Genomic DNA, 56,510 nt, shown 5'->3' with positions numbered 1-56,510 from the left:
CTTGGCGAATTTTGAAAGATGACACCGTCATGGAAATGCCCGAAGATAAAAACCAAATCGGGTATCTGCGCATCGCGACAACAGGCACCTTGTTAAACGTTTTAAATCCCAAATTGTCCCTGTTCTTCCTGGCATTCCTTCCTCAGTTCATTTCTCCATCAGCGCCAAACGCAACAGCTTCGCTGATCTGGTTGGCGATCTTATTCATGATAATGACCTTCATTGTTTTTGTCGGTTACGGCGTGTTTGCCGCTTATGCACGCGAGTACGTAATCCGCCGCCCCAATGTTATGAAGTGGATCAAACGGTGCTTTGCTGGAACATTCGGATTTTTGGGAGCCAAGCTCGCTATTACCAACTGACGCATTCGATCAATAAGTGCTCGCTGCGGCCCTCGGATGAAGCGCAACATCACACCAATTTTGAGTGTCCAGGACCGGCCTATAACTACCGGTAACTGATAGTAGCCATCGCTGCGCCGCGGCCCATCAGGCCGGACTTTTGCTGCGAGCGCAAAATCGAAGTCATGCCGAAATTGTAAATCGCGGTCAAAGTGTGAGTTTGATTTCGGCATCCTAACGGCAGCAGTGCATAAGTCGCGTGTCGATTCACAGCAAAGCAGGCAGAAAGGAAAAGCACGCTTGAAACAGATGCCTAATTTAGCGTCAGCATAAAGGACGCATTCAAAAATTAAACTTAAACCCTAAGAAACTTTGCCACACAGCAAATCAGTTTTCTGCCTGCCTGCCTGAGCTGGCGGTTATTTTGTGCCATTCTCCCTAAGGTGGAGCTCCAGAGACTGTAAGTCGGAGAGGCGAATGCTTGCATAGCTTCGTTCAATCGCTCCAGCTGTTTCCAGCGTGCGCAGGCAATTGTTTGCTGTGTTTCGTGTCAGCCCGGTCATTTGCCCGACTTCTTCACTGGACAGATTGAAAACGCTGTGCCTTGGGTTCAGTTTTTTGAGGCTGATCAACATTGTGATCACGCGGCCCACAGGGTCCCGGTTGAGCGCGGCTTCAGTTAGGGTCAGGTAACTGTCGATTTGGAAAAGCACGTTCATGGAAATGTGACGCCAGACGTCCGGGTGGCGCTTGTTTACCATTTCGACGTGTGTTGCTGGCACCAAGAGTATTGCGCAATCGGTTCGTGCAACACCTGTACCCCGATGCCGCTCGCCGGTGATGACAGCGGCGTCGCCAAACCAATTTCCGTCTTCGTACAGTAGAACCAGCCGTGTTTCATCGTGATGATAGCTCAGATATGCACCGACAGAGCCGCTTGCGAGGCCAACCATAAAGCGCGGATCATCCTCGACTTCAAAAATGCGCTCACCTTTGGAAATCTGATGAAACCGCGCTCCGCTTAGCCAATCCTGCTGTACAGCATCCGGCAAACGCGAAAGCCAGCCGTTTTGCCGCAAAAAGTGAACCGCTTCGTCCCGATCCATATTTGCCCTCAAATGCCCGTTGACGTGCAGTTTAGGCGGGTAGCCCTTGGTATCATACCCCCAATTTGATGATCCGATCCGTGGGTGCACGGCGGATGCTATTATTTGGGAGCAACAAAGTCATGATTACGCAAATCTTAAAGTACACCAGTTCGTTTGCCGCGATTTGCAGCGCATCATTTGCCATGGCGCAAGACAGTCCAGATTACGCAGCGAATGTGCCAGACAGCATCATTGTGCCGGACAGTTTTGAGACGCGGTTGGGAACACTGGAGTATTTTGACGGTCTCCCAACCCCGGAAACAGCTACGGTTGCCTATGATGCGCTCAACCTTGCGCGGGGGATCACCGCCTTCATGGACGGGATGCCCGCCGCGTCGACCTACGCGATGTGCCGCGGACTTGCTGAATCCGGAGCTGTTACCGGAAGTTTCGGGATTTTTCAGGATCTCTACAATGCCCGATCCTTGCTGCTAACGCCTAACACCACAACAATTTATGTGATGGGCTGCACCGATCTGTCGAATGGTCCAGTGGTTCTCGAACTGCCATCAGGCATTCTGGGGCTGATCGACGATGTCTATATGCGCTATGTGGGTGATGTCGGGAACGCGGGGCCAGACAAGGGCAAAGGCGGGAAATACCTGATCGTGCCCAATGACTACGATGGCGATCTGCCCGAAGACGGGTACTACATCCTGAAGACGCCAAGTTACATGAACTGGCTCGCGCTTCGGGCCTTCCCTGGCGCAGATGGGCCAGCGGCCGAAGTCAGTCGTGTCAAAGAGAACTTGCGCATCTACCCCTGGTCCGAGCGTGACAATCCGCCTGAAATCGGATTCGTCGATATGACGGATGTGCAGGTCAACACGATCCACGCTAACGACTTTTCGTTTTTTGAAGAAATGAAAGCAGTTGTCGATGCAGAGCCCGAGGGCGCTTTGCCTGCGGAGCTATTGGGAGATTTGTTCACCTTGGGCATTCGCAAGGGGCAACCGTTTGAGCCCGACGAAAGTTTGACCCAAACTCTTACCGAAGCAGTCGCCATCGGAACTGCCGCTGCGCGCTCTTTGATCTATGCACCCCGTACCAGAGCCCCCTTCCTGTATGAATCCGGCTATTGGAAAACGCCGTTTGTTGGCGGTGATCACGAATTCCAGGCAGGCGATGTAAAGCTTGTCGATGCTCGCACGCTGTTTCACTACTACGCCACCGGCATCACCCCGGCGATGGTGGCCAAGAATGTCGGCGTTGGCTCGCAATATGCAATGATCAACCGCGACAGCAATGGTCGCTATCTCGAAGGTAGCCAAACCTATTCGATTACCATTCCAGCCAACGTGCCGGTGAACAACTATTGGTCGTTCGTGGTCTATAGCACCCAGACACGATCCCTGCTGGAAACAGATCAGAAACTGGCGGGTGTTGACAGCACATTGCCGACCCTCAAAGCCAATGACGATGGCAGCTATACAGTCTGGTTCGCCCCCCAAGCTCCGGAGGGCAATGAAGGAAACTGGATTCAAACCATGCCGGGCAAATCGTGGTCGACCATCCTGCGTCTCTATGGCCCGCTTGAGCCCTGGTTTGATGGCACCTGGCGCCCCGGTGAGATCGAGCTGGTCAAATGATCATTCGCGAAGCAACAAAAAATCAGGAGTTCTGAAAATGAAATCCCCGCTCCTTCTGACTGCAACGCTTTTGGCGACTACGTCGCTGGCGCAGGCCGAAACGATTGCCGTCACAGCAGATAACTTTGCCCAAGCCGAAACCGCCTGGAACTTTGCCAATTGGGCACGCAAGGGTGCCGACAAAGAGATACTGCACCTGCGCGAAGTGTCACCTGTTGGGGCAGAAGCCCCCACAGTGCGCATGAACTGGGATACGCTTTATTCCATTCAGATTGTCGATGTGTCTGACGATCACGAATTCACGGTCACCATTCCCGATTCCGACCTGTATGTCTCGGTGCAAATCATGGATGAAGATGGTTTTTCGCCCTACTTCATTGTTGAGCCGGGCGAACACAGGCTGACTGTTTCGACTGATTACGCATTTGTCATGTTTCGGACAGAGCTTAAGGACCGCACCGATGCTGCGGCGTTGGATCATCTTCACGACGTACAGGATATGATCGCTGTTTCGGACTATGTTGAAAGCAGCCCCTATGTTTCGGCAGATTTTGATCAGGAGCAGCTCGAAGCGCTGCGTATTGCCTATAAAGATGAGTTTTTGAAGGCTGGTATTGATTACACCTATGCCAAAGCACCCGGCGCGGCCGACCAGCACCTGCTCGACATTTCACATGCTGCCGGCTGGGGCGGGTATCCGCCAGAGTTGGGTGTTTCAAACGCCTATTCCAGCTCGCCGGCATTGCCCGGAGATGAATGCCTTGACATCACTTTTGACGATCCCAAGAACAATTTCTTCACGTCCTTCACGCTCTATGATGTTGAGGGCTATCTGATGGCCGGGAACACGCACATCAACTCGAATATGTGGGAACCTAATTCGGATGGTACTATCACCGTGCATTTCAACTGCGGAGACACGGCGATCAATTCTTTGTCGTCTGGCGGTGAGCCATTCAACTACAGCGTAAGAAACTATGGGGTCAGCCAAGCCGTACTGAATGGAGACTTTCGACCAATCAATCCAAAGCCTCTTGAGAACTGAGGCGTATTTTGTTTACCGATGAATTCTCGAAACTCCCAGCGACGGAGTTTCGGGATTTGGTCAATCGGAGCTATGCTCAGAAAGTGCCGAAGCCCTGAACTTGGGCTCACGCCCAACGCAGCGCTTGGCCCATGCCGGAGCCAGTATCCGATTGTTCGCGGCCCAATACTTGCCATTGGTCGGAGCCAGTTATGGCTGCGTTGCGGCCCGCCAAAGGAAACTTTCGCTGCAATCGCGAGATTTGGTCGCCGACGAACTGACGTCCTGCGGACCAACCCGCCATTCGTTTGTCTTCGCTGAATGTCCGCAACTCGAAAAAAGACCCGACGGTTCGCCGGGTCAGTTGGTGATGACGGGGATCGCCACTCCATAATGTGGTGGTCAGAGGTGCTCCCAAATGCGCTTCAGCTACTTGTGCTCATATTTCAACCACGAAACGCCTATTCGAACACCGATTGCTGGCAACGCCTGAATGGTAGTTTCATGTCAACGCCTTGAAATGCTCCCCGGCGAATGCCATGAACTTTTTCACCGCAGGGCGGCTGTAACTTTCGCGGGAAGCTATCAGCCAAAGCTTATGGTGAAGCTCTTCATGTTTGAAGCACTGGACCAAGTCGGGGGTCGCATCGCCTGTTACACACGGTAACAAACCCAATGCATCGCCAACTTGAAGTGCTGCCACCATACTGGACACAGCATTCACCTGATAAAGAACTTGCGACGGATCAATCTGATCATTCAACCAACGGACAGACTTCATGACACTTGCGATATCTTCGGAGTAAATCAGAAACTTGTGCCCGCTGGCCTCCGCCAAATTTCCGGGTGCACCGTGAATCTTCTGATACGCGAGATTGCAGTATACACCGAGCGGGAACTGGGCAACTTTTTTGGCAATAAGTGTGTCCCCTGATATCTCGTCGAGAGGTCGGAGGGCTACGTCAGATTTTCCCGTCTCAAGCGGCGGCTGATCCTTATCCCAGGCAATGTCGATCTGAAGTTCGAAGCTGATACCTGTATTTTTCTCTCGAAAGGCGGATACAAGCCCGGCACCGAACCGCTGCATGGCCTCTGCGTTACCTGAGAAACGGATAACACCATGTTCGTCTCTGGCGAGCTGCTCAGCCGAGACAGATATTTTCGACGCCGCGCGGCGCATGCCTTTCATTTCGTCCAGCAGAGCCAAACCTTGCGCTGTGAGCTTGTAGCCGCGGTTGTCTCGTTCAAATAATTGAATTTTGAGAGCGTGTTCAAGAGCTTCGATCCTGCGTGCAACTGTGGTCTGGTTCATGCCGATGACGCTGGCTGCCGCTAGGGTCGAGCCCTCTTCAGCGACGGCAAGAAAAACGCGAATGTCGTTCCAGTTGAACACGAACGTAACCCCGGTGAGCATTCTGCAAGTTTGCAGTGTCATACCCTACTATTCGCCATTTTTGCAGATCAGACCAGCCGGTAGCTTAAGTTTGAATACAACGGGAACGGAGGGCTGGAACTATGAACGCCATGCCAGAGAAAACCAGAGACATTCAAAACCATCACATCGACAGCACAATCTGGGACAAATTCAGCTTTCGCGACGACGACATCGTCATTGCGACCTACGCAAAATCCGGCACCACTTGGATGCAGCAGATCATCAGCCAGCTGATTTTTCGTGGCAAAGAGGGCCTGCCTGTCGCCGAGATGAGCCCGTGGGTTGATCTGCGGGTGCCGCCGCCGGAAGTGAAACTCCCGATGATCGAAGCACAAACTCACCGCAGATTCCTGAAAACGCATCTGCCAGTCGATGCGCTCGTGTTCTCGGAAAAGGCCAAATATATTTACATTGGCCGCGACGGTCGGGATGTCGTCTGGTCACTCTACAATCATCACGTCAATGGTAACGAGGCCTGGTACGATGCTCTGAACAATACACCCGGACGCGTCGGCCCGCCTCTGGCGCCTCCCATCGGAGAACCTCCAACATATTTCAAGAATTGGTTGGAGAACGACGGCGCACCATTTTGGTCATTTTGGGAAAACGTAAGATCGTGGTGGGCGGTGCGTAACCTGCCGAACGTCAAGTTGGTGCATTTCGCGAACCTTAAAGCCGACATGGAAGGTCAAATTCGTGAGATTGCTGAATTTATCGGCGTCGACATAGATGACGAAATGATGGTGGATGTGTTGAAACACTGCTTGTTCGACTACATGAAATCCAATGCAGAACAATCAGTGCCACTTGGGGGCGCGTTCTGGGAAGGCGGTGCAAAGACTTTCATACACAAAGGGGCCAATCGTCGTTGGAAAAGTGATTTACCTCAAGACTTAAGTCAGCGGTACGAGCAGATAGCCCGCGAGCAACTGGGCGATACATGTGCCAACTGGATTGAAACAGGCACACGTTAGGGTTCTGTCGCAGGTGGGAACACCCGACCGGCGATACCACCACGGCAAACATAATTCTAAAACATTGCTCTGTAACGCGATTGCATTAGCAGAAGCAGACCTTCGCCGCGTCACAGAAAGCTGGAAACAATGGGCTCTTTTCCCTTATTCGCCGCGCCGTGCACGAACGGCAGGTTTCTCTAACGTACTATCCTGCCCCCTACCGGAGCAGACACCCGAAAGATCAAGACCTAAGACCTTTCGCTGGATTTAAGGAAAAACGGCCGACTCCATCACCTAAAGCTTGAACCTACCGGGTTTGTGCGTGTTCTTCGGTGCGTCGGTTTTGTATGTGTGTCTTGGCCTATCCAGCTTCAACTCATGCTTGACCGTTGAGGGCGGCCCTTTCCTGCCATTCACCAGCAGTTTTTCATGCTGCGGCGCGGCGCGTCGAACCTGATGGGGTGGATGGCTCCTGCTCCACCGGCGTCGCAATGCGCCATAGTGCAGTTGTCATGACTGCTATGAGAGGAGCCACCCAATGCAGGTTACAACAGTTGGCATAGATCTCGCCAAGAACATCTTTTAGGTCGATGGCATCGCTGAAAATGGCGATGTTGTTTTCAATCGCACGATAAGGCGGGCGCAGCTTTTGGGTTTCTTTGAAGACCTTCCAGCTTGCTTGGTAGGAGTGGAAGCTTGCAGTTCGAGCCATTACTGGGCGCGCCAATTGAGCGCTCTCGGGCATGATGTCCGTTAGATCCCGGCCAATTACGTGAAGCCTTACGTCAAGCGCGGCAAATCTGATGCCGCCGATGCCCAAGCGATCTGCGAAGCCGTGACACGCCCGACCATGCGGTTTGTTGCAATCAAAACGGAAGAACAACAAAGCGTCCTGTTCCTTCATCGCGCTCGTGATCTCATCGTGCGCCAGCGCACTCAGATCAGCAACATGTTGCGCGGGCTGCTCGCAGAGTTTGGAATTGTGATTGCCCAAGGAATTGGCAGCGCGGTGAAATTTGCAAAAGATGTATTGGACAACAACCGCCCAGATATTCCCGAAGTTGCAGTCGATGGCTGACAAATTTGAGCAATCAGCTCGTGGCTTTGCACCTGCGGATCCGTTGGTACGAAATGCGTATGCGCCTTCAGGCAAAGCAGGATCCACGTGTGGCGCTGCTTCGAACCATACCGGGTGTCGGTCCGGTGACAGCTTCAGCCATAGCAGCAACGATCGGCGATGCGCGCCAGTTCAAGAACGGTCGCGAGTTCGCAGCTTGGCTTGGCCTGACGCCGCTCAACCGATCCAGCGGTGGCAAAGAGCGGTTGGGAAGGATCTCGAAGATGGGTGATCGATATCTTCGACGCCTCCTGGTCACAGGAATGACGGCTCGGCTGCGACAGATGAAGGTGAATCCAGATCGTGTCGACCCTTGGGCCATCGGACTGCTTGAGCGCAAGCCAACCAGGCTTGCGACCGTGGCGATGGCCAACAAAACCGCACGGATCATATGGGCCGTCTTGACTAGGAACGAATACTACCGCCCACAATACGCCTAAAGCAAAGGAACAAAAACACCGAGACAGCAAGACTAACGAGTTGATGGCGCACAGTCAGCCCGCCAACCAAGACACCCCGTCGAATGTCCAGGACACAACGTTGTCCGCGAACCTGTATGGGACTTGGTCTGCGGAAACCATCAGGGCCAGCGGCCACATGTGCCGCGCAAACAGGCCGGACACATGTCTGCTTCTGACCTGTGCGAACTCATTCAAATACGTCTTGCTATGCAGGAGCAATCCACACATGCCGTTCGCTGCAGGCGCAAAATCAGGCGATGACCGAACTCACAGTTTAGCGGACAATGCTGCCGTTGAGCCAAAGGTTCGATCTTCTCGGCGGATCTCGAAACCTGCCATTCTGGTTACTGGAAGGATACGCCACTTTCAGAAGTTTCGTCGTTCGTCACAGCATTCGGATGACGCTCGACAGGGATTTTGCAGCCCGATGTAAATTTTACAGCGTTTGCTTTACACTTCCGCCAGAATGCTCCGGGGAAGTGAACCTCACGAATGACCGACGCAAAGCCCAAACGCCACCTTGCCGCCATTCTCGCTGCTGACGTAGAGGGATACTCCAAGTTGATGGGCGAGGACGAGGAAGGCACACTCGCTGCGATGACCGCCCATCACAAAGACCTCATCGGTCCGTGCATCGCCGAGCATCGAGGTCGGCTGGTAAAGACCACAGGTGATGGACTATTGGTCGAGTTCGCGAGTGTCGTGGATGCAGCGCGGTGCGCAGTGGCGGTTCAGGAGGGCATGCGAGCCCGAAACGCCGAAATGCCCGAGGACAAGCAAATTCTGTTTCGGATTGGCATCAATCTCGGGGACGTGATCGCGCAAGATGACGACGTCTTCGGCGACGGTGTGAACGTCGCGGCACGACTGGAGGGTTTGGCCGATCCCGGTGGAGTCTGTATTTCGCGAGCGGCTCGCGATCAGCTGCGCGACAAGTTTGATTATCCTCTGCAGGACTTGGGCGAGGTCGAGGTCAAAAACATCTCTCGGCCTGTTTGGGTGTTCAAGGTGCTCTTGGACGGCAGCTCACCGGCAGCAATCAGTCGTCCGAGTCGGAAGTTACTTTGGCGAGTGTCAGCCGCCATTGTGATAATCGGCCTACTTTTTGGCGGTGGTCTGTTGTGGTGGCATCAAGCCGGGTCGACCGATCCAGCCGACGCAATTTCGGCGTTATCCGACAAACCATCAATCGCTGTCCTTCCCTTTGACAATCTGTCTGCCGACGCGGAGCAGGAGTATTTCTCGGACGGTGTTACTGAGGACATCATTACCGATCTGTCGAAAATATCCGGGCTTTTCGTAATCGCACGGAATTCGGCCTTCACCTATAAAGGACAGGCAACGAATGTTCGTCAGGTCGCCGCAGACCTGGGTGCGCGCTATGTACTGCAGGGCAGCGTCAGGCGGACCGACGAGAAGATACGGATCACAACACAGCTCATAGACGCGGCCACCGAAGGGCACCTTTGGGCCGAGCGCTATGATCGCGACGTCACAGACGTGTTTGCGGTTCAGTCCGAGGTCGCGCGACAGGTGGCAAGAGCCCTGTCGGTAACGCTCAAAGCCAACGAGAACGAGAGGCTGTACCAGAAGTACACAACGAACATCGATGCCTACGATGTTTTCTTGCAGGCGCGCCGCACTGTCGATGTGCCAAGCAGGGATAATATCCTGCGCGGTGAGAAACTCTTTGAGCAGGTGATTGAGCTGGACCCGAATTTTGCGGGCGGTTACGCCGGGCTCGCGTTCAACCTCTCGGTGCAGGTGCGTTTCCAATACACTGACACGCCATCAACCCACCTGTCACGGGCACTAGAATTTGCCAGAAAGGCAATTGAACTCGACAGGGATTTTGCGTGGGGGCACATTGCTCTGGGAGGCGTGTATGTCGCCAGCGGCGACGCAGATGCAGCCGTCGACGCTGTTTACCAAGCACTTATCCTCGAACCTAACGGCTACGAGGCTAACCTCTTCATGGGTTTCTATCTCCAGTTTGCAGGGGACGCCGCAACTGCCGTGGACTATCTGTTGATCGCCAAACGTCTTAGTCCCGTGGAGACATACCGGGATGTCTCGTTTCTGGCTCTGGCGCAATTCATGAACCGAAACTACGAAGAGGTCGTGCGCCTTTGGACGAAAACATCTAGTAAGCCGAGGGGGCAGGTTCAAATTTTTTTGGCGGCGGCCTATTCGCTGCTTGACAGGCCAGAAGAAGCCGCTGCGCTCGTGGAGCAATATTTGGAAACTAATCCGGATTTCAATCTAACGGAATGGCGGTATCTTGAAACCTGGAAATCCGAGGAAAATCGGACGAGGATGTATGAAGCGGCGAAAGCCGCAGGGGTCCCGGAATTTCCCCGCGAAAACTAACTTGCCAACAGCAACGTGCGGTAATTCGTTCTCAACGGGTAGACCTTTGCGCACTGGGATGCCTTGCTCGATCAGAAAGGCGCGGATCTGATTGATCGTTTCCGTCCGGCGAGACACCAAACGTGATCTGACCCGGTGCAACGCTTGAAGATCGAGCTGTTCCTGGCGCTTCTCCGAAACGGTTTGCAGGTTACCCTGATTTGCGGAACGGCCCAATGCGGTCACTCGATCGAGGGTCGAAATCCCGCGTTTGCAGCCCGCATTCCAGACCTTCGCCGTTTGTGTGAATACTGGTTAAACCATCACAGAGATACTTCCGGCTCCTGCAATGGAATTATGCTGGATGCGTTAATGGCTGTGTCGCCGTTGCTACGGAGTTAGGAGAACTCAACCAGAAGCCGTTTTGCCTTGGTGAGATCCGGGGATTCTTGTCCCTCGCTGAACCAGGCATAAATCGGGGCTAGCAACTCCTGAGCGGTGCCGGTTTCACCCTCGTCTCGCATTAGGCGTGCTAGCCCAACCGAAGTGCGCAACTCCCATAGTTTGGCATTCTGCTTTCGGGCAATTCCGAGTGCCTGGAGATAGGACTTCCTGGCAAGGATATTTCCACCTAGACCGGCCCGTTCAGAGTCTCCGAGTATCCGAAAAATCTCGGCGTTGGCCCACCGTTCGGAACCTTGATCGATCATGGTAATGACTTTGTCCCGCGCCTTTACCGCCTGCTCATGTTGGTTTACCGCCAACAGATTGGCGACATGATGGGAATAGAGGTAAGGCACATAAACATGCGTGTTTGATTCTTCGCACCGTGCCATACCTTCCTCCATCAGATCGGCGGCTTCTTCCGGTTGGCCCCTTGACGGCAACACAGCCGCAAGAACCAGCATTGCGATCCCCTTCCACATCACTAACCCATGCTCTTTCGCCACCTGGATCGCTCGACGGCTGAATTCTTCGGCCGTTTCGTGCTTGCCAAGCAGCCACGCCAGCATGCCGTAGTGGGTATAAGCATAGCCAATGGTGTTTGAATGACCCAGCTGTTCGGAATGCTCCGGAACGCCGATCATCTCGTCCCATGCCTTGGTCGGGAAACCGCGGCAGGCCAGACCAATTGCACGGTAACACCGCAGACCCAAGTGGGGGCTCTGACCGTATTGGCGCGTGAGATCCGGCTCGCGTTCCGGGTCGTACAGATCAAGCACCCGTTCGTAGTCACTCTCTGCCGTTTCAAAGGCACCGGTCATCGTTCGGCTGAGATAAAAGGACCGGGCGGACATGAACGAGTGATCCGGGTTGTGGTCGCCTGAAGCGGCATCGAACATTTCCTCGGCAATTTCGAGTGCGTTCGCCTGTTGACCACTGACATGAGAGATGACCCAATTGCCATAGTAGATCGGGAACCGGTGTGGTGATTCGCCGATAGAATTGACCAGGCGGCGCGCCTCGGCAAAACCGTCAACCGTAACGGGATGTGCATAGCCGCGCCCAGCCATGTTTGAATGGTTGAGCCGTAGCAGTAGCTCTAATTCACGTTCTCTGTCGCACTCGCCTTCCTTTGTACCGCGCACCAGGCGCAAGGCGCTCTCGAAGTGGCTTACGGCTTCGCGGTGGGCCGGACGCGCAAACGCATCGTCGCCGGCCCGTGCCCAATACCGGATCGCCTTTTCCCTCTCGCCGGCCTGCTCGGCATGGTAGGCGAGGATCTCTGGCTGTGCATCCCCTTTTGCTTCAAGCGCCGTGAACAGGTCGGCATGAATTGTTTGGCGTCGTGACTTCAGAAGGCTTTCGTAGGCTGCATCACGCACCAGCGCATGCTTGAAAAGATAGCTAGCTTCTGGGGGCGTGCCGCGACGGAACAACAGTTCCGCTTCCACCAAGCGATCCACCGCAGCCACTAGCTCACTATCCGAGTGGGTAGTGATTGCAGCAAGCGTTTGGTAATCGAAGGTTCTACCGATCACCGATGCGATCTGAGCGATTTCCTTGACTGGATGCAAACGATCCAAGCGCGCCATCAAACTGTCGTGCAATGTTGCCGGAATGGACAGTGCACTGAGCGGTCCCGTTAGCACATAGGCACCGTCCTCCTCACGCAGGGCACCGGATTCCAGCACCACCTTGGCAATTTCTTCAACGAACAAGGGGATACCGTCGGTCTTGGCCGTGATCTCGTCGAGGACCGGATCTGGTAAGGGCTTGCCTCCACCGACACGCGCCACAATGTTAGCAACCTGCGAACGGCCTAGTCGATTCAACATCAGGTGGGTAACGACCGGATGGCCGCCAAAGCCATGTTCGAATGTTGGGCGAGCGGTCATGAGAACTAAGATGCGCGAACTGGCGACCGAATTCAAAGCCAGCTCAACGAGTTCCAGCGTTGTTGGATCAATCCAGTGCGCATCTTCGATCACAAAGCAAACAGGCCGCGCCTCTGCTAACCCCACGAGCTGATCGATCAAAGCCTGAAGCAGCCTTGAACGCAATTGTTCCGGGCTGAGGTCGGGCGCGCCGTAGCGCGTTTCCGCGTCAAGTGCCAACAAAGGTGCAATCAATGGTGTGTGAGCAGTGGTGTTTGACGTGCCTTGCCCTAACAGGGCTTCAAGCTTGTCGAGTCTCGTGTCGTTGTCGTCTTGCGCAGCGAATCCGGCAGACAGGCGTAATTGCTGGATCGTTGGATAGAGGGCGCTATCGGTGTGGTAGGGCGAACACTGATAACGGATTTTCGTGTGATCTTGGTCTCGCAATTCGTCGAACAGGGCTTGCGTAATACGCGACTTGCCAATCCCGGCCTCTCCCGTCAGCAAGACCATCTGGCCTTCGCTTTTTTTAGCTTGCCCCCATCGCTCCATCAGCAAAGCCAGTTCCTGGTCCCGACCAACGATCTCTGACACAATCGCGGAATCTCGCCCCGCAAACCGGCTCTCCAATGTCCGCTCACCGACTACGGCGTAGGCGGCGACTGGGGCAGCCAGGCCCTTTACATCGTGCTGGCCCAGGTCGTCGAGTTCAAACAGACCACCCAGCAACCGACTTGTCGGTTCGGCCAATACGATTTGACCCGGTCTAGCCAGCGCTTGAAGGCGCGCTGCGAGGTTCGGCGTGTCGCCCACCACTGCTTCTTCGCGCGCCGACCCCTCGCCGACAAGATCGCCAACCACAACCAATCCGGTCGCGATACCCATCCTTGCTGCCAACCGCGTTCCGTCCGGCGCGCTTAGACGCTCAATTGCCTCAAGCAATGCAATGCCAGCACGAACCGCTCGCTCAGCCTCGTTTTCGTGTGCCCTTGGCCAGCCGAAATAGGCCAGCGCACCGTCACCCATAAACTTGGCAACGTGGCCGTCAAGGCGCGTGATCTCGCCAGCAACAGCATTCTGGAAACCCCGGATCACTTCCCGCATTTCCTCGGGGTCGAGCCCTGCTGAAAGGGTTGTTGAGCCAACCAGGTCCACGAACATCACAGTCAGCTGACGTCGCTCTGCGGATTGATCGGGCGTGGGAACCGGGGGAGCGCTTTCATTTATGGACGTTTCAGGGCTCTGTTGTACCAACTTGGCCGCATTCGCCAGAAACCGACGACGGGGCCCAAGCGGCAACCCCAGGTCTTTCAGATCCTGTTCAGTGACGTGGGGAATATCCAGCAGGGCGACCTCGTTTTCCACCAGCAAATCGGTATATTTTCCAAGTTCAAGCCGCTCCAGCCACTGTTTGAGATCTTCCGCCATTCGAGTCCTCCTGTGGACATCCTACCAGATAACAAGGATTAGACGAGGTTTTGCCGATCGTGGCTCGGCCCGGTTCTGTCGCAAACTTTTTGGATGGTTAAGCATCATTGAAATTGGTGGGCAGTTTAGCCTGCCAGAACCCGGGATGGGCGGCGACGGTGCGGGCCAGCAGGTCGGGGATGGTCAGATCCCATAGCGGCGCAGAGGCGTCGCCCGCCACATGGGACAGGTTGTTGGCGGGCGCGCGGCCCGGCGTTTGCGTTTCCGTCATGTCTTTTCCCCCCGTTTGGTCTTTGTCCCGAGATCGCCGGCCAACCGTTCCAACAGGCCTGCTGCGCCCCCCGATGCAATGCGCAGCACCAGGATCATGCCGCGGAGCATGGTCACTTCAATGGCCAATCTGAGTCGAGAGTGTCTCACTACAATGTGTTGGTGCGACTCGATGTAGTTTTCGCATATCCGGTCTGGATGAGGATCAGTTTGGATAACATCAAACCGGTGCGGGACTGGGTGAATGAAACAGAGTCGCGGGAAGGCGTCTCTTAGTCGTTTGTTGCGACAGATGATCTGTCGATTTTGCCACAGAAGCTAGTCCCAACTGACCGGGAGTGAGCATAGAGCAGATCTTGCCGTCAAGCTAGGGTGCTGCAACTTCAGTAGATGGCTCGCGGCCCAATCCTGTCATTCGGAACCGTATCGCAATGCTGCGGTCGTAGCCCACTTTCTGGACATTCGCAGCGAAAGCAAAACCAGGGAACACACGGACTCACAGATCGCATAAAAAACGGCCATTTGTTACCCTATGCACGAACCACAGGTGATAGTGATTTACTCATGCTGCTGAGACTACGTCTATGGCATCGCGGACTGTTTTCAAGCTCCTCCTTTGGAATGCCACCAAACGCGAGCTGCAACGCCTGTGGGACAGCTTTAGTTGTCGCAAAAGGCTCTGCACCGGATGCTAAAATACCAAGTTCCTTCAAGCGTGTGACCACTGGTTCGGCTCGAATGCCTTTTTCGAGTGGCACCCAGGTAAAACCTGCATTGGGATGCGCGAGGATAGGCATCTGGAAATCTCTGAGGAAATACGAGCATTCGCGGCTCGCAAAACGAAGAAGAAAAAAGCCACTCCAACGGGGCGGCTTTTTTGTTTCGACCGCGCAGACCGCCAAGCACGTTGCTCAGCCAAAAGCTTAGCTTTTGTTAGGTCAAGTCAGGTCTTCGATACGTGCGTCTGGTGCATTTCTTTTAACGGATTCAACACCGTTGTCCCGAGCAGACGCGCTGGTGTAGCTCTCACTGGTGCCGATCACCTGCCCGTTGCTGGCCTTCAGGTTGAACATATACCCACCTGCTTTGGTTTCTTGGCGCTCGTATCTATCATCATTTGGTGCATTCGTTTTTACCGACGCAATGCCGTTCTCAGCGCTTGCTTTTTGCACGTAGCCTTCACTAGCCAAGATAATCTCGCCATTTCCGGCTTTGAGCCGAAATCGGAACTCTCCGGCCTTGTCTTCAAAGATTTCAAATTTCTCAGCCATGTGCTTTACCTCTTTGCCATTGAACAATAATTCACGACGACGTTGCTATGTTCTCCGGTCGGCAACAAGGGAAAAAACCATCGCCAAAAGGGTTTCCAAGTAGATGACTGTGAATGTCACATTGGTGTCATTTTGACACCTTTTTCTTGACGTGAGGCTCAGGCAGTTCAGGGAGGGGGGCATCGGGTGCCAATTCATCCGAAATAACACGCCCAAGTCACTTCAAATGACTATCACAACCAACCAACAGAGGCCCGTTTGAACACCTTTTCGATTCTTCTTTCACTTTGTCTCGTACTGCCCGTGGGATCAGATCTTCTAGCTGAGAACTCTAGTTCTCAAATTTTGCTTACTAATGAAATTGTCGAGCACGGTGGAGGATGCCGAAGAGATTCACCGCCGGGCAAATGCTGCCACGCTGGAAAGCAACCATACCACTGCCACTAATCCGATCAGACAACCCAGAAAAACACATGCTATTCTCTCGTAAAACCAAATTAATTTCCATCATCGCCGGGCTCGCCGCGTTGTCAGCCTGCGGAACAACCTATCAAGTCACAGAGCTTTCAGAGACTCATCAAGCCGAGGCAAAGGCGATGTTTGCTCAGGAACATAACCCGCAAACGACCACGACCGGAAGACGGCTATCTCCAAAGCAGGCCATCAGCCAATTCAATAGGGTGGTGCGTCGCGTTGAACCGGTAGCGGAAAATTTCTGCCGCCAGAATTCTCAAGATCGCAAGACGTTTGATTGCGATGTTTTGATCAGGGTCGACACAAAGGCCGAAGAACGCAACGCTTTCCAAACCTACAACAAAGAGGGCCAGCCGCTTGTCGTGTTTACGTTGCTAATGATAGCCGACGCCCGCAACGAAGACGAACTGGCTTTTGTCATGGGGCACGAAGTTGGTCATCACCTTGCCCAGCACATAGAAAAGCAGCAACAGCAGGCGGTCGCCGGTGCACTAATTCTAGGAGCTTTGGCTGCTGCCGGGTCCAGCCCTTACGTGGATCCAAGCATAAACCAGGCGAATATCGAGAATGCGGTGAATCTGGGGATGAAAGTCGGCAACAAGGCCTTCAGCCAGACCTATGAACTCGAGTCCGACGTCATTGGAACATATATCGCCAAAACTGCAGGCTATGATCCTGTCAGGGGTGCCAAGTTCTTCGCACGCCCCGAGAACCTAAAATCAGCCGACGGTCAGCTGAGTTTCTGGGGAACACATCCGCCAGATGATAAACGTATCGCCGTGGTACTGGCAACGGTGGACAAGATGGAGAGCACTGGGTCAAAAACCCTTGAACGAGTGGAGCGCAAGAGGCCGGCCTCCCCAGATTGATCCTTCTTTGACGACACCATGAGAACCCCTACCCCACCCTTTCGGCGGGGTAGTGAATATCGAATTCAGCGTAAGCGCCGGCTTCGTTTTCCTCAAGATCAGAGTGCGGTGCTGCCAGCTTCGCCTATTGAGAGCGGCCCCAACCGGACATCCAGCCAAACTAAGATTGCTGCACCGCGGCTTCTGCGAAACGGACATTGATCCAGACTGAGTAAGAGCGGTTGGGAATACTGACGAGCTTGTTTGATGGCGCCATGGCGAACTCATCCAAGCAGTTCTCGTATCTCACCATTTTCGAGTACGGCACTATCACGAGGCTCGCGCATGGCTGTTTCCAGCATTGCACGAGCCAGTTCGTCGGAGGTCACTCCGATTGTCGGCATAAGCCTTTGGAGCGGCTTGAAGACATAATCTGCTGGTTTCCAATTGCTCCTCGGCCCGGAAGGCGCAATGTAACCCGGACGGAAAGCGAACTTCCGTTCGAGGACGGAGGCGAACAGTGCGCTCTCTGCCTCGCCCTTGATCTTCAATGCAAACGACATGCCGCCACCGTCGGGTCGAGCACCTTGGGCCGAAAACAAACAGAACGTGGCATTTGGGGAGACCTTTTCGCAGGCGAAGAGCAAAGCACTTAGCCATTCAACGGTGATTTCCTCGTATTCCGCACGGCTGACGCGCGAGGAATAGGTGGCTAGGCAATGGAAGACCGTATCGATACCAATCAAGTGAGTTTCGATTGCCTCAGCATCGCCGAACGATGAGAAATTTGTTTCGCTCAGCTTGGCGTGATCTCGGCCCGACGGTCTGCGCCCAAGCGAGACAACCTCTTGCGTGCTATCCTCGTTCAGTAAGGCAGAGAGAACCGATGACCCCACCATCCCGGTCGCACCGGTCAGCAGAACCCGCTCAAGTGGTCGCGTTGTCTTGTCAGATGGATTGGGCACGACGTTCTGCCTCAGCCTTCAAGCCGCGATTGAAGGCCTTGTAGCCGCCCACGTACATCTTTGCCAAACGACCGCCCATCAGGAACGTGATGCCCCCCATAATCTCGTCGGATTGCACGAAGCGGGTTGTCCCATCTTCTAGAGGCTCGACCTGGAAATGATGGTTGTCGCGAATGCCGCCTGGTCCCTTCTCGGCCCAATAGAACTGCGTTCCGTCCACGACTGTGATTGTGTGATCCAACGTAGTCAGCTTCTCCTTTGACGCATCAAGTTGAAAGTCGACGGTGATCTTCGAACCGTCCTTGATCTCACCCTTGATACCGACGAGAAACGCAGCCCAGTTCCCGTAGTTGGCCGTGTCAGTCAGTACCGACCATACCACCTCTGGCGGCGCATCGATCACGATGTCGGTGTGAATCCTGTGATGCGAGAAGCTCACCTTTTTCGATGATCCGTTTTCCATGGCTTTCTTCCTTACGTCTCAGGCACTGATTGGCGACGGGCCATCCCTGCCCTGAACTGTGATCCTCCCGAACCGATCCCGCATGCGCTTGGATCGGAAGAGATAGATCGAGATGATGATGTAGTTGATGCACTCCTGAATAAAGTTCCGGTAGCGATCCGGGCTTTCCAGCATATCGAATGTCTGTACCGCACACATGGTGGCAAGCGCGGTGAACATGACCAGCATGGCAATCGGCGTGAAGCTCCAGCGCAGGGCGTATCCCAAGAGAAACATAGCGCCGGAGGCGGTGATCAATATCCAATGAAGAGTCTGCATGCCCGCTGGGAAGGTTTCGTTTTGCAGCGGCATGAGCGGGGCCAGTCCGGTGAAATACTCAAGTAAGCCAAGCAGTCCCCAGCCGAGCATGACAACCGATGCCAGCACGACCAGATACTCGAAGCCTTGCGAGATACGGTCCATGATTGTCGTCATCGCCGTCACCCCAACATCCGCATCATGAACCGATCGAACATGCGGTCGCTCAGGATGCGACGGAAGAAAATGGCCTGCCTGACGCCGACACCGGCGGCGTAGCGGGTTTTGGGCTTCGGAGCCTGGATTGCACCAACGATGACGTTGGCAATCACGCTGGGGGGAGAGGCCGTGCCTTTCTCCACGCCCATGTTGCGGAACCAATCCGCCATCTTGTTCGCAATGGCGCTATATGGGCCGTTACCAGAGGTCTCTAGTAGCGGATCGATGAACCCGCTCGTGATCTCCGTATCGATGGCACCTGGCCGAACGACGGCAACGTCGATCCCGAATTGCGAAGTCTCCGTTCGGAGGCAATCGCTGAACCCTTCGAGGGCAAATTTACTTGAGACGTACCAGGCTGCCAAAGGTGCGTGCACCTTGCTCTCGCCGGACGACACATTGATGATTTTGCCCCACCCCTGCTGGCGCATATGCGGCAGGACCAATTGGGTCAGGCGGCCAAGCCCGAAGAAATTGACGTCGAACTGATAGCGAGCCTTGTCGATGTCCGTTTCCTCGACCGACCCATAGACAGACAGGCCGGCATTGTTGACGAGGATGTCGACGCCGCCATGGTCGCGCTCGATCTGTTCGACTACAGCGACAACGTCCTCCTCCTTGGTCACGTCCATCTTGATCGGGATGCATCCAAGCGCTTTCAGGTCGTCCATGATCTCGACCCGGCGCGCAACTGGATAGACCACATGCCCTTTCTTGACGAGCGCTTCTGCGGTGGCCTTGCCGATACCGCTGGACGTGCCGGTCACAAGGGCAACTCTCTTTTCATTGTTGTTCATGGCTTCGCCCTCAAACAGCAAATGTTTGACCGGTCATCTTTTCCGAGAGCAACCAGAGACGCTTGGCCACATCATGATCGTCGCAGATCGGATTGCGGATCGCGACGCCGGTCACCCCGCTCATCTCCTCAGGGCCCGTAGGTCCGTAGTAATCCCCACCCTCGACCTCCTCAGACAGGGCGGCGAACAGAGACGGTTTGGCAGCGTTTTCGTTGGAATGCAGCAGTTGTTCGACTTGCGCCTTCATCGCCTCACGCGAGGCGTCATCTAGGTCCTGGAACAGGCCGGAATCGGAACCGCCCGGGTGCACCGTCAGCGACTTCAGAACCTTGCTGGACGCCCGAAGGTGGCGGTCCAGCTCGTCGCCGAACAGAAGGCAGGCAAGCTTCGACTGTCCATAGGCCAAACCAGGGTCTTGGCCACAGGTCAGATCATCGAAGTGAATGCTCGCGCCCTTGTGCGCAATGCTCGACAGCGAAACGATCCGCGATGCTGGGTTATCCGTGATCAGGTCGATCAGAAGAGCGGTGAGAAGGAAATGCCCGAGATGGTTGGTGGCGAATTGGAGATCGACGCCTTCCACGTTTGATTGCACTGAGTAAAGCAGAATACCTGCGTTGTTTATCAGCACGTCGAGTTTTGCATAGCGGGCACGAAACGCCTCAGCAAAAGCACGGACCGAAGCGAGATCGCTCAGGTCCAGCAAGATGATGTCGAGTGATGCAGATGGAACTCGCGCGAGGACCCCCACTTTGGCAGCTTCGGCTTTATCCTGGCTACGGCAGGCCATGACGACGTGAAAATCGGCCTTGGCCATGCCGACAGATGTTTCAAATCCAATGCCGTTGTTTGCACCGGTGACGATAGCGATTCTTCGAGATTGTGCAGACATATCAGTTCCTGACGGATTGACAGTTGATGTATGATTGTCATCATATTGACACTCAGCGTTCATTTGTCAATATGTAAATCATGGAAGATCGCTACGCATACATCATCGAGGCCGCGAAAGGCCTGTTTCTCCGCTACGGGGTGAAGCGAACCGGCATGAACGATATTGCCGAGGCCGCGGGCATTTCTCGCCAGACACTCTACAAGGCATTTGCCAATAAGGATGAAGTGTTACAGGCTACGATACGGTCCCTGGCGGACAAGGTTGTCCTGGATATCGAGGCCGGACTGGACAAGGTCTCCGGTCTTGGCGCGCAACTGGATCTCATTTTCAAACACACCGTCATTGAGCACTATGACTTCCTGCAGTCCTCGCCCAATGCCGAGGACATCATTGCGGGCGTGACAGCCTCCAGTCAGGAAGAGCTTGAGGCAGGCGCACAGAGAAACACCGAGATCATTGCAGGTGTTCTGGAACCCTTCTCCGGAAGTATCGAGAAGTGCGATCTGACCGTCAGCCAGTTTGCCGATTTCGTTCAACGATCAGCGACAGCCGCAAAATACGCTGCCAAGAGCAGAAGGCACCTGCTTGAGCTTCTGGCGGCGCTTCGAGCGTCCGCGCTAATGGTGACGGGTGCCGATTAAGGCGCATGGAGCGACCCACACTAGTGGCGTGGGATGTTATGGTAGATTTTACAAGTCAACGTCGGGTTGTCGTGTGGGAGGACATGGCGGATCGGAGGATCAGTCATGGAACCTGCACCAAACTTACCAGCAATACGTGCACTTCGCCCAGCCTGGAACAAAGGCCGCATAGTCGGCCAAAAGAGACCGCTGAAGCCTAAGCATGTCTGGGCAATTCGCGTACGGCTTGAATTGGCCGAAAACCATCGAGACCTTGCTTTGTTCAATATGGCGATCGACAGCAAACTGCGCGGTTGTGATTTGGTCAAAATGAAGGTCGCCGATGTCATGGCATCGGGGCAGATCAAAGAACGCGCTTCGGTTCTGCAAAGCAAGACGCAGAAGCCAGTACGGTTCGAAATCTCCGAAGGCACACGTACATCTGTTGAGAAATGGATGGAAGACGAGCTTATGGTCGGCTCAGAGTACCTCTGGCCAGGTCGGTTTCATGAGCGCTTGTACATCTCTACACGGCAATATGCGCGGATCGTCCGGGACTGGGTTACATCGATCGGGCTCGAGGCAAATGCCTACGGTACGCACTCAATGAGGCGAACGAAGGTTACTCAGATCTACAAGAAAACTGGGAACTTACGAGCCGTTCAGCTATTACAGGGCCACACAAAGATGGACAGCACAGTCCGATATCTCGGGATTGAGCTCGAAGACGTTCTGGCTATCGCAGAAGCCATTGAAATCTAGATGTTCTGGGCCGTCTTCTCAGGCGGCCCACAGCCGACATTCGACTGAAAAGCTCCGACGCTGCGTTGCGGCTGCCACAAAGGAGACATTCCCCTGCTATCCAACTTTACATAAGGTGCAATTGGGCGACTACTTAGGCCTGCCTCAGAGCTATCGGAAGTTGACTCGATAAGCATGGCGCTTGCACATTGCATCCAGCGTAATTTGATAGAGAGATTTCCATGGAGGGTTCCAATTTTTGGGATGTATTGTCAGCTTTGGCCTGGCCCGCGGCGATTGCTGCGTTGTTCCTGTTTTATCGCTCCAACCTTACAAGACTCATTGATGCGTTTACATCAAAGTTCGAGCGGGCAGCGGATATCAAATTAGGGAGCATCGAGCTAAAAGGAGCCAGGCTAGACCCGTCACCAGATGCGCCAGAAGTGGCAATCGACGGAAATGACTATTCCAGAGAAAAGGCTAGTGAAGCTGATCGTTCAGAGCGCGACAAACTCTACAACGCAACGCGTTCGCTAATGCTGGTGCACCGCATCCGTCCATCAGAAAAGAAGGGACAGGAATTTGATATTTCCATTTTCTTGGTCCGCAAAGTATCGAAAGATAACACCACTGCCCGCTTCAACGATGTCGATTATGTCGAATATTATCTCGGGCGTTGGTTTGGTGGCAAACCGCACGGATCAAAATTCGTAGTGCGCACGCCTGACAATGGTTTCGCCATGACTACATCTGCCTATGGTAGCCCATTATGCGTTGCTAAAATCCACTTTCACGATGGCGAAGTCGCGGAGACCTATAGATACTTGGACTTTGAAATGAAAGAAGTGTTTGGATAGCACGGCCCATACCTGCCGATCAGCAGGCAGCGCAAATGCCGTGGTGGGCTCGTCAAACCGGACTTGCGCCGCGAGCGCAAAATCTGGAGGTTGCCGAACTCACAGCCTGAGCAGACAAACCTGCCATTGGCGCGAAACTCTGAAGATCCGATTTGATTGCATTGCCGACGTTGGGGCTATGACGGCGTTGTGCCATAAGCGGAAGTCGGCTTTGGTCAGCAGTGCCTCAAAACTCTAGCAGATTGTATAGCCTATTCAGGCATGCCGCCCGCACGCAAGCCGTCGAGTATCACATCGAGATGTCTCCTGCATTTGAATCGCAGGAGCTCTTCGTATAGCGAGACCGTCGCTCCCGGGGCGATCTCCAACAACCTCTCAACCGCGGCAACACTATCCCGCGGGCGGCCGAGTTGGCTCGATGCCGCAGCCAAAACGAGTTGGGTAGTGTCCCAGCCCGGGTTAAGAGCCATTGACTTGCCCGCCATTTCCGATGCCTGTTCAGGTTGGTCGGACAGCAGCAGCGCCATCGCAGTGCCGGTAAGAGCGAAATAACTGTCGGGATCGGTTGGGCTCAGTCGAAGTGCGCGCTGGAAGCAAGTCAGGGCGATGTCCGGCCTACCGGCGAAGGTGTTGGCCCAACCCGCAAACATCGAAATCGGCGCCGTATTCGGGATTATGGAGAGGGCGCGATCGATCGTGGTCAGACCTACGTCATAGTCTCGGTCAACCACCAACAGGACGAAACCGGCTGTAGCCAGCGCATTGGCATCGTCGCTGTTGGTGGCAACCGCGCGACGGGCCAATGCGACGCTTGTCGCCGCGTCGGAGACCTGGGTCGTTTCCCACCCCCGCGTCAGACGCTGTTCGTAACACCAAGCGACATTTGCGAGCGCGGGTGCATAGTTTGGGTCATGTTCGATGGCTTCGTTTAGCAGACGTAAGGCTTCGCTGTTTTCGTCTGGTTGCATGGCTTAGGCATGGGGTAGAGCTCGAAGATAGAGGTCATACGCATCGAGGTTTTCCGGCGGAATCCTTCGCGACCGTTCGATCTCGGCCTTACGCAGCGTCGGCCCTATCGCGCCAACCACACTTTCAGTGATTTGATCTTGCAGATCGAACACATCTTCGACGCTGCCATCAAAGTTGTCCGCCCACAGGTGAGCACCGCTAGCGCCCTCAATCAGCTGACCGGTGATGCGAATACGACCACCCGCCTTGCGCACAGTCCCTTCCAACAGATAGCGAACACCAAGTTCCTTGGAGACCTGCCTTACGTCCACGGATCGGCCCTTGTAGGTAAAGCTGGAGTTGCGTGCGATGACGAACAACTGGTCGAGCCGGGAAAGCGCCGTAATGATGTCCTCGACCATTCCATCTGCGAAATACTCTTGCTCTGGATCGCCACTCATGTTGTTGAACGGCAGAACGGCGATGGATGGCTTACTCGGCAATGGCCGCTCAGGCTCGGTTGACGCAGATACTACAGATGTACCACCAACACCTGACTTCACTCAGAACACCCTAACCGGTCGAGCAATATTCTTGACCTCTACCTCGCCCAAGTCTTCCAGTGCAATCTCCATGCGGTCGCGGATCTGGTCGCGGACTGCGCGGGAGAGGCAGATACCGCCCTGTTCAGACAAAGCCTCCAGCCGTGCGGCGACGTTGACGCCGTCGCCGAGCAAATCTTCGCCCTCGGCAACCACGTCACCAACATTGATGCCTACGCGGAACTGTATTTGCTGGTTCTCTGCAATTTCAGCATTGCGCTCACCCATGCCAGATTGAATCTCCAGCATGCAGCGAACTGCGTCAACGACGCTCGGAAACTCGACCAAGAGGCTATCGCCCGCCGTATTGGCGATGCGACCCTCATGCTCAGCAATTTTCGGATCGATCAACTCAGCGCGGTGCGCGCGAAGCGAAGCGAAGCCAATGTTCCTTCCTCATCGGCACCAATCAAGCGGCTAAATTCCACCACATCCGCTGCCACGATCGTCGTGAGTTTTCGTTTTGTTGCGTCTCCAGACATGTCCCCTCCCAAAAATAGGTATATACGAAACTCGGCTGGACCGACAACGCGATTGGAATGAAACAACATGGGCGCTGCTGGAAAACACTGATGGATTTTAGCGGAAACCTTAGGCTGAGGCCGCTTTGGTCATGCGTGACGTCGGTGGGACTCAGGTCTACCTCTTATTCTCGTCGGTCACAGCACGGCGGCAATCAGCGCATCCCGGATCTGGTGCAATACGGGCTTACTCCCGCTTTGGGTCACAAGTACCCGTAGCGCGCGCTCTGAGCGCCTTGTTAACACTGATGGCTGCCGTTCGAATACAACGCAGCATCTGTCAGTTGGTGCTCATTGCCGACCTCGGAAGCCGTGCAGTATCGGGCCGAAAAACCAGACTCTCTCAGATAATGACAGCCCATTGCAGACATTGACCACCCTCTCTTGGCGCTGCGGTTGCAGCCCGCTTTCCTTACATTCGCTGCAGGCACAAATCTAACTCTCTGCAAACTCACGGGTTGCGGACTTTGTTGCCATTAGCCATAGCGCAGAGATTTGTGAGATCGATGGCCGCGATGCGCAAAAAGCGGGCTTTGCAAAGCTGGGCGTGTGGCCCACACCAGTAGTTCATCAAACCTGCGTCGAACGGCTGGTTTGGGCCAAGAATTTGATGCTGTATTCCCTTTGTATTGCCCACAGTCAAAGAAATCGACCCATACCAAAACTATCCGCAACAACAGTCGCCTAGCTGAATTGGAGGACACGGAACGGTAGCGTAGGAACAAAAAACACAGCAATCGCCTTCTAAAGGTTTCAAGACTGACTTGCATGATTTGCATTCATAAAACCACTGGCACGAGTCGGCTGGCATTCTTTCGGTTTCAACGTGTCCACAATCAGGGCAGGTCAAAGTGCTATCGAGCACCACAGTTCGTTTTGTCATTGTCTCACATCTGCATGATTAATAAATCGTTGATTTGAGCCTCATTGAACACGATGACCCATGCCAACGCGGTAATCGCCGTGCTTCCAACAAGCCACCATTTCAGATTTACCAATGTCCCGTTTCGATGCGATACGAACCACGAAACCGCGACCAGCGCTGTTGAGATGGCGAGAATATAGTAGCTTGCCGTCGCTATTTTTCCGAATACCGCCAACCAACTGCCACCCATGCCCAGCAACATCAGGGCCATTGGAAGAACACAGCATGTTGCGACCCCCAGAGCGGAAACCGATCCCAAGTAGCTGAGGGTCACATACTTCTTCATCTTTCGCTCCCCGGGTAGGCGATTTGATTGTGTTGAGGCACTGGCATTCAGAGCGTATAACTCCTGTAGTAACTACAGGATCAAGTGGAGGCGCTTCACATGATTGCGATAGGTGAGGCTTCCCGGCAAAGTGGAGTCGGCATAGAAACCATCCGCTACTACGAACGCGAAGGTATCGTACCAAGACCCGCACGAGCTCTGAACAATCGTCGTCTCTATTCAGCGAGCGATGTGGGAAGACTTCGATTTTTGAAGAAATGCCGCGACTTGGGGTTTCCTCTAACTGACGCAAAGGCGCTTTTGGAACTGTCAGAAGGAAGTGCCGAAGACTGCCGGTCAGTGAAAGAATTGGCCGAGGCACACATTGCCAGCGTTCGAAGCAAGATTGATGAGCTTAGACACCTCGAGCACGCCTTGAGTGAGCTTACGGCCAATTGTGATAGTGGTAACGTTCACTGCCCGATGCTGCAAAGACTGAGAACGATAGATGATATCTGACTCCGGCCACTGGGCGGAAGCTCAGTATCCGAGATTTAGCCAGATCACGTCAGACCAAGGTCTGTGGTGCGGTAACAGATTGTAGTTCGTAGTCGATATCACGATGAGAGCGAAAGTAACTGACCTGACGATTGGCAATTGGTCGTTGTCGCGAGTCTTTCTTGCGACCAGCATTTTCGTGATGGGTACTGCTACCGGAGTCGTCGAAGTCTGGGTTTCGATTCGAAACCAGAACGCAGTCTTGCAAAACCCTGCCAACTCTGCAGCGCATTATATGGAACGCGTGGTAACAACCAACTGGCTTGGCTTAAGAACGGAAGCGCTCAAGATGCTTAGAATGCAAACAATCAGGATGGCGTGCACGGCCTATTCAGTTTTACGATCAACGGCTGACAGGATCACGTTATCTTCAATTGGTCCATCGATTACCGTTTGCACTCGCGTCCAGTTGCTGGTGTCATTTTCACGGCAAGCGATAGCCTGACGTTCAAAGTCGTTCAGGCCAATTTTGACGCGCTCAGAAAACCTGCGACACCAATGCCCGGAGGTGCTTCTGTAGGTCTCTTTCGGTTGAACCACGGCCACGAAATCCAGATTTGGATCGTTGACCTCGAATGCTTCTCCGCTCAGGTAACTTTCCAGACCTTCCTGAATTGCATTTGCTAAAGTTGCCTCACGTTGAGCTGATAGAGAATCAACAGTTTGTTCCCAGCGAGTGATCCGCCAATGGCTCCATGCCGTTCCCAAGCCAATTGCCGCGATCAGACAGGCCACCAGTAATGATACCTTGTGCTGGCCATGGCCAAATCTGCTCCAGCGCCGCACCCTGGTGTGTTTTGTGGATGTGGCTGAAGCAATGTCGCCTGATATCTCGAACGCGAGTTCTAGATCCATTGCAGCCCGCACGACAGCGTTTTGCTTGCGCATATCTCGAATTCGTTGGGCAACATCCGAGTCTTCTTGTTCGGCTTGCAAAATCTCCAGTTCTTCGGTGGGGCTGCATTCGCCGTCCACGAACCGAAAAAGAGCTTCTTCGTTCAGAATATCATTCATCCTGAAACCTCCTTATTGCCGCACGCGCGCGAAAGAGACGACTTGTAACTGTGCCAACGGAAACTTCAAGAATTTCAGCTGTTTCGGCATAACTGTGGCCCTCAACGGATATCAAAACAAGTACAGACTGTTGCTCGGGCGGTAAGTTGCGGACGAAATTCAACACGGATATCAGATCCGTATTCGCCTCTGCTCCGCCTTGTATCCATGTTTGAGTCCCATTTAGCGATTGTTGGTACCTTTTTCGGACAGACGAACGGCGAAGGTTGCTCACGTGTAGGTTTTGCGCGATTTTGTAGATCCAGCTGTCGAAGCGGGTTCCTGGTGTCCACATATCCTGTTTGCTCAGTGCGACGGTTACGGCTTCCTGCGCCAGATCGTCTCCATCTGACACATTTCCGGTCAGAGATCTTGAGAACCTCCGGATTTTTGGCAGTGTTTCGATCAAGATATCTGAAAAATCTTCGCTCATACGTGAAACCGGCGCAGGGTGTTATGATCTAGACAACGCGCGTTGGCTTGTTTTCTTCCTTAGGCCACTGAAAAAAATTTGGATAGTTTGGATTAAAACAGAGAGGATAATCGTTGTTAATTTCAAAGACACATTTTGAATAGGCTGGCAAAAAATGTCGTATGATAAAGAAAACCAAAAACACTGGTCTTCTGGCAAGGCCCTCTCTGTAAGTGCTTTGGCCACCGCACTGATTGTCGCAGGTCCGGGCTGCCTACCAACAATCACAGGCGATATCGGTGCTGGTATGGCTTTTGCGAAAGACAGCGGTGAAGGCGGCGAGAGCGGCGGCAGCGGTGAAGGCGGCGAGAGCGGCGGCAGCGGTGAAGGCGGCGAGAACGGCGGCAGCGGTGAAGGCGGCGAGAGCGGCGGCAGCGGTGAAGGCGGCGAGAGCGGCGGAAGCGGTGAAGGTGGTGAGAGCGGCGAAAGCGGTGAAGGTGGTGAGAGCGGCGAAAGTGGTGAGAGCGGCGAAAGTGGTGAGAGCGGCGAAAGCGGCGAAAGTGGTGAGAGCGGGATTTCTTCAGAACGAGAAGGTGGTGGTTTAAGCCGGTCACAAGAGGCTGATATGATTTCTAAAGGTTGGAACTAGAAGAGTGGCTTTTATCAACCGAGTATTTGTACTGTTCCCGTTGGTACTTTGTGCCTGCGATGGCGGCGTGACGACGCCCACACGGAACGAGAGTTCGTTTTACGCTGGTCTTAGTACCGCTGAAACTCAAATTCCGATGGGCACATTTCAAAAGTCGCTGGAGACGAAAGTCAGCGGACAAATTCTCGCGTGGAAGCTTACATCTGGCGCTTCCGGAACGATTGTTCCTACAGCAACGTGGAAATCAACGACTGATCATTGGTGCCGAAGCTTCAGAGAAACAATCACGTTACCAGCAAATGGTCAAAGAAACCGGTCGGGAACGGCCTGTCGTGTGGATGAAAAGTGGAAAATAGTGGAAAGTTAGTGTGCTAGAGACAATCCCTGCGATTATTAGCGAGACCACCCGAAAAGAGTTGGTCGAGTGCATTCAAAACACGACGTTTGTCGATGGCCGTGCAACGGCCGGCAAACGGGCGGCACGGGTCAAGAAAAACGAGCAACTTGGCGATAGCGACCCGTCAATTAAGGCAGAATTACAAGCCAAGATTTTGAAAGCCCTAAAGGCCAGTGATCGGTTTCAGCGCTTTGCCTTTCCTAACAAAATAGCAACTCCATTGATCAGTCGTTATGGTCCGGGAATGGAGTATGGGCTGCATGTCGACAATGCCGTGATGTCAAATGGTGCTATCCGTACCGATCTATCCGTTACTCTGTTTCTCAATGATCCAGCAGACTATGATGGTGGAGAGCTAGAGATTTTCTCCGGATACGGTCCAGTGAAGGTGAAATTGCCCGCCGGCGCGGCTGTGATCTATCCATCATCAACGCTCCATCGGGTACTTCCAGTTACCCGAGGCGAAAGGTTGGCTGCGGTGACATGGGTCGAAAGTCAGATACGTGATCCCGCTCGCCGAGAAGTTCTTTTTGACATTGGGCAGGCGCGCAGCCGACTTGAAAATGATGTGCCTTCAGCTGAAGAGACGGACCGTGCCAACCGCGCCTACACTAATCTTCTAAGGATGTGGGTCGGAACTTAGCCTGTACGACGTTATCGCAGTTGATCGAACAGATCGTGCCCTACCTGCACAATTGAAGGTAGCTCTGTCAGGCCCGCGTTCCAATTTGCTGCACACATGTAATAAGCTAAAGTCAGGCTATTGAGTTTGATGCACTTCCCATTTCTGTTTGGAATACACCACATGATAGGTCTGACCTCCAATAAGTAGGCGACCATGGGCATTAAACGCTGGCACATAAGTCGTCGACGCAATCAACGAAGCCAACGCAGCGGTACTAAGAAATTGACCCAACTTTCTTTGAATTTTCATTTTCGCCTCCAATTTTGATCGTCACGCTTCGCGACATTGCAGACAGGTTATTTCTGGTTCGGATTTCCCACATCGGGCTTAGGTCTGACGAATTTCAAGCCGAACGTCTTAGTCAGATTAGTCAAACCGGTAGTGTTTTTGCAGAGTTAATTGACAAGTTTAGTGGGAGTTAACCCCGACACCCTTCAATTCGTCATCAGGTTCGAGGTGAATGACAAAGACAGAACCTGGATACAAACGATCCAGTTCTTCCTCGATGTCATTGCATATATCGTGCGCTGCGCTGACTGACATTGTGCCGTCCACAACAAGATGAAACTCGACGAAGATGACATTTGCAGATCTGCGCCCTTTGAGGTCGTGGTACTCTAAAGCTGCGCCGAGATTTGCTTCGATTGCGTTGGAAACGGTCTGCAAGTCATGATCCGAAAGTGTCACATCCATCAGGCCATCGACGGATGCCCGAATAACTTTCCAGCCCTCCCACAAGATGTTCAGCGCAACAAGAATTGCCAGAATCGGGTCGAGGATCAACCAGCCTGTGGCAAGCGCCAGTATCAGACCTGCGATCACACCAACTGAAGTCATAACATCCGTAAATATGTGCCGGGAGTTTGCCTCCAAAGCAGGCGAACCCTCGCGCCTGCCGATTTTGAGCAATAGGTAGGCCCATGCGCCATTCACACCCGTTGCAATGACATTGACGACGATTCCAAGCAGCGGCGCATCCTCAAGATGCGGGTTTGGGAGTGCCAGCACAGCTTCTCTGATGATCAAGAACGCCGCCAGCACAATTAGTACGCCCTCGACGACGGCAGAAAGATACTCGGCTTTTTTGTGACCAAAGGGGTGGTTTTCATCAGGGGGTTTATTGGCAACCCGAACTGCGAAGTATGCCAGCAACGCCGCAACGACATTCACGGTGGATTCCATTGCGTCCGACAACATCGCCACCGAGCCTGTCAGCCACCAAGCCAACAGTTTCAGAGCCAGTACCGCAATAGATATCGGAATGGACCAAAGAGCGATTTTTTGTGTCATTCGGCCGCGACCCTCAGTCAATCATGAACAGAAACTCGGGTGATTGATGAGCTCCGATGTTCAAAAACGTAAAACAGGTGTTTGGTGAAAAGGGAATAGGCCTCACGGCTTCCTGCCGGCGACCGACGACAGCATCTGGTCCCTCTGCATGGCGCCAAACGACTGTTACTCTGATGGAAGCCCCGTCAACGAAACAGGAACCGCCTTGAGATAGGCGGCAATCGCCAAACGGTCCTCATCCGAGAGGCGTGATGTGTTCTCGATGACCTCCGCCATCTCACCACCTGCGCTGTCATAATCCGGAGTGAAGCCAGACTTAAGGTACTCGGCGATGTCAGCCTCGGACCAATCAAGTTGGTCTGAGGTCAGCCCTGGGATGCGCCCCTTTCCGCCGGGGTTAGGTGCGCCTGTGAGCCAGAGATCGCGTTTCAGACCCCCTAACCCGTTGCGTGGTGTATGGCATTCAGCGCAGTGTCCAAGTGCCTCCACTAAATTCCGGCCGTGTCTTTGTTGGTCGGTCAGATCACCTTCGACCACCCAGCCTGGCGACATGAACAAAAGCTTCCATCCGCCCAATCCGCGTCGAATGTTGAAGGGAAAGCCAACCTCATGCACCTCGCTTTCGGCTGCGGTCGCTGGCAGCGTGCCGAGAAATGCGTGAAGCGAAACGACGTCGTTCGCCGACATGTTGGTGTAAGATGTATAGGGAAACGCTGGAAAATAGTGCTGTCCTTCGGGTCCTGTCCCATGGATCAAGGCATTGGCCAGATCAAGGGCAGACCAGGACCCAATACCAACTTCTGGGTCACTGGAAATGTTGGGGGCAATGAACGTGCCGAATTCCGTCTCAAATCGGCGACCACCGGAGAGCATGAGCTTGTCCTCACCAACCGCATCCGGCGCTGAATGACAGGATGCACATCCCGCGGCGTGGAACACGATTTCACCTCTGGCGAGATCTGGGTTCAAACCGTCGAGTTGAGACTGATCCATTCTTTGTGGACGGGTCAGCACCAAACCGGCCAACCCAAACACAAGTGCAAAGAAAGCGGTGAAAAGGAAAACCCGCTTCACAGCTATCTACCAATTAGTCTTTCGGTGCTCTGTACGCTTTGTGACATGCAGAACAGCTTCCACCCAGATCGCCCATTGCCGCTTTCAGGGCATCAACATCTTGACCAGCCGCAGCCTGCATCGCAACAGCTGCGTCTGCCATGGCTTGCCCTTTCGCGCCCACGTCAGGGAAGTTTTCCCAGATTGCCGGCAGGGCTCGGGTCGACGGATCGGACACATTGTCAGATCCCTGGGGCCACATCGCGGATTGGTCGATCTGCGTTAGCACAACAAGGTTGTTTGCAGCCCGTGTTGCGGCCTCGGCATCATAATCTACCTCTCCCTTGGCCATGCCGCCAAGTGTTCCAAGATTGAAGGCGTAGAGCTGCATGATTGAGGTCCGAGCTTTCACAGCCGGGTTTTCGCCTTCGTGGGCGATGGCAGCGCCAATTGCAGCCACTGATAAAATACCGGCCGCAATGATCGAAATTTTCTGCATCATGGTGTGTCTCCCTGTTCAATACTCCGAATGCTATCTTGAACGAATTTACTTGTAATTGTTTGTTATTGGTCGTCACCTGTTAATTTATGAACAACGAAAATTGGGATGATATTCGGTACGCACTAGCCGTTAGCAAATACGGTTCGGTAAACGCGGCGGCGGCGGCCCTGGGCGTTACGCATGCCACAGTCTTGCGCAGAGTGGCCGCATTCGAAGAGCGCAATGGCTGCCGGATTTTTCAAAAAAACCCGTCAGGATATTCCGTTCTGCCCGAAGCTAGTGCGATCTTTTCGGCCATGGAAAGCGTCGAAGACGCTGTGCTGTCGGTGGAGCGAGCGGTTGTCGGGGCAAACCGGTCTCCTATGGGTCACGTGCGAATTACGTCTACCGATAGTCTTTGTCAGATCGTTCTCCCTCGCATCCTAAACGAGATCTCACTTCTTTACTCAGGCTTGAAATTGACTCTGCTGAGCCAAAACAGCCACCATCATCTTTCCAGACTGACGGCAGACATTGCTGTGCGCCCATCGGTAAAGCTCGGGGAAGGGCTAGTAGGGCAGCGTGCAGGAACGCTGTCCTTCGGCGTCTTTGACGACGGTTTCCCAAATCGCAAATGGATGAGGCTTGATGGGGCGTTAAGCCGTTCACTTCCTGCTAAATGGCTAGAGGCGAATGTGAGCGCCGATGAAATGACCAACGGAGCAGACAGTTTTCTGGTGCTACAGCAGATGGCGGCCTCAGGAGCGGGTAAAACCTTTCTACCCTCATTTTTTGGCGACGTGGATACCCGGCTTAAACGGTCGCAGGACGTGTGTCCTAAGATTGAGGTTCCGCTGTGGGTCGCGACGTTAGAAGAAATCGCGCAAACCCCAAGGTTTGCAGTTGTTCAAAGGGCATTAGTTGAACGCATATCTAAAGCGCTAGGTAAGTAGTCTAATGCAACAGAGATTTTCGAGTTCTCGCATTGTTTGATTCTCAAAATTTGCAAAGTTCAGTCGGAATTGTCCACTTTGGGCTGCGATTTGCCGAATGCAAGTGCAGCATGCCTTTAACTTTGCATGGTAGGTCTGGGCTCTTCGCAGCCATTAGATCGGTCGCAGCATGTTCACCTACCCGGATTCCCCCGCCCAACAGAGACGGCCCAAACCGGTCATTGAGCTTTGCTATCCGATGCTGCGGCGCGGCCCGTCGAACCTGCCGTTCGCTGCGTGCGCGAAACTTGAGACCGATCGAACTCACGGTTTGCGGACAAAGTTGCATTTCGCTGTGCCTACCTGCCCCACTCTCTCAAGTTGTCGACAATTAAATACACGGAAGAAGCGCTAACTGCCTGACCTGAATTGCTCCACCGTTTACGTGGAAGACGATGGATTGAGAATTGAAGCAAAGGCCACCGCTTAAAGTTGACGCGAACACTGTATGGCAATGAGATAACGCAGGTTTGTGAAACAGATATCACGAAATGTCGTAGCGATAACATAGCCCGACCAGCGACGGTTCACCTAACAACAGTCAAACCAAATCAGATGGAATTAGTCGCAGACCACAATGCGCGGGAAAAATCGCAGGGTTCAATCAAGCTGAAAAAACTTGGCCAAGGCCAAAATCTTCCGGTTTGACGATTCTGGCCACTACCAACCAAATAGAGCCACTCATGGATACATCATCAAGAGGGCAGCGCATGTCTCAGCACCGCAATCAGATTGGTTTCCCGCAAATTGGCAAGCCTGCCAAGGATATCCTCGACGCGATGGACGCGGCACGGGTTGGAGATTGGGATTGGTTCTCTCTCAAAAACCTGACCGCCTCTTACTATGGCGGAAGTGACGTAGCCGACGTTGCCAAGGACGCTTTTGTCAAACATATCGGTGACAACGTCGTTCACCAAACCGGTCTGCATCCGTCGGTTCGGAAGTACGAAACCGAAGTGATCGAGATGGTGAAAGAGCTCTTTCATGCCCCTGAGAATGCAGCAGCGACCATCACGACCGGTGGGTCGGAATCCATCATCCTGGCCCTGAAAACTGCGCGCGACCGGGCGCGTGAGCTCAAAGGGATCACCAAACCCAATATCATCGTGCCGCAGTCGGCCTATGCCGTCTTCAACAAATTGAGCCACTTCCTGGATATCGACGTCATCCAGATGGACGAAAGCCCCGACTACCGGGCTAACGTGGCTGGCATGAAAGCGGCCATCAACGAAAAAACCATCATGTTGGTGGGGTCCTGCCCGCCGTTCCCTCTGGGCGTTGTGGACCCGATCGAAGAGATCGCAGCCATTGCCCAGGAGCATGATCTGTGGATGCATGTGGATGCCTGCATCGGGGGCTTCATGCTGCCGTTCGCTAAGGAACTGGGCTACGACGTCCCGAACTTTGACTTCTCGGTACCCGGTGTGACCTCTATGTCAGCAGACTTCCACAAATACGGGTACAGCTATCGCGGGTGTTCGATCCTGGTCCTGCGTGATGCGGATCTGGTAAACTGGCAGGGTTTCGAGGTCGCGAACTGGAACGCGGGTGACTATTACTCGAAGAACACAGCCGGCTCGCGCAACTCGGGTCCGATCGCTTCGGCCTGGGCCGTGTTCAACTACCTTGGCCGCGAAGGGTTTCTGCGCGTCACAGCCGAAGTTATCAAAGGTCGCGAGGCGTTCTGCAATGGGATCAACGCCATCGATGAACTGGAGATTCTGGGTACACCCCAAGGCCCCCACTTTGCCTTCAAGGCCGACGGGCTGAACATTCTTGCCATTGCGGATGGTCTTATGGATCGCGGATGGGCGATCAATATCGGTAGCAAACCGGACGCCATTCTGCTGATGGTATCTTGCCACCACCATGAAATTGCCGACGATTTCCTGAGCGACCTGCGAGACGTGGTCGAAGCAGTCAAATCCGGAGAGATCAAGGCAAAGGGCGAAGAAGAGGTTTACGGAATCTACTGATGTGCTCAAGGGAGGGTATGTGATGGAAATTCGCAAACTGGCTGTTTACGCGGAAACCGTAATCACTGAGGCTGGGAAGCCTAATGCACAGGAGGTCACGCGCGTGGCGGCAGCGGGCGTGATAGCAAACCCTTTCTCCGGCACATTCCAAGAGGACCTGAGCCAGCTTTTCGATTTTGGTGGCTTGCTTGGGGAAAGGCTGGTTCAGGCCGCCCTGCCGCATCTGCCGCGTGCCGCAGTGTCTTACGGGAAGGCTACCATCGTTGGCGTGAACGGCGATATCGAGCACGGTCACGCCATGTTGCACCCAAAGCTGGGAAAGGCCATGCGCGATCCTATTGGCGGCGGCGCTGCGCTGATCCCGTCAGCAGCAAAGGTCGCCGCGGCTGGTGCAGTGCTGGATGTACCACTCGGCCATAAGGATGATGCCTGGTCATTCGATCATTTTGATACAATCAGCCTGTCTGTTCCCGACAGCCCTCGGCCTGACGAAATCATGATGGTCATAGCGCTTGCCGATGGCAGTCGTATCAATCCGCGTGTTGGCAAGACGCGCGCCGAAATCTGAGGACACAATGACTCCTGACAGAGATCGTCTCGCACAAACGCTTATTGAACTTGTCCGAATTCGGAGTGTGAATCCATTTGATGAAAGCGCCAAGGAAGGTTTCCGCGAACAAGAAATGTCGGATGATTTGCTGTCCCGGTTTCGGACCTTGGGCATGGAAACAGGCTGGCGTCAGGTTGCACCCGGGCGACCCAATGTTTGGGGTCGATTAAAGGGAAACGGCGACGGGCCGACCATTATGCTTGCGGCTCATATGGATACGGTTGGAACGGTAGGTTACGAAGCGGCATTTGAAGCAGAGCTGAAAGATGGCCAGATCAATGGTCGTGGATCTTGCGACATGAAAGCCGCATTAGCCTGCTATTTCGAAGTCGTTCACTTGCTGCGCGAGAACGACATCACATTGCCGGGCGATTTGATTATCGCTGGAATCGTCGATGAAGAGCATTTGCTGACCGGCTCTGCCGAGATGGGTGAAAATGGCCCCAGTGCGGACTTTGGGATTATCGGAGAGCCATCGAAGTTGGCGATTTGTCCGGCGCACAAAGGTCAGCTATGTGCCAAGATCTACACCAGCGGTGTGGCCACACATTCGTCGCGACCGGAGAAAGGTGTCAACGCTGTCGAACATATGGGCGCAGTCATTCAACATCTGTCGGGGTTGAACGTAGAGCTTCAAGAAAAAGGACCATCTCACTCTTTGTGCGGTAGCGGTCGGTTTTCGATGAACGTCATCCGTGGTGGAACTTTTGCTTCTGGAATTCCGGATCAGTGCGAAATGGAGGTTGACCGTCGCTTCCTGCCCGGTGAGGACATAGATGATATTCTGAATGACTATCGCGCGCGTTTGGCTGAATTGAGCAAGATTATTCCGGATTTTCGGGCTGAAGTCATCGGACCAACACTGCTGGCGCGAGCCTTGGATGTGCCCTTAGATTCACCCCTCGTCGAGGCAATTTCAGGTGCGGCAAAAGCAACACTTAAATGCGAACCCCAGATCACTGCGTTCCCTGGCGGCACAGACGCGCCTAACCTTGGGTTTCCTTGTGTGATCTGCGGCCCAGGGGATCTGGCGCAGGCGCACAGTACGGATGAGTATGTTGAGCTGGAAGAAATGGTGCGGGCGACTGAGATTTATCTGAGAACGGTTTTGTCTTTGAACGGTTTTGAGAGCGCCAAAGTGAACGGCTTTTTTAGTCAAGTTTGCGTTTGATCGACTTCTCGCAGATTGCGCGACTTCAGCCGAAAAGTGGCATATAAATCAGTCAGTTGTTCGGAAGCCTGCCGTCGCCATTGAGCTATGCAGCCCTTGTGTAGACTGAACAACCGTTGAAAGCCGCGCACCGTTTTGTTGGAACTCCAAGCTGCGATATAGGTGTCCAAGATGACCAACGTTCGGCAAGTACGCCGCAAATAATCAACAAGCCTCAAGATTGTGGAAACGTTGGATTCGGTTGCAATTTATCGGGATGGTGAGTGCCTCTCGCACTCACCTTTTTCAAACTGCAGGCCCATCAAATGGCCGAACTTGCAAAAGAAAGCGGTCGGGTAATTGTCCCGGTAGTAGAGGTAATTGGCTGCTGCGACACTGGCTACAACAAGCGAAACTACAAGCAGCCGCCGTTTCTTTTCCAACTTCAACCACCGTTTTCTGATGAAGCTCTGCGGAAAAAACTCAGGCCAATGTCATGCATATCGGTTTGCCTCGAGCCCTTCGAACGAAATGTCGGGCTGGCGCTCAACGACCAGGTCCGCAACGGCACGGCTTGAGCCACAGGCCATTGTCCAGCCAAGCGTTCCGTGTCCAGTGTTCAGAAATAAGTTCTTGAGTTTTGTGCGCCCCAATACGGGTGTCCCATCCGGTGTCATTGGGCGCAGCCCGGTCCAGTTTTCGATTTTGGTCTGGTCGCCGCCATCGGGGAAAAGGTCATTCACGACATAGCGCACCGCATCGGTCGCGTGTCTGCCGAGTTTCTTGTTGAACCCGATGATTTCCGCCTGACCGGCAACACGGATGCGGTCGCCAAGCCGTGTCAACGCAACCTTATAGGTCTCATCCATGATTGTGGATTGCGGTGCCGCGCCAGGGTCTTTCACCGGCAAGGTGATGGAATAGCCTTTCACCGGATAGATCGGCAGATGAATGCCCAGGTCTTTCAACAAGACGGCGGAATAGGGGCCAAGGCAGCAGACAAACCCGTCCCCTTCAAACGAGCCATTCTCTGTCAGAACGGATGTAATCTGATTGTTGCGGGTTTCGAAGCCCTTGATCGTTTCATTGTACCGGAACTTGACACCCATTTTTTCGGCTTTGGCGGCAAGGGCTGAGGTAAATTTCCGGCAATCGCCAGTGCGGTCGGACGTTAGTTGCAAACCACCGACAATTTTCTCCGCGACATTGGCCAAGCCCGGTTCTGCGGCGATACAGGCATCGCGATCCAGAACCTCAAACGGTGAGGCAAATTCACGCAGAACGTCCTGATCAACCTTTGACGCCTCAAGCTGTTTTTCGGTCCGGAACAGTTGCAGTGTTCCGAGGTTTCGCTGGTCGAAATCGATTGGAACGTCTTTCAACAGATCCGTCAGTGCGTCTCTGCTATAGCTCGACACCCGCACCATGCGGCTTTTGTTGATGCGATAGGATTCCTCGTTGCAATTGCGCAGCATCTGCAATCCCCATGCCCACATAGACGGGCTGAGCAAGGGCCAGATTGTCAAAGGCCGGTGCCGCATCAGCAACCATTTCATGGCTTTCTTGGGAATTCCCGGCGCGGCCCATGGGGAGGACATTCCGTATGAAAGCTCACCAGCGTTTGCAAAGCTTGTTTCAAGACCGGCTTCCCGCTGCCGGTCAATGACCGTGACATCAATGCTCTGCTTTGCCAGATAATATGCTGTGGTGACGCCGATGACACCCGCACCGAGTACGATGACTTTCATTCGCTTAAGCTTTCACTGACCCGAATTGGCTGAATTACTCTGCTTCAACAGCAGTGACGATCACTTCGACGCGGAGCTGCGGACGCGCAAGTTTGGCCTCGCCGCAGGCCCGAGCCGGCGCATGACCCGCTGGAACCCACGCATCCCATACGTCATTCATTTCATTGAAGTCGGCCATGTCAGCTAACCAGACAATGGCTTGCAGCATGTGCTTGCGGGACGAGCCGTATTTTTCAAGAAGAGCGTCAACGCGGGACAGACAGTCTTTTGTTTGCTCGGCCACAGTGTCGCCGCTTCCGACCTGACCGCAGAGATACAGCACGCCGTTGTGTTTTACGACTTTGCTCATGCGTTGACCGGTTTCAAAACGTTCTATCATTTTATTGTCCTTGATTGGGAAGTTGGGTGTCTTCAGTTCGCAGTGTGACTTTTTTCTGTTAGGATATGAGCCCCACTATCTGTATCTGCTTGCCCGACAACGAATTGGTGTTGTTTCGTACCTTCTCCGAAATCGAAGGTTGAAGCTTGACCGCGACGTGAAACCAGTTGCGATCGATACTTCGTCAATCGACAAGTCTGTAAACTTCAGGAGATGGAAGGCGCGTTCCAAACGTATGTTCAGGTAGACGGATGTCGGCGTTTCCCCAAAAAACCTCTGAAACTTGCGTTGCACTTGACGCGGCGACGCCTCCAATGACTTCGAAAGCCCATCAAGGCAAAGCGGATCTTCCACGTTTTGTTTCATCATCGCTATGGCGCGACACAGAGTTGAATTTCCTTTCGCAAGTCGAAGGTAATGGTTCTCGGCCTCAGATCGGTTCGCGGAGGAAGAAAAAGTCAGGCCAATGTGGCTCAGAACTTGCTGCGCGAGAAACTCACCGCAGTCATCAGCGACCATAGACCCGATCATGTGCAACGCCGCAAGTTCACCGGTCGCGGAATGCACCTTGCCATGGCGGAAGGCTGGCACATCTTCCGGCGCTATCTGTATTGCCTCTTCATCAGCAGCTTCAAAAAATTTGGTGTGGATACAGAAGCTGTAGTTTCGAAGGAAAGGCACCTGAGCCGCAAGCAAGACCGCACCGCCAACGAGCCCGATGCGATCTGTGCATGGTAAGTGTGTTCTCAATAACCGTGTACCGATTTCACTTGGCAGCCATGGTTTGCTTAGGCCGCCAAACAAAATGACCGTTCGCATTGACAGGTTGGAACGCAAGGAAAACGCACTCTCTACACTGCGAACAACTTCAATTCGGTACTTCTTTTCTGATGCAAACCTATTCGTGAGTTTAAGCAACTCTAAACATGCTTTCACGGCATACATGGAGTTGTAGTCCTGAACGACAAAGACCACTTCTTTGGCGCTGCCGCTGTGCTCTCCCCAAAAATCATTTGGGTCGGCAATGATCTCGGTCTGATGCAACATAGCGTACCTCGGATAGGTGTTTGGCTCAGGGATCGTTGGGAGAGTTTTCCGGAGGCGTATCTGCCTTGTGTAGAAACTTGGAGAATTCCTGGTCCGGCACCAAGCTGCCGCCAGTCGCCCAAATCACGTGAACTGCGTTACACATCACAGGGCCTAAACAGTTTTCTTTCAGGTATTTCTGACCTTCATCAGAGCCCAGAACAATTGCGGGGCCGCCCAGACCAGCTGCAGCAGATGGTTCCAGTTTTTGCCCGGTTTTTTCCCACGCAACCCTCAACCAGCGGAAAAGGTCACTATCGCGTACCGTGTAAACACCACTCAGCAATGGCTGCATAACCTGCGCTACAAACCGGCTTACTTCGGCGACAGCCATTCCATCAGCTTCGGTCTTGTTTGTCAGGCCGATGTCGTAGACGGATACAGGTCTTTCTAAACCCGACGCCAGTTGAACCAAAGCGCAAGGGGACTGAGCAGGTTCGACGAAAAAGCTGTGCGCGAGTAAACCAAATTCCTGCACGATCCCGTAGGCTATTCCGCCTGGCGCCCCTCCGATCCCACAAGGAAGATAGAGAAACAAAGGCGTGTTTCGATCTATCCTAATACCTTTACTCTCTAACTGTTCACGCAGCTCTGACGCTGCGGCGGAGTAGCCGTAGAAGAGTAATTCGGATCTCTCATCATCAACAAAATAGGTATTGGGGTCATTGTCCGCTTCGGCGCGGGCTGCGGAAACCGCGGTGCCATAGTCGGCTTTGTGCTGTACAACCTGCACGTCATAGTTCCGCAGCCGCGCAACTTTCCATGGTTTTGCATCCGACGACATGTGAACAACGGCACGAAATCCAAGAGCGCGCGCTACGACACCAATGCTAAGTCCAAGGTTTCCGGTCGAGCCAACAGCAATAGTGTATTTTCCGAAAACGGACTTGATGGAGTCATTAGCGAGATGCTCGATCGGATCACAGGGCGACATCAAATTCAACTTGAGCGCCAACGACAAGGCGTACTGACACACCTCATAGATTCCGCCTCGAGCCTTTATCGAACCTGCCACAGGCAAGTTGTTGTCAGCTTTGAGAAAATACCGACCTTGCGAGAACCCGAATTCGCAATCTTGTGCCGTTAACTCTACCAAATCAGATGCCAAAATGCCCCTGCTGGTTTTCAACTCCGGAAAGCAGTTTTCAAGTAACGGGGCAAATTTTTCCCAATTGGCGACCGCTTCCGCCACCTTTTGGGGATGAGCAACGTCGTTTGAAACGTCCTGAACCGATATTCTGTTGGAATTGATCCACAGCACCGGGTCTCCTGATAGAAGTCGGGCTTTCAAGCTATGTTCCATAACGAATTAGACCCCGAAGTATCGCACCATTAGAGATTGAAGGAATTGCCCCGTCGCAAGGGAGTATGCGACGGGGCAGGTTTGTGGTCCGAATTTCAGACCACCTGGGAGTGTATTAGCTGGCGTAAGCGGGAAAGGCCGCGCACAAGTCCGCAACGGCGGCTTTGCAGCGCGAGACTGTCCCATCGGTTACGCCAGCGGCTTCTGCCTCAATGAGGTTTGCAATCAAGTTGCCAAGTTCTTCAAACTCGGTTTCTTTCATGCCGCGAGTGGTGGCGGCGCTCACTCCCAAGCGCAATCCAACCCATTCGGGCGGACGCGGGCTGTCATTTGGAATTGCGTTCTTGTTTGCAGTAATATTGGCCTTTTCCAGAACAACTTCAGCACGTTTGCCGGTGATGCCTTTCGGGCTGAGATCAACCAGCACTAAATGAGTATCGGTACCACCGGACACAATGCGTAACCCGCGACCCTGCAGCGTTTCTGCAAGTTTGGCCGCATTGGTTTTGACCTGAGCGCCGTATTCTTTGAACTCATCTGTCAGCGCTTCGGCGAGGCAAACCGCTTTCGCTGCCAGTACCTGGCTGTGAATCGAACCCTGAACGCCCGGGAATACGGCCGATTGCAGCTTTTTGAACCACTCCTCATTATTGGTGAGGATCAGGCCGCCACGAGGACCACGCAACGTTTTGGTGGTTGTACAGGTAACGATGTCGGCGTGAGGGAAAGGTGACGGGTGCACACCTGCTGCGACAAGGCCTGCAATGTGCGCCATATCCACATGGAAAAAGGCTCCTACATTCTTGGCGATCTGGCCCATGCGATCAAAGTCGATCTCACGTGGGTAAGCGGAACCACCAGTAATGAGCAGTTTGGGCTGGATTTCTTTAGCCAGATCCTCAAGCGCGTCGTAATCGATAACTTCGGTTTCAGCATCAACACCATAATGGTGCGGTTCGAACCAGCGTCCGGACAGGTTGGCTTTCAGTCCGTGGCTCAGATGGCCACCGGCCGCCAGATCCAGCGACAAAACCTTGTCGCCCGGCTTGAGCAGCAAGAAGAAGACCGCCAGATTGGCTTGGCTGCCCGAATGAGGTTGAACGTTAGCATAGTCGCAGCCGAACAGCTCTTTCGCACGATCAATTGCAGCCTGCTCGACGATGTCGACAAACTGTCCACCGCCATGGAAGCGGTTGCCGGGATAGCCTTCCAGTGTCTTGTTGGTCATCTCGTGTCCGAGGACATCCAAAACCGCACGGCTGACGATGTTTTCTGAAGCGATCAGTTCGATCTGATCTTGCTGACGCTGTTTTTCGTTAACCAGCGCTTCTGCAACAACAGGATCGGTCACCACGATAGGGGTCGAAAAATGTTGCGACATTGGATTTCCTCCAGAGGGGTTTCGATTGAATAAAAATCCGCAGTTTGTCTGGCCAAAGCAAATCAGTATTGCTATTTTTTTGGCGCAGAAAAACTAAGGCTAAACCAATGTCACTTTCTCCCCGCCGCCCAAAAGGACCGCACCTGAACGCCCTGCGGGCATTTGAAGCCGCTGCCCGATTGAAGAGCTTTGCTGCGGCTGCCGACGAGCTATCCGTTACTCCAGGTGCAATCACTCAACACGTCAAATCCCTCGAAGCTTGGGCTGGGGCTCAGTTGTTTGTCAGGAACGCGCGAGGCATAACTCTCACGCCTTTGGCGGAGAAACTCTTACCCGGATTTAGCAAAGCATTCGATCAGCTTGGCGACGTCGTGCAAGAGTTGCGTGCAACTGCACAACCGCTGAAAGTCAAAGTTGCCGCCCTGCCATCGGTTGCGCAACTTTGGTTGGCTCCTCGGCTCGGGAAACTACGCCTTGTCGCTCCGGAAATTTCCGTTTCGGTGGTGGCTCTAGAAGCCCCACCAAACCTCGCTCGGGAGCCGTTTGATTTGACACTCTTCTATAGCCGCGCGGTGTTGGGAGAAAACGAAATTCCAATCTCGGATGATATCATTTTTCCAGTGTGCGCTCCTGCGGTTGCGGCACGCCTGCATTCAATCACTGATCTTTCGAATGAGACCCTTTTGATTGACGAATCTTGGACAGATGATTGGCAATTTTGGTTGAACGGCCAGCCAGATGGCAACTCCGTGGTACAATCAGGAACGACACATTCTCTATTTTCCGTAGCCTTGGAGGAAACCCGCCATGGCGGGGGAGTATTGATGGCACACGAATTGCTGGTGCGCGAACTCTTGGAAAGTGGAGCCCTCGTTCGCCCTTTCGAAGGTTCACTGAAGCTTCCTCGGAAACTTGTAGCCAAGTACACTTCATCATTTCGCAGGTCGCCTGCCTTTGACAAGGTGCTATCGCTCCTGCTGGACGAATTGCACTCAAACACAGCGTAGCCAAACTCAAGTCGATTAGCGTTACAAGCTCATATTAGTGCCGTAGAAAATGGGTCGGAAAAGTTGGTATCGCCACCCCACCTCATTGCTTAGCAACTTTCTCCTTTTCTGATCTAACCCAATCCCAAAAAACTCGTACATTTGGTTTATTGAGGTTTTCTTCGGATGTTAGGACGAAATAGCTTTTCGGAGCCTCTATCTCCTGCTCGAAGGGTTTTACTAACCGTCCAGAAGAAATCTCTTTGTCCAACAAACCTGTATGACCGATCGCGACTCCGCCCCCGTCGATGGCGGTTTGTATCAATGCGGAGTACAACGAAAAACCGAGAGAATTCTTAAGCTCAGGGCCACCGACTTCTAACAGCCAATAATTCCAGTCCTCGTCCCAGTAGAGATCATACAGTGCTGGTACACTAAGAAGGTCATCAAGTGTCATCCCATCGGGGTATTCGCGCAGCAATTGGGGTGAGCAAACTGGCGTCAGCCTTTCAGACAGAAAGCGCATTGTGACGAACTCGTCAGGAGGCGTCTCACCATGCCAAATCATGATATCAAGATTGCCGGTTCGGAAGTCTGGTTCTATCAAATCTGCGATGAGTTCGGCTTTGACGTCCGGAAAATGGTTCAGAAACCTTTGGACAAGCGGCAATACCAGCCTTTCAGAAACAACATGCAAAGCTCCAATTCGCATCGGTTGTGCCTCATACTGCGCCTTGAATATTTGCGTCTTTCGTTTGAAGTCACCAAGCAACGATTGAGCGATTTCGAGGTACTTTTGTCCAGCTTCGTTAAGCTCAACCCCTCGTGAATGCCGTTGGAACATTTCAACGCCCAAACCTTGCTCAAGGTTTTTAACCTGATGAGCTATCGCCGCTGACGTTAAGTTCAATTCGTCTGCCGCCTTCTTGAAACTGTTTAGGCGCGCTGCTGCCTCAAATGCGCGCAGCGAATAAATCGGGGGCAAGCTGGGCATACTCTCTTCTTCCAAGTTACGTAGAGCTAAATTCAGTGAAGGTTACTTCCATTTGGTCGTTTTCCAGACTTGGGAATGGGTCTTCGGCCTTTATCGAATTACCAGCTTCGACATAAATATTATTTTGTCAATCTCCTGCAATCGACAGTAATTCGATTCACATGCCGAGTTTTACTCAACCGCTTGTAAATAAGAAAAAAGTTGATACTTTCCATGTATACTTCTCCCCATCTCTCTATCCATTGAGATACTACCATTTGACTTTAGGCATAAAATTTCTTTGCCAAGACCAAAATCTTCCAGTTTGTCAGGATCGCCTCAAGGTCGGACAAATTATGTACTGTCGGACCTCCTGCATGTGGTGGGCGGTTGAGACAACAGAACTTGGGAGGAGTTATGAACTTCAATCATTTTTCTAAGTTTGCCGTAGCAACCGTGTTTGCTACGGGAACGATGCTGTCGGCCATTAACCCGGCGCAAGCAGACGAGCGGTTCACCTTGGCACACCCAATGCCGCCTGAGCACATCTTCCATCCGACTTCCGAGAAGTTCATGGAAGCCCTGGGGGAAGGATACGAGGTCGAGTATCACCCAGGTGGAGACCTCGGCGACTGGACGTCTTTGTTTGAGCAGTCCATGCAAGGTGCAGTCCCAATGACCATGACCTTCGCGGCAACAGAATTCGATCCGCGCCTGAACATTTTCGCAGCTGGGTACATTGTCGACAGCTGGGAGCAAGCCCGCGAGCTCTATGGGCCTGGCGGCGCACTTATCCCGGTGTACGACGAAATCCTGGCGGACCTCGATATGAAACTCGTCGGCGTGCTGCCGGTCGACTTTGGGGGCTACGCGATCCGCAAAGGTGTGGGCGAAGTACCGCTGAACCTGCCGGAAGAAGGCAATGGCATCAAAGTTCGTGTGCCTGGCCTGGAAATCGCCATCAAACGCTATGAACTGCTGGGCTTTAGCCCGGTTCCGATGCCATTCTCCGAATTGTATACCGCCCTGCAGCTGGGCACCGTGGACGGTCGTACTTTTGGTCCACCGCCGGAAATCTGGCAGATGCGCGACGTGTTGGAAGCATACGTCTACAGCAAGGACTATTTCGAGCACGCCTATTGGCTGGTCAACAAAAGCTGGTGGGACGGTTTGTCTGACGAAGACCGCAGTGAAATCCAAGGCGCGGTAGACACAGCCGTTGGATGGGCCTGGGACGAGGCCCAGAACATCAGTGACAAAACGCTGGAAGACATTCGTGGCGCAGGAATCGATGTCGTTGAGTTCTCACCCGAGCAGCTCGAAGCCGTGAAAAAGATTGTCTACGAGCAGGAATGGCCTTTCCTCGAAGAAATCGTAGGCCCGGAGACAACCGCAGCCCTGAAGTCTGCGGCCGGCATCAACTAACGATGCCTCCTCCCGACTGCCCGGCAAATTGCCGGGCAGTTTTTATCAGAACAATCCATGTAACGGGGGGAACAAATGACACCCGAAACTACGGGAATAACCGCGTTTGAACGGGGGTTCTTGTTGATCCTCAAATCAGCAATGATCTTCTTTGCGCTTTCACTTGCCATACTGATGTTTGTCACCGTGATCATGCGGTACGGAATGTCCAACCCATTCTTGGCGATCGAAGAAGCCTCGATTTTGCTGGGAATTTGGCTGTACTTTGTGAGCGCCAGTTACGTTACAGGCACGCGCGCGCATATATGCGGCGGCGCGTTGCATCTGGTCGTTAAGAGCGAAAAGAAGAAAAACTATGTGCGTCTGATGACGTCTTTGATCTGCCTGGGCGTAACGTTGGTCGCGCTGTACTACGCCGCTCAATACGGCTGGTTCACATTCGAACGAGGACGAAAAAGCACTTACTTGCAGTGGCCACGATCAATCTGGGTCGCAAGCATGGTGTTTGGTTTTGCCGTAATGGCGCTGTTTTTCCTGCTTCAAACCATGCGTGATGCCATGAAAATCCGAGATTTTAACGAACAAAACGTGATGGGAGAATCCTGATGCTCGCGGTTTCTGTGGCACTCATACTGATTGTCGTCCTGCTGATGCTGGAGGTTCCGGTTGCGTTTGTATTCGGACTGGCATCGTTGGTAATTGTTCTGATTACCGGGCGAGACATCGCCTTCCTCATTCCCTATGCGTACCAACAGGAAAGCAGCTTTGCGCTGCTGGCTTTGCCGCTCTTCGTGATCGCAGGCTCGTTGATGGGGGCCAGTGGCATTTCGGATCAGTTGGTTCGATTTGTGAACGCATTTGTTGGCTCCATCAAAGGTGGGCTTGGTGCCGTAACCATCGTGACCTGCGCCCTGTTTGGCGCAATCGCTGGCAGCGGGTCTTCCGCGATTGCCGCAATCGGTTCGATGATGATCCCCCGCATGGTCGAGGCCGGCTATCCGCGTTCTTACGCCATTTCACTGGTTGCGTGTTCCTCGGTTCTGGCCATTCTGATCCCTCCGAGTGTCGCGATGATCCTGTTCGCGATCACAAGTGGCCTTTCGGTCGCCGCCTGTTTCCTTTCCACCATCATTCCCGGTGTGCTGATCATGGCGATCTATGTGATCATGAACGGGTTTGAGGCGCGCAGGTTCAAAGATCTTGAGGTCGAGCCCAAGGTGACCCTGCCGCAGCGCGCTGGGAAAATCTTCCGCGCAACCAAAGGCGCCTTCTGGGCCCTGCTGATGCCGGGGATCATGCTGGGCGGGATCTATGGTGGGATCTTCACACCGACCGAGGCCGCAGCTGTTGCCCTGATCTATACCCTTCCCGTCGGGTTCATAATCTACAAGGGTCTGAACATGCGCACGACGACGGATGCGCTTGTCGAAGGTTCGCGCAACACTGGCGCCATCATGATGATGCTGTTCTTCCTGTTCATCATGAGCCGCGCAATGGTGCAAGAGAACATCCCGAAAGACATCGCCGACTTCATGCTTTCGATCTCGGACAACAAGATGGTCATTCTGCTGATGATCAACCTGTTGCTGCTGATGCTGGGCATGTTGGTTGACGATACGGCCGGCGCTGTTTTGGCGGCGATTGTTCTCCTGCCTGTTACCAATGAGATTGGCATCCACCCGATCCACTTTGCGGCCATTGTCGGCACCAACCTCGGCCTGGGGAATGTCACGCCACCCTGTGCCCCACTCCTCTTCATGTCCGGGGCGATTGGGGGTCAGACAATTGACCAATACATCAAACCCACTCTGAAATTCATGCTGATTGGCCACCTGCCTGTGGTGCTGCTTGTGACTTACATTCCCGACATTGCGCTGTACCTGCCGCGCACCCTGATGGGGATACTGTAAGCAGTCTGAGGCCCCGCGCAGACAGGCTCGGGGCCTTCTTACACGAAATCGACTGAGTAAAGGGACAAACTATGCCGCTCAAAGATATTCTCGTTGCATTCAGCAATGGCAGCACGTCAAAAACCGTTCTCAACTTTGGTTTGTCACTGGCTGACCAGGCAGGCGCAAAGATCACCGCAATTCACGTGACACCGCCGGTGATGGAAGAAAACCAGATTCTGTCCTGGATGCCCGAGCGGCTCATGAAACAAGTTCAGCGTGCTAACGAAGAAGTGCCGATCAAAGCCAAAGAGGCGCTTGACCAGCAAATCGGTACGTCCAGAACAGTGAACTGGCGTGTGGAGTTGGGGGACGTTTCAGACAAGCTTGCATCACACTCCCGCCTGCATGATCTTTTGATTGTTGGGAAATACGCTGAAACAACCGAAGAATCCGGAGCCCATGTTCGGTCGGAGCATATCGTAACACGGTCGGGGCGTCCGCTTATTGTCGTACCGCAGAGCTGGAATGCTGGAGGGCCGCTCAAAAGAGTGGTCGCTGCCTGGGATGGCGGTTTGACTGCGACACGAGCTCTGTGTGATCTGCTGCACCTGATGCCGTTCATAGACCATTTGGATGTGGTGAGTGTAACTCAGGCGAGCGAAAACGCATCTCCTTTGAAAGAGCTGAAAGAACACCTTTCACACCACTGCCAAAACTTCAGTGTAACTGCGTTGAAACCCGAGGGGGCGACCGCCATCCAAATCCTAAATTACTGCCGGGAAACCGAGGCCGACATCTTGGCAATTGGTAGCCGAGGGACCCCCCGTTTACGCAGTGGGCTGGTGCACGGTGGAACTGGGCGTACGATCCTTGATCGGTCCGATACACCGGTTTTCGTATCTCATTAATCACTTCGACCGAAGAAGCGCGGATATGCACGTCACTCTGCAGGTGGGCAAACCAAGTAAAAGCACGTCCAAAATCAAAAGTCGGCGCACTACTAATACTTGTCCGCAACTTCACTTTACGCGGTGAGTTTCCTTACACCCAGTCTCACAAGTGGTGTGGCAGCCCGCTGAAAATGTAGCGGGCTGCGTTTGTTCGTATGAGTTGGTCTATGGGTTTGAGAACACAATCCTAAATGCAGATCTTCGCTTTAGATGAGCCCTACCAGCCCTTCGGAAGGATTGAGTCTTTGAACATTTTGTCCATTGCCTTTTGCGGCAGGAACCGACGCAAGAACGTCAACATCTTTGCATCTTTTCCGATGAAGCGCGCAGCCGTGTTGCACACCGTCCTCGAGCAGATGGAGAAAACACACGTGGACGCGCTGATTAAAGATTCGCTTAACCCTGAGCCCGTGGCAATTATACGAGCCTGTTAGGACTTATTGGGGGCCGAGCACCAGTTGTGAGGACGGCAATCGAATGTCCGTTTTTGGTAGGGACGGCCGGATGTATTTGCTCCTGTAGCAAATGGCAGCTATCCGCCCTTCGTGCCGTACTTTAGCCCCCTACCCGTCCCGATCCAGCTTCAACCAATAGCGTGTGTACCGGAGTTCACCCGTTCGGATCAGAGCGCCCTTCTCTACTAGATCCTGGAGATCCCGTGTCGCAGTGGCGCGCGACGTTCCCGTGATCGATATATAGTTCTCGGCACTTAACCCCCCTTTGAACCCATCCGGCCCAGCCTTGAATAGACGGGTGATTACCTTGCTTTGGCGCGCATTGAACTGATCACGATGACGGTCATAGAAATGCGTCTTGGATATGAAGAACCTTACCCGCTCAAGAGTCACCTGCTGCGCTGTAAGGACAGTCTCGGCAAACCAGATAAGCCATGGTGTCACGTCTAGCGTCTTTTGATGACGTTCGAGCTGATCGTAGTAAGCCTTCCGCTCTCGCTCAATCGTGAAAGCAAGAGCAATCAGGCTTGGTTGCCCAATGTTCTGTGCCAGGGACTTTTCAGCCAGCGCCCTGCCCAAGCGGCCATTGCCGTCTTCAAAGGGGTGAATGCTCTCGAAATACAGATGGCTCAATCCGGCCCGGAGCAGTGCGCGCAATGGTTCGGGACCATCCGGTGCGGTCCGGTTAAACCAGGTTACGAACTGGTCCATTTCCGCTGGAACCTGATTTGAAGGTGGCGCTTCGAAATGCACCGTTGGGCGGTTGAGCCTGCCTGAGACGATTTGCATTGCATCCTCATGGCTCCGGTATGATCCAATCGTTTCCAGATGCCTGTCGTGGGAAAGAAGCATGTCATGCCACCGAAACAGGGTGTTATGTGACAGTGGTTCCGAATAGGTGGAATAAACGTCCACCATCATCTCTGAAACGCCCTGCTCGCGCGGTTTGGATGGATAGCTGTCGGGAGCCAGTCCAAGATGCCGACGCAAGGAAGATTGCACGCTGAGCCGATCCAGCATCTCACCTTCGATCGCGCTGGTCTTCATCGCTTCTTCGCTTAACAGATCGATACGCAATTGATCCCGATCCGAAGCGTTCACATGATGAACCGCGCCAAGCACTTCCCCTGAGGACAACAGGAATTGTTGCTCGTACGGTTCGAGTCTTGCGGCATCGAAACGAAAAGTCGGCCAATCATGGTTCTGCCAGTTCCACATCGTGAGGTATAAGTCTCCTTTCTATAGCTCAATATTTATGGTTACGTGATTTATAGAGGTCAATCCTATTGCTCACCTTATTTAAAATCTTCAATCCGATCATCGATTGGACGTGTAATCGGAAAACGGTAAATCTCATCCTCTTTCCTAAAATTTATGTAGCATTGGTGGTCCGCGACAGCATTGCCTTTGGGGACATCTCTCCCTTTTCGATCTTAGCCAGCAAAGAAATCAGGTAAGCCCTTGGAGATTGGATATTCTCAACACGTTGAAAGATGTATCCGAGAACAATGAAGCGAATAGCTGGGCCAAAGGTTGATTTAATTGCATACCAGGTTTGGCCAAGCCGTAGATACTCGGCAATATCATCCATAAGCCTATCACAGTGCTGCTGATCTTTAGCAAAGCGTAGTTCTGAGCATAGCCGTGGAAAACTGCGCTCCATTTGGTCTGGAGAAACCTGAATCTGAGAAAGTTTCTTTTTCTTAACTTCCGGATTCAAAGAGTCCTCTTTGTGCCCCTCAATTTGACTGTCAGTGGCCCTCAAATTTTCTGTATCCGTCTGTGTTATCTCGGAGATTTCCACAGAGATTTCTGCCAGCAATTCGCTGAGTACATTCGCATCTGGTTTGCGACGCAGAGCATTGCGTACGGTGGTCATCAAATCAGAGATCGCGGTGTCGTTTGCTACGAGTTCCCTAAGGCGCGCCAGAGCGGCCGAAACCTTGTCGCGGAGTACAGTGAATTCCAGAACTTGATCAGCATGCCTCTGGGCTTCCTGGATGAACTCAGCGTGCCGTTCAGACAAAGGCATCAAGGAGAGCCCAGTTGCGGTGACTACCCTGCCCTGTCGATCCCGGCGCGCCCATCGCTTGCCATTTGCGCTCATGACTCGACGAATAAGTCCAAGCTCAACCAGCGTCGAGATATGACGCTCAACTGTCTGCACGCTGACATGAGTTCGTTTGGCGATCGCTGCGTTGGAAGCGAAGCAGATGTAATGATCATCCTGATCCGCAGCAATCTGATCACCGCCCACAAAGGAAATCATGGTTCTCAGGACATTGAGAGTTGTGGATTTTAACCCAAGAGGTTTTCGAGCTTCTTCAACGGCGCGAAGAAGTATCCATTTTTTGGGCGTACAACTCCCCTGCCCTGCCGTTCCCGACAAGGTTGCTCCATTTGGAGCCAATGCTGTTAGTGTTTTCATGATTATTTTTCGGCAGACAAAAATTACCCGTTCGCTCAAGAGCGTTTTTTCTTGTGTGGCGATTCGTGTGCTGCTAGATTCTAGGTGTCTAATCTAAGAATTGCGCTTTGCGCAGCAGCCCTCGAAGCTCCGGTTTCGGGGGTTTTGTTTGTTTGCCTTCCTCCTTTCTGCTCGTCCTCAGTTCTTTTTCTCGGTGTTTACAGCTGTAAACTCAGCGTGTGAGCGCTTGATGATTTCAGCCATGTTTTTGTCCAACCAGCTAGCGAAGCCAGCGTTAGCTCCGGTCCTTTTGACCGAAACAGTTAGTGATCCGTTGGTGGATTTGATTGTAACGCCTTCAATTGGGCTTACTTCTGCTGCACTTTCTCTTTGTCGTGCACCACGTTTGACAGCTGCTTTAAGGAGCATTTCCAGCCGATCATCTGACGACATCGATGGCTCAATGGTTGCAAGCAGGTTGGCCGCTTCATCTTCCGCCAGCTTGCCTGCAACGAAGTGTTCTGCAAGCACGGTCCATTTTGGGCGGCCAGATTTTGGGGCTGCGCCGATCATGTCACCAATCTTTGCAGGAACATGTTGCGTAACTTTTGTCAGGTGAGACAGCCCTGATTTCGAAACGTTCAATACTTGCCGCACCGTTGCAGTGTCATGCCCTGAAGTCAGGATCGCCTCGGCGAAACGTGCTTTCTCGTAGAAGGAAAGATTGCGCCTCGCAGCATTCTCAAGTCCCTTGGCGAGAAGCGCTGAAGCATCGTCGATATCCTGAACATTGGCGCGGACTTTAATACCGAGTTCACGACAGGCTTTGAGCCTCCTCCTCCCATAAATTGCCTCGTATCGACCGTCGGATTTCGATTTTCTGACAAGAATGGGAACTTGTTGGCCACCTTCTTGGATGCTCGACATCAAGCTTTCAAAGCTATCGTCTTCTTCGTCAGTGTTTACAGCTGTAAACTCACCAAGCCTATCGGCTGGCCCCCAATCGTCGATCAGACCAGGGTCAATTTCCCTGATTGCGGCCAAGGAGCCCTGAAGCGCACCAAGTGCAGGGGCATTGGGTTTTGGGGCTTTATCGATGGCCTTGGGGCTAGAGCGCGCGATGGTGTTTGCGATCCCCGACATCTCCTGAAGCGATTTTCTAGCCATTAGATGCGTCCCCATGCTTGATGGATCATTTGCTCTACCTCAGAGCCGATCGCATCCATTGAGTTCTTTGCCCGATCATAAGTTGCGCGTGTCATTTCCGACCGCACGACTTCGTAAATTGATTGCTTGAGCATTGTGGCGTCACTGATTGCGGTGCTTTTGAGGGCCGTAGCTGACATAACGCGATCCTGAAACAGTGCTCGCATGAACGAAGCCAGTTGTTGAGACGGTACGTCTGTCGGCTCGTCACGCGTTATCAGGAATTTGAAGTTATCGTATTCGAGCGTAGCGCCAGCATCTTCAATGACTGCCATGTAAGCACCAGCGAGTTCGAGAAATTGAGCCGTCGAAGACACGTCCAGCATCGAAGGTGTCAGTGGCACAAGCAATGAACTGGCAGCGGCCATCCCGGCTATCGTCAAGAATCCAAGTTGGGGTGGGCTATCAATCAGAACTAGGTCAAAATCGCCTTCTACCTGGGCCAGGGCATTCCGTATTCTCGTAAAGAACGGATGGTCCGGGTTGGAGTGAACGGCAGATTCTGTCTCAAATTCGGAAAGAACAAGCCGTGACGGTGCCACAGATAGGCCGGGGAAGTATGTCGGAAGTACAACGTCCGCTATATCTACCGGATCTTCATATCGAATAGCATCGTAAATCGTCAGCCCGTCAAACTCTATTTCCGGGCTGATGCCGCACATGGATGTAAGAGAGCCTTGAGGATCCAGATCAACAGCCAGTACACGGTAACCGCGAAGCGCAAAATAGTGAGCCAGGTGAATTGTCGTGGTGCTCTTGCTGCTGCCACCTTTGAAGTTCATCAACTGCCAGACTTGGAGCTTTTCTCCTTCGGTCCGGCGAGGGATATAGCGCCCTTTTTTGCGAGAGGTTTTCTCAAGCGTTTCGCGAGCCTCCAAAAGCTCATGGGCGTTATAGTAACGTCGACCGCTGCGCACGTCTTTTGGTTCAGGAATCGTTCCTTCTGCGTGGACCTTGCGCATGAATTGACCTGAGACACCTAAGAGTTCGGCCGCTTCTGGGGCTGCAAAGTTGCGCAGTGATTTGGTGTTATCGGGGGCAAATGCCGCAAGAAGATGTTCCCGGATAGCCGAGTTTAATCTCTCAGAAATTTCCGTGGCGAGAGCCGATGGTCGTTCTGCCATAAGTGGTGTCACGGGAATCATGTAGTTGCCTCAAATTAAAGAATGTGGTCATTTTTGCGCCACTTGAGACAAACAGCCGTGATTCATTGTCCTAAGTCAAGGATTTTCGCTTATATTGTGGGTTCTACAAAGCTGAAAACTACATACGCTTTGCATCAGAGCCAAGTGGTTTACAGCTGTAAACCTTGTTGGAGTGGTTCTCGGCTTTATAGCCCATGAAGTTCTGCCGTGCAAAAAAGTAGGCGCGCGCACAAAACTCTTCTGAATGCTCCGCCTCGAGTTGAGTTTTTCATAGCGAGCAGTTGGCACAAAAAGTAGCGGCTTGCTCTCCAAGACAATTAATGGGGAAGGGCAGGGGGCCAAATGAGCTAATCGGGTACTTCCTCACCTCAGCAGATTCGCCGTCGGATTTTCGGAGATATCCACATCGTCATAGTATTTCTGGGCCTGAGCCATGGAGCGATGCAGCGACAGGCGCATGGCGGCCTGGATCGGGGCGCCGTCCAGTGCAGCCTGGGTCAGGAAGCCGGAGCGCAGCCCGTGGGGGGACGCGAAGTCTTCGGGCAGCCCGGCCAGTTTTAGCCGGTGTTTGACGATCTGCGCAATGGCATCCGGGGACAGGCGGCGCTTCAGCACCCGGTCCGCTTTCGAGATCGGGCGGAACAGCGGGCCGTCCTGAATTCCGCCTACCTCAATCCAATGCGCGAGCGCCTGTGCCGCGCGGCCCTTTAGAACCAGCCGTGGGGTCTCGCCCTTTTGGGTGGTTTTGGTCTCCAGCAGCGAAATCCAAATCACCCCTGTTTTGTCGAACTCCTTCAGCGACACGTCCTCGCGCATCAGCCCGGTGATTTCCGAGCGGCGCGGGCCGCCAGAAGCCCAGCCCAGCATCAGCAAAGCCCGGTCGCGGCAGTCTCGGCGTGAACCCCGGCAGGTGGCCAACAGTTGCTCCAGCACGTCGCGGGTGATCGGGTGCTGTGATTTCGGGGCAGGGAGCCGGGCCGCAGCGCGGCGGGCCCTGGCGCGGGCCTGTTTCACCTGGGGAGCGTCAAAAGGCGAGGGGAGATTCTTCATCCGGTGAAACGCCAGCCAGGAGGCGATGCGCCGGACCAGCGTCGAGGGCGCCGGGCAGGCGAGGGATTTGCGCAGCCCTTGCGCGATCAGAGCTTCGGCGGTTTCGCGCGCGCGGTCTTCCGAGACCGCGTCACTCAGGTCGCGGGCGTGATCCAGGATGAAGGACAGAGCAGTTTCTTCGGTCTCGGGCCAATCCAGCGCAGCATCGAAGCGCGCCGCCTTCCATGCAGTTATATAGATCAGGTCACGCTCATAAGCCCGCAACGTGTTGGCGGCCGTGCCACGCACATAAAGATCAGTGAGCGCCTCCTGATCTGCCGCAGACAGGGCGGGGGAGGGAGTGGGAAGATAAGGGGCAGGAAGCGTCATGGCCTGCATCATGGGGGATATTTTCGGGCAAATCAATCATAAGTGATAAGCGGTACTTATCAGATGTAAAAGCAAAGTCAGAAATTGACTCATGTAATGTGCAAAAAGTGCGAATTTTGATCGTAAAACAGGTAGGTGGTTGCGCTAAAACCCACAAACACTTTCCAACAGAACCATTAGCGAAAGGGAAAATTGGTTCTGTCGCAAACTTTTAGATGGCAGAGCATCAGTGGAATTGGTGGGCGGTTTACGCCACCAGTTCGGCGAACTGCTGAAACGGACGGAGTCCAGGCGTGAATTGACCT

At 53.4% G+C, this 56,510-nt stretch carries 54 protein-coding genes and 2 pseudogenes (1 of these 56 running past the window's edge); 22 read left to right on the top strand and 34 right to left on the bottom strand.

From position 1 onward, the window contains the following. Positions 1–362: the 3' portion of a LysE family translocator gene (locus ACR0NW_RS21245; protein WP_170657427.1), read on the top strand. It extends 247 nt beyond the left edge of the window; only the last 362 of its 609 coding nucleotides appear in the window; its start codon lies beyond the left edge, outside the window; the stop codon is at positions 360–362. 398 nt (positions 363–760) lie between these two features. On the opposite strand, the gene ACR0NW_RS21240 is transcribed toward ACR0NW_RS21245, so the two are convergent. Continuing rightward, positions 761–1,447, bottom strand: a complete 687-nt coding sequence (locus tag ACR0NW_RS21240; RefSeq protein ID WP_170657429.1) for a Crp/Fnr family transcriptional regulator — start codon at positions 1,445–1,447, stop codon at positions 761–763. A 122-nt stretch (positions 1,448–1,569) separates the two neighbouring features. On the opposite strand from ACR0NW_RS21240, the gene ACR0NW_RS21235 reads away from it, so the two are divergent. Both ACR0NW_RS21235 and ACR0NW_RS21230 read left to right on the top strand, forming a co-directional pair. Then, positions 1,570–3,078, top strand: coding sequence for a DUF1254 domain-containing protein (locus tag ACR0NW_RS21235; RefSeq protein ID WP_480452685.1), 1,509 nt, complete (start codon positions 1,570–1,572; stop codon positions 3,076–3,078). 37 nt (positions 3,079–3,115) lie between these two features. Next, complete coding sequence (locus ACR0NW_RS21230; protein ID WP_480452687.1) at positions 3,116–4,123, top strand: DUF1254 domain-containing protein; 1,008 nt, start codon at positions 3,116–3,118, stop codon at positions 4,121–4,123. A 481-nt stretch (positions 4,124–4,604) separates the two neighbouring features. On the opposite strand, the gene ACR0NW_RS21225 is transcribed toward ACR0NW_RS21230, so the two are convergent. Beyond that, positions 4,605–5,537 carry a LysR family transcriptional regulator gene (locus tag ACR0NW_RS21225; protein WP_480452689.1) on the bottom strand — a complete coding sequence of 311 codons (933 nt, stop codon included), beginning with the start codon at positions 5,535–5,537 and terminating at the stop codon, positions 4,605–4,607. Between the two features lie 80 nt (positions 5,538–5,617). Between ACR0NW_RS21225 and ACR0NW_RS21220 the strand changes: the two genes are divergently transcribed. Then, positions 5,618–6,511, top strand: coding sequence for a sulfotransferase domain-containing protein (locus ACR0NW_RS21220; protein WP_480452690.1), 894 nt, complete (start codon positions 5,618–5,620; stop codon positions 6,509–6,511). Positions 6,512–6,920: 409 nt separating this feature from the next. On the opposite strand, the gene ACR0NW_RS21215 is transcribed toward ACR0NW_RS21220, so the two are convergent. After that, positions 6,921–7,205 (bottom strand): hypothetical protein, encoded by a 285-nt coding sequence (locus ACR0NW_RS21215; protein WP_480452692.1) that lies wholly within the window; start codon positions 7,203–7,205, stop codon positions 6,921–6,923. Between ACR0NW_RS21215 and ACR0NW_RS21210 the strand changes: the two are divergent. Together ACR0NW_RS21210 and ACR0NW_RS21205 are read left to right on the top strand one after the other, a co-directional pair. Next, positions 7,089–8,050 (top strand): annotated as a pseudogene (locus tag ACR0NW_RS21210) (IS110 family RNA-guided transposase). The gene ACR0NW_RS21215 and the pseudogene ACR0NW_RS21210 overlap by 117 nt on opposite strands. Before the next feature lie 513 nt (positions 8,051–8,563). Next, entirely contained in the window at positions 8,564–10,441 is a 1,878-nt protein-coding gene (locus ACR0NW_RS21205; RefSeq protein ID WP_480452693.1) for an adenylate/guanylate cyclase domain-containing protein, read from the top strand. Between the two features lie 42 nt (positions 10,442–10,483). Here the strand turns inward: ACR0NW_RS21205 and ACR0NW_RS21200 are convergent. The 4 genes and pseudogenes from ACR0NW_RS21200 to ACR0NW_RS21185 all read right to left on the bottom strand — a co-directional run. Next, a pseudogene (locus ACR0NW_RS21200) lies at positions 10,484–10,714 on the bottom strand (IS110 family transposase); the annotation flags it as partial. A 104-nt stretch (positions 10,715–10,818) separates the two neighbouring features. Then, positions 10,819–14,166: an AAA family ATPase gene (locus ACR0NW_RS21195; RefSeq protein WP_480452694.1), complete on the bottom strand. Its 3,348-nt coding sequence runs from the start codon at positions 14,164–14,166 to the stop codon at positions 10,819–10,821. A 97-nt stretch (positions 14,167–14,263) separates the two neighbouring features. Next, positions 14,264–14,437, bottom strand: a complete 174-nt coding sequence (locus tag ACR0NW_RS21190; protein ID WP_480452696.1) for a hypothetical protein — start codon at positions 14,435–14,437, stop codon at positions 14,264–14,266. A 937-nt stretch (positions 14,438–15,374) separates the two neighbouring features. Next, positions 15,375–15,707: a YegP family protein gene (locus ACR0NW_RS21185; protein WP_480452697.1), complete on the bottom strand. Its 333-nt coding sequence runs from the start codon at positions 15,705–15,707 to the stop codon at positions 15,375–15,377. Positions 15,708–16,087: 380 nt separating this feature from the next. Here ACR0NW_RS21185 and ACR0NW_RS21180 point away from each other — a divergent pair, with 380 nt between their 5' ends. Further along, positions 16,088–17,050 carry a M48 family metalloprotease gene (locus ACR0NW_RS21180; protein ID WP_480452699.1) on the top strand — a complete coding sequence of 321 codons (963 nt, stop codon included), beginning with the start codon at positions 16,088–16,090 and terminating at the stop codon, positions 17,048–17,050. Between the two features lie 263 nt (positions 17,051–17,313). Here ACR0NW_RS21180 and ACR0NW_RS21175 read toward each other — a convergent pair whose 3' ends face one another. Genes ACR0NW_RS21175 through ACR0NW_RS21155 form a run of 5 tightly spaced genes read right to left on the bottom strand, consistent with a single transcriptional unit; the run spans position 17,314 to position 20,662 of the window. Then, positions 17,314–17,994 (bottom strand): NAD-dependent epimerase/dehydratase family protein, encoded by a 681-nt coding sequence (locus tag ACR0NW_RS21175; protein ID WP_480452700.1) that lies wholly within the window; start codon positions 17,992–17,994, stop codon positions 17,314–17,316. Beyond that, positions 17,978–18,457: an SRPBCC family protein gene (locus ACR0NW_RS21170; RefSeq protein WP_480452702.1), complete on the bottom strand. Its 480-nt coding sequence runs from the start codon at positions 18,455–18,457 to the stop codon at positions 17,978–17,980. Before ACR0NW_RS21170 ends, ACR0NW_RS21175 begins: the two co-directional genes overlap by 17 nt. Before the next feature lie 18 nt (positions 18,458–18,475). Further along, positions 18,476–18,931: a hypothetical protein gene (locus tag ACR0NW_RS21165; RefSeq protein WP_480452703.1), complete on the bottom strand. Its 456-nt coding sequence runs from the start codon at positions 18,929–18,931 to the stop codon at positions 18,476–18,478. A 5-nt stretch (positions 18,932–18,936) separates the two neighbouring features. After that, positions 18,937–19,770, bottom strand: a complete 834-nt coding sequence (locus ACR0NW_RS21160) for an oxidoreductase (protein WP_480452704.1) — start codon at positions 19,768–19,770, stop codon at positions 18,937–18,939. Positions 19,771–19,780: 10 nt separating this feature from the next. After that, a complete protein-coding gene (locus tag ACR0NW_RS21155) occupies positions 19,781–20,662 on the bottom strand; it encodes an oxidoreductase (protein WP_480452705.1) in 882 nt (293 codons plus the stop codon). Positions 20,663–20,742: 80 nt separating this feature from the next. On the opposite strand from ACR0NW_RS21155, the gene ACR0NW_RS21150 reads away from it, so the two are divergent. The 3 genes from ACR0NW_RS21150 to ACR0NW_RS21140 all read left to right on the top strand — a co-directional run bounded on the left by ACR0NW_RS21150 (position 20,743) and on the right by ACR0NW_RS21140 (position 22,883). Then, positions 20,743–21,306, top strand: a complete 564-nt coding sequence (locus tag ACR0NW_RS21150; protein ID WP_480452707.1) for a TetR/AcrR family transcriptional regulator — start codon at positions 20,743–20,745, stop codon at positions 21,304–21,306. A gap of 105 nt (positions 21,307–21,411) precedes the next feature. After that, complete coding sequence (locus tag ACR0NW_RS21145; RefSeq protein ID WP_480452709.1) at positions 21,412–22,047, top strand: tyrosine-type recombinase/integrase; 636 nt, start codon at positions 21,412–21,414, stop codon at positions 22,045–22,047. Positions 22,048–22,268: 221 nt separating this feature from the next. Next, the gene (locus ACR0NW_RS21140; protein WP_480452711.1) at positions 22,269–22,883 is read left to right on the top strand and encodes a pYEATS domain-containing protein; all 615 of its coding nucleotides are present in this window, start codon (positions 22,269–22,271) and stop codon (positions 22,881–22,883) included. A 251-nt stretch (positions 22,884–23,134) separates the two neighbouring features. On the opposite strand, the gene ACR0NW_RS21135 is transcribed toward ACR0NW_RS21140, so the two are convergent. The 6 genes from ACR0NW_RS21135 to ACR0NW_RS21110 all read right to left on the bottom strand — a co-directional run bounded on the left by ACR0NW_RS21135 (position 23,135) and on the right by ACR0NW_RS21110 (position 26,165). Then, the gene (locus ACR0NW_RS21135; RefSeq protein WP_480452712.1) at positions 23,135–23,851 is read right to left on the bottom strand and encodes a tetratricopeptide repeat protein; all 717 of its coding nucleotides are present in this window, start codon (positions 23,849–23,851) and stop codon (positions 23,135–23,137) included. A 3-nt stretch (positions 23,852–23,854) separates the two neighbouring features. Beyond that, complete coding sequence (locus tag ACR0NW_RS21130; RefSeq protein WP_480452713.1) at positions 23,855–24,334, bottom strand: hypothetical protein; 480 nt, start codon at positions 24,332–24,334, stop codon at positions 23,855–23,857. Between the two features lie 60 nt (positions 24,335–24,394). Next, on the bottom strand, positions 24,395–24,784 hold the full coding sequence (locus tag ACR0NW_RS21125) for an adenylate/guanylate cyclase domain-containing protein (protein WP_480452715.1): 390 nt from the start codon (positions 24,782–24,784) through the stop codon (positions 24,395–24,397). Further along, entirely contained in the window at positions 24,781–24,915 is a 135-nt protein-coding gene (locus ACR0NW_RS21120) for a hypothetical protein (RefSeq protein WP_480452716.1), read from the bottom strand. Before ACR0NW_RS21120 ends, ACR0NW_RS21125 begins: the two co-directional genes overlap by 4 nt. A 703-nt stretch (positions 24,916–25,618) precedes the next feature. Further along, positions 25,619–25,837: a GDCCVxC domain-containing (seleno)protein gene (locus ACR0NW_RS21115; protein WP_480452717.1), complete on the bottom strand. Its 219-nt coding sequence runs from the start codon at positions 25,835–25,837 to the stop codon at positions 25,619–25,621. Between the two features lie 4 nt (positions 25,838–25,841). After that, positions 25,842–26,165, bottom strand: a complete 324-nt coding sequence (locus tag ACR0NW_RS21110; RefSeq protein ID WP_170651608.1) for a hypothetical protein — start codon at positions 26,163–26,165, stop codon at positions 25,842–25,844. 99 nt (positions 26,166–26,264) lie between these two features. Between ACR0NW_RS21110 and ACR0NW_RS21105 the strand changes: the two genes are divergently transcribed. Beyond that, complete coding sequence (locus tag ACR0NW_RS21105) at positions 26,265–26,663, top strand: MerR family transcriptional regulator (RefSeq protein WP_170651609.1); 399 nt, start codon at positions 26,265–26,267, stop codon at positions 26,661–26,663. Between the two features lie 366 nt (positions 26,664–27,029). Here ACR0NW_RS21105 and ACR0NW_RS21100 read toward each other — a convergent pair whose 3' ends face one another. Beyond that, a complete protein-coding gene (locus ACR0NW_RS21100) occupies positions 27,030–27,716 on the bottom strand; it encodes a hypothetical protein (protein ID WP_170651610.1) in 687 nt (228 codons plus the stop codon). Then, entirely contained in the window at positions 27,709–28,188 is a 480-nt protein-coding gene (locus ACR0NW_RS21095; protein ID WP_480452719.1) for an RNA polymerase sigma factor, read from the bottom strand. Before ACR0NW_RS21095 ends, ACR0NW_RS21100 begins: the two co-directional genes overlap by 8 nt. Positions 28,189–28,342: 154 nt before the next feature. On the opposite strand from ACR0NW_RS21095, the gene ACR0NW_RS21090 reads away from it, so the two are divergent. Then, complete coding sequence (locus tag ACR0NW_RS21090) at positions 28,343–28,816, top strand: hypothetical protein (RefSeq protein WP_480452720.1); 474 nt, start codon at positions 28,343–28,345, stop codon at positions 28,814–28,816. Between the two features lie 368 nt (positions 28,817–29,184). After that, positions 29,185–29,856, top strand: a complete 672-nt coding sequence (locus tag ACR0NW_RS21085; protein WP_170651613.1) for a Fe2+-dependent dioxygenase — start codon at positions 29,185–29,187, stop codon at positions 29,854–29,856. 450 nt (positions 29,857–30,306) lie between these two features. Here ACR0NW_RS21085 and ACR0NW_RS21080 read toward each other — a convergent pair whose 3' ends face one another. From ACR0NW_RS21080 to ACR0NW_RS21070, 3 genes are all read right to left on the bottom strand, one after another. Next, positions 30,307–31,188, bottom strand: coding sequence for a cation diffusion facilitator family transporter (locus ACR0NW_RS21080; RefSeq protein ID WP_480452721.1), 882 nt, complete (start codon positions 31,186–31,188; stop codon positions 30,307–30,309). Between the two features lie 165 nt (positions 31,189–31,353). After that, positions 31,354–32,262 (bottom strand): c-type cytochrome, encoded by a 909-nt coding sequence (locus ACR0NW_RS21075; protein ID WP_480452723.1) that lies wholly within the window; start codon positions 32,260–32,262, stop codon positions 31,354–31,356. 13 nt (positions 32,263–32,275) lie between these two features. Then, a complete protein-coding gene (locus ACR0NW_RS21070; protein WP_480452725.1) occupies positions 32,276–32,743 on the bottom strand; it encodes a c-type cytochrome in 468 nt (155 codons plus the stop codon). A gap of 86 nt (positions 32,744–32,829) precedes the next feature. On the opposite strand from ACR0NW_RS21070, the gene ACR0NW_RS21065 reads away from it, so the two are divergent. From ACR0NW_RS21065 to ACR0NW_RS21050, 4 genes are all read left to right on the top strand, one after another. Continuing rightward, entirely contained in the window at positions 32,830–33,675 is an 846-nt protein-coding gene (locus ACR0NW_RS21065; RefSeq protein ID WP_480452726.1) for a LysR family transcriptional regulator, read from the top strand. A gap of 722 nt (positions 33,676–34,397) precedes the next feature. Further along, positions 34,398–35,690: a pyridoxal phosphate-dependent decarboxylase family protein gene (locus ACR0NW_RS21060; protein WP_480791900.1), complete on the top strand. Its 1,293-nt coding sequence runs from the start codon at positions 34,398–34,400 to the stop codon at positions 35,688–35,690. A 22-nt stretch (positions 35,691–35,712) separates the two neighbouring features. Continuing rightward, the gene (locus tag ACR0NW_RS21055; RefSeq protein WP_480452729.1) at positions 35,713–36,258 is read left to right on the top strand and encodes an amino acid synthesis family protein; all 546 of its coding nucleotides are present in this window, start codon (positions 35,713–35,715) and stop codon (positions 36,256–36,258) included. Between the two features lie 7 nt (positions 36,259–36,265). Further along, positions 36,266–37,471 (top strand): M20 family metallopeptidase, encoded by a 1,206-nt coding sequence (locus ACR0NW_RS21050; protein WP_480452731.1) that lies wholly within the window; start codon positions 36,266–36,268, stop codon positions 37,469–37,471. A 473-nt stretch (positions 37,472–37,944) separates the two neighbouring features. Here the strand turns inward: ACR0NW_RS21050 and ACR0NW_RS21045 are convergent, their stop codons facing one another. The 5 genes from ACR0NW_RS21045 to ACR0NW_RS21025 all read right to left on the bottom strand — a co-directional run bounded on the left by ACR0NW_RS21045 (position 37,945) and on the right by ACR0NW_RS21025 (position 43,347). After that, positions 37,945–39,198, bottom strand: a complete 1,254-nt coding sequence (locus ACR0NW_RS21045; RefSeq protein WP_480452733.1) for a D-amino acid dehydrogenase — start codon at positions 39,196–39,198, stop codon at positions 37,945–37,947. A gap of 34 nt (positions 39,199–39,232) precedes the next feature. After that, a complete protein-coding gene (locus ACR0NW_RS21040) occupies positions 39,233–39,577 on the bottom strand; it encodes a RidA family protein (RefSeq protein ID WP_480452734.1) in 345 nt (114 codons plus the stop codon). 75 nt (positions 39,578–39,652) lie between these two features. Continuing rightward, a complete protein-coding gene (locus tag ACR0NW_RS21035) occupies positions 39,653–40,624 on the bottom strand; it encodes a helix-turn-helix domain-containing protein (RefSeq protein ID WP_480452736.1) in 972 nt (323 codons plus the stop codon). Positions 40,625–40,649: 25 nt separating this feature from the next. Next, positions 40,650–41,966: a D-serine ammonia-lyase gene (locus tag ACR0NW_RS21030; protein WP_480452737.1), complete on the bottom strand. Its 1,317-nt coding sequence runs from the start codon at positions 41,964–41,966 to the stop codon at positions 40,650–40,652. Between the two features lie 115 nt (positions 41,967–42,081). Continuing rightward, the gene (locus ACR0NW_RS21025; protein ID WP_480452739.1) at positions 42,082–43,347 is read right to left on the bottom strand and encodes a serine hydroxymethyltransferase; all 1,266 of its coding nucleotides are present in this window, start codon (positions 43,345–43,347) and stop codon (positions 42,082–42,084) included. Positions 43,348–43,454: 107 nt separating this feature from the next. Between ACR0NW_RS21025 and ACR0NW_RS21020 the strand changes: the two genes are divergently transcribed. Beyond that, a complete protein-coding gene (locus tag ACR0NW_RS21020; protein ID WP_480452740.1) occupies positions 43,455–44,354 on the top strand; it encodes a LysR family transcriptional regulator in 900 nt (299 codons plus the stop codon). Positions 44,355–44,436: 82 nt separating this feature from the next. Here the strand turns inward: ACR0NW_RS21020 and ACR0NW_RS21015 are convergent, their stop codons facing one another. Further along, complete coding sequence (locus tag ACR0NW_RS21015; RefSeq protein ID WP_480452742.1) at positions 44,437–45,327, bottom strand: LysR substrate-binding domain-containing protein; 891 nt, start codon at positions 45,325–45,327, stop codon at positions 44,437–44,439. A 396-nt stretch (positions 45,328–45,723) separates the two neighbouring features. On the opposite strand from ACR0NW_RS21015, the gene dctP reads away from it, so the two are divergent. The 4 genes from dctP to ACR0NW_RS20995 all read left to right on the top strand — a co-directional run bounded on the left by dctP (position 45,724) and on the right by ACR0NW_RS20995 (position 49,531). Further along, positions 45,724–46,731 (top strand): TRAP transporter substrate-binding protein DctP, encoded by a 1,008-nt coding sequence (gene dctP / locus ACR0NW_RS21010; protein WP_480452743.1) that lies wholly within the window; start codon positions 45,724–45,726, stop codon positions 46,729–46,731. A gap of 123 nt (positions 46,732–46,854) precedes the next feature. Next, positions 46,855–47,337 carry a TRAP transporter small permease gene (locus ACR0NW_RS21005; RefSeq protein ID WP_480452744.1) on the top strand — a complete coding sequence of 161 codons (483 nt, stop codon included), beginning with the start codon at positions 46,855–46,857 and terminating at the stop codon, positions 47,335–47,337. Next, positions 47,337–48,641: a TRAP transporter large permease gene (locus ACR0NW_RS21000; protein WP_480452746.1), complete on the top strand. Its 1,305-nt coding sequence runs from the start codon at positions 47,337–47,339 to the stop codon at positions 48,639–48,641. Before ACR0NW_RS21005 ends, ACR0NW_RS21000 begins: the two co-directional genes overlap by 1 nt. A 71-nt stretch (positions 48,642–48,712) precedes the next feature. Next, on the top strand, positions 48,713–49,531 hold the full coding sequence (locus tag ACR0NW_RS20995; RefSeq protein ID WP_480452748.1) for a universal stress protein: 819 nt from the start codon (positions 48,713–48,715) through the stop codon (positions 49,529–49,531). Positions 49,532–50,136: 605 nt separating this feature from the next. Here ACR0NW_RS20995 and ACR0NW_RS20990 read toward each other — a convergent pair. From ACR0NW_RS20990 to ACR0NW_RS20970, 5 genes are all read right to left on the bottom strand, one after another. Beyond that, positions 50,137–51,246 (bottom strand): DUF4172 domain-containing protein, encoded by a 1,110-nt coding sequence (locus tag ACR0NW_RS20990; protein ID WP_480452749.1) that lies wholly within the window; start codon positions 51,244–51,246, stop codon positions 50,137–50,139. Between the two features lie 154 nt (positions 51,247–51,400). Next, positions 51,401–52,495 (bottom strand): helix-turn-helix domain-containing protein, encoded by a 1,095-nt coding sequence (locus ACR0NW_RS20985; protein ID WP_480452750.1) that lies wholly within the window; start codon positions 52,493–52,495, stop codon positions 51,401–51,403. Between the two features lie 138 nt (positions 52,496–52,633). Next, a complete protein-coding gene (gene repB, locus ACR0NW_RS20980; protein ID WP_480452752.1) occupies positions 52,634–53,602 on the bottom strand; it encodes a plasmid partitioning protein RepB in 969 nt (322 codons plus the stop codon). Then, positions 53,602–54,786: a plasmid partitioning protein RepA gene (gene repA / locus ACR0NW_RS20975; protein WP_480452754.1), complete on the bottom strand. Its 1,185-nt coding sequence runs from the start codon at positions 54,784–54,786 to the stop codon at positions 53,602–53,604. The genes repB and repA overlap by 1 nt, the downstream gene beginning before the upstream one ends. Positions 54,787–55,149: 363 nt before the next feature. Beyond that, a complete protein-coding gene (locus ACR0NW_RS20970; RefSeq protein WP_480452756.1) occupies positions 55,150–56,205 on the bottom strand; it encodes a tyrosine-type recombinase/integrase in 1,056 nt (351 codons plus the stop codon). Positions 56,206–56,510 lie beyond the last annotated feature (305 nt).

The organism is Ruegeria sp. CF5, from assembly GCF_056537325.1.
Note: the sequence above shows the minus strand (reverse complement) of the source record. Positions and strands in the feature narration are given on the sequence as shown.

Coding starts and splice junctions, on each gene's coding strand:
- ACR0NW_RS21240 (WP_170657429.1), bottom strand. CDS start 1,447: ATGGATCGGGACGAAGCGGTTCACTTTTTGCGGCAAAACGGCTGGCTT.
- ACR0NW_RS21235 (WP_480452685.1), top strand. CDS start 1,570: ATGATTACGCAAATCTTAAAGTACACCAGTTCGTTTGCCGCGATTTGC.
- ACR0NW_RS21230 (WP_480452687.1), top strand. CDS start 3,116: ATGAAATCCCCGCTCCTTCTGACTGCAACGCTTTTGGCGACTACGTCG.
- ACR0NW_RS21225 (WP_480452689.1), bottom strand. CDS start 5,537: ATGACACTGCAAACTTGCAGAATGCTCACCGGGGTTACGTTCGTGTTC.
- ACR0NW_RS21220 (WP_480452690.1), top strand. CDS start 5,618: ATGAACGCCATGCCAGAGAAAACCAGAGACATTCAAAACCATCACATC.
- ACR0NW_RS21215 (WP_480452692.1), bottom strand. CDS start 7,205: ATGGCTCGAACTGCAAGCTTCCACTCCTACCAAGCAAGCTGGAAGGTC.
- ACR0NW_RS21205 (WP_480452693.1), top strand. CDS start 8,564: ATGACCGACGCAAAGCCCAAACGCCACCTTGCCGCCATTCTCGCTGCT.
- ACR0NW_RS21195 (WP_480452694.1), bottom strand. CDS start 14,166: ATGGCGGAAGATCTCAAACAGTGGCTGGAGCGGCTTGAACTTGGAAAA.
- ACR0NW_RS21190 (WP_480452696.1), bottom strand. CDS start 14,437: ATGACGGAAACGCAAACGCCGGGCCGCGCGCCCGCCAACAACCTGTCC.
- ACR0NW_RS21185 (WP_480452697.1), bottom strand. CDS start 15,707: ATGGCTGAGAAATTTGAAATCTTTGAAGACAAGGCCGGAGAGTTCCGA.
- ACR0NW_RS21180 (WP_480452699.1), top strand. CDS start 16,088: ATGCCGAAGAGATTCACCGCCGGGCAAATGCTGCCACGCTGGAAAGCA.
- ACR0NW_RS21170 (WP_480452702.1), bottom strand. CDS start 18,457: ATGGAAAACGGATCATCGAAAAAGGTGAGCTTCTCGCATCACAGGATT.
- ACR0NW_RS21165 (WP_480452703.1), bottom strand. CDS start 18,931: ATGACGACAATCATGGACCGTATCTCGCAAGGCTTCGAGTATCTGGTC.
- ACR0NW_RS21160 (WP_480452704.1), bottom strand. CDS start 19,770: ATGAACAACAATGAAAAGAGAGTTGCCCTTGTGACCGGCACGTCCAGC.
- ACR0NW_RS21155 (WP_480452705.1), bottom strand. CDS start 20,662: ATGTCTGCACAATCTCGAAGAATCGCTATCGTCACCGGTGCAAACAAC.
- ACR0NW_RS21150 (WP_480452707.1), top strand. CDS start 20,743: ATGGAAGATCGCTACGCATACATCATCGAGGCCGCGAAAGGCCTGTTT.
- ACR0NW_RS21145 (WP_480452709.1), top strand. CDS start 21,412: ATGGAACCTGCACCAAACTTACCAGCAATACGTGCACTTCGCCCAGCC.
- ACR0NW_RS21140 (WP_480452711.1), top strand. CDS start 22,269: ATGGAGGGTTCCAATTTTTGGGATGTATTGTCAGCTTTGGCCTGGCCC.
- ACR0NW_RS21135 (WP_480452712.1), bottom strand. CDS start 23,851: ATGCAACCAGACGAAAACAGCGAAGCCTTACGTCTGCTAAACGAAGCC.
- ACR0NW_RS21120 (WP_480452716.1), bottom strand. CDS start 24,915: ATGTCTGGAGACGCAACAAAACGAAAACTCACGACGATCGTGGCAGCG.
- ACR0NW_RS21115 (WP_480452717.1), bottom strand. CDS start 25,837: ATGACAAAACGAACTGTGGTGCTCGATAGCACTTTGACCTGCCCTGAT.
- ACR0NW_RS21110 (WP_170651608.1), bottom strand. CDS start 26,165: ATGAAGAAGTATGTGACCCTCAGCTACTTGGGATCGGTTTCCGCTCTG.
- ACR0NW_RS21105 (WP_170651609.1), top strand. CDS start 26,265: ATGATTGCGATAGGTGAGGCTTCCCGGCAAAGTGGAGTCGGCATAGAA.
- ACR0NW_RS21100 (WP_170651610.1), bottom strand. CDS start 27,716: ATGAATGATATTCTGAACGAAGAAGCTCTTTTTCGGTTCGTGGACGGC.
- ACR0NW_RS21095 (WP_480452719.1), bottom strand. CDS start 28,188: ATGAGCGAAGATTTTTCAGATATCTTGATCGAAACACTGCCAAAAATC.
- ACR0NW_RS21090 (WP_480452720.1), top strand. CDS start 28,343: ATGTCGTATGATAAAGAAAACCAAAAACACTGGTCTTCTGGCAAGGCC.
- ACR0NW_RS21080 (WP_480452721.1), bottom strand. CDS start 31,188: ATGACACAAAAAATCGCTCTTTGGTCCATTCCGATATCTATTGCGGTA.
- ACR0NW_RS21070 (WP_480452725.1), bottom strand. CDS start 32,743: ATGATGCAGAAAATTTCGATCATTGCGGCCGGTATTTTATCAGTGGCT.
- ACR0NW_RS21065 (WP_480452726.1), top strand. CDS start 32,830: ATGAACAACGAAAATTGGGATGATATTCGGTACGCACTAGCCGTTAGC.
- ACR0NW_RS21060 (WP_480791900.1), top strand. CDS start 34,398: ATGGATACATCATCAAGAGGGCAGCGCATGTCTCAGCACCGCAATCAG.
- ACR0NW_RS21055 (WP_480452729.1), top strand. CDS start 35,713: ATGGAAATTCGCAAACTGGCTGTTTACGCGGAAACCGTAATCACTGAG.
- ACR0NW_RS21050 (WP_480452731.1), top strand. CDS start 36,266: ATGACTCCTGACAGAGATCGTCTCGCACAAACGCTTATTGAACTTGTC.
- ACR0NW_RS21045 (WP_480452733.1), bottom strand. CDS start 39,198: ATGAAAGTCATCGTACTCGGTGCGGGTGTCATCGGCGTCACCACAGCA.
- ACR0NW_RS21040 (WP_480452734.1), bottom strand. CDS start 39,577: ATGATAGAACGTTTTGAAACCGGTCAACGCATGAGCAAAGTCGTAAAA.
- ACR0NW_RS21035 (WP_480452736.1), bottom strand. CDS start 40,624: ATGTTGCATCAGACCGAGATCATTGCCGACCCAAATGATTTTTGGGGA.
- ACR0NW_RS21030 (WP_480452737.1), bottom strand. CDS start 41,966: ATGGAACATAGCTTGAAAGCCCGACTTCTATCAGGAGACCCGGTGCTG.
- ACR0NW_RS21025 (WP_480452739.1), bottom strand. CDS start 43,347: ATGTCGCAACATTTTTCGACCCCTATCGTGGTGACCGATCCTGTTGTT.
- ACR0NW_RS21020 (WP_480452740.1), top strand. CDS start 43,455: ATGTCACTTTCTCCCCGCCGCCCAAAAGGACCGCACCTGAACGCCCTG.
- ACR0NW_RS21015 (WP_480452742.1), bottom strand. CDS start 45,327: ATGCCCAGCTTGCCCCCGATTTATTCGCTGCGCGCATTTGAGGCAGCA.
- dctP (WP_480452743.1), top strand. CDS start 45,724: ATGAACTTCAATCATTTTTCTAAGTTTGCCGTAGCAACCGTGTTTGCT.
- ACR0NW_RS21000 (WP_480452746.1), top strand. CDS start 47,337: ATGCTCGCGGTTTCTGTGGCACTCATACTGATTGTCGTCCTGCTGATG.
- ACR0NW_RS20995 (WP_480452748.1), top strand. CDS start 48,713: ATGCCGCTCAAAGATATTCTCGTTGCATTCAGCAATGGCAGCACGTCA.
- ACR0NW_RS20990 (WP_480452749.1), bottom strand. CDS start 51,246: ATGTGGAACTGGCAGAACCATGATTGGCCGACTTTTCGTTTCGATGCC.
- repB (WP_480452752.1), bottom strand. CDS start 53,602: ATGGCTAGAAAATCGCTTCAGGAGATGTCGGGGATCGCAAACACCATC.
- repA (WP_480452754.1), bottom strand. CDS start 54,786: ATGATTCCCGTGACACCACTTATGGCAGAACGACCATCGGCTCTCGCC.
- ACR0NW_RS20970 (WP_480452756.1), bottom strand. CDS start 56,205: ATGACGCTTCCTGCCCCTTATCTTCCCACTCCCTCCCCCGCCCTGTCT.